This is a genomic window from Collimonas sp. GW821-FHT07E08, from assembly GCF_059418905.1.
The window spans coordinates 168,757-223,818 of record NZ_JBWKQR010000011.1 but is presented as its reverse complement, the minus strand read 5'-3'; the positions used below and the strand labels follow the sequence as shown (position 1 = coordinate 223,818).

The window sequence follows — 55,062 nt, the reverse complement described above, 5'->3', positions numbered from 1 at the left end:
CAGACTACCCAGTACGAAGTCGCCGAGCGCAGCGCCAAGGCGCGCCTGCAGTCAGCCCAGGCCAGCCTGGAAATGCAGCAGATCCGGCTGCGCCAGACCCAGGTGCTGGCGCCCGACGACGGCGTGATTTCTTCACGCACCGCAACGGTTGGTTCGGTGGCGTCGCAAGGACAGGAACTGTTCAAGCTGATCCGCCAGAACCGCCTCGAATGGCGCGGCGAAGTGAATGCCACCGACCTGCTGCAGATCAAGGTCGGCCAGGCAGTCAAGCTGCGCGTCACGAACGGCGTGGTGGTGGATGGCAAGGTGCGCATGGTGGCGCCGACCGTCGATCCGCTCACGCGCAACGGCCTGGTGTATGTCGACCTGCCGGCGCCGGGCGACGTCCATGCCGGCATGTTCGGCACCGGCCAGTTTGCGCTGGGTTACGCCGCGGCGCTGACCTTGCCGCAGAGCGCAGTAGTGATGCGCGACGGCTATAGCTACGTTTACCAGCTGGGCAAAGATGACAAGGTGATCCAGACCAAGGTCACCATAGGGCGACGCATTGGCGACCGCATCGAAGTTGCCGGGGGCGCGAACGGAATCACGACGGCGATGACGCTGGTGGAAAAGGGCGCAGGATTCCTGGCCGACGGCGACACCGTGCGGGTGGCGCCGGAAAACAAGCCGGCGGCACCGCTGGCGATGAAATAAGCGAGGACCGGCCATGAATTTTTCCGCGCTATCCATCAAGCACCCGGTTCCCGCCATCCTGCTGTTCATCATGCTCACCGTCATGGGGCTGATGAGCTTCAAGGACATGCTGGTGCAGGATTCGCCCGATATCGATTTTCCCTTCATTTCGGTGACCACCAGCCTGCCAGGGGCTTCTCCTTCGCAGCTGGAAACCGAGGTGGCGCGCAAGATTGAAAATTCGGTCGCCACCGTCACCGACATCCGGCATATCTACACCACCATCAACGACGGGGTAGTCAACACCCAGATCGAATTCCGCCTGGAAAAGGATATCCAGGAAGCGATGGACGATGTGCACGACGCGGTCAACCGCGTGCGCAGCGATTTGCCCAGCGACGTCCGCGATCCGGTTTACGGCAAGGCGAGCACCTCGGGCCGGCCGATCATCACCTATACCGTCAAGTCCGACCAGCTCGATGAAGAAGCGCTGTCCTGGTTTGTCGACAACGATGTTTCCAAGGCCCTGCTGTCGGTCCCCGGGGTCGGCAAGATCGACCGCGTCGGCGGCGTCAACCGCGAAGTGCTGGTGGAGCTGGACCCGGTACGGATGGCGGCCCTGAACGTATCGGCGGCGCAGATTTCGCGCCAGCTGCAGCGCGTGCAGCAGGAGGCGCCGGGCGGCAAGGCCGATATCAGCGGCGCGCGGCAATCGGTGCGCACCATCGGCACGGTCGGCAACGTGGCGGAAGTCGCCGCCTTGCAGATGGCTTTGCCGGACGGCCACGTGATCCGCCTGGACCAGGTCGCCAAGGTAACCGACGGCATCGGCGAGCGCACCGCGCTGACGCTGCTGGACGGCAAGCCGGTGGTCGGCTTTGAAATCACGCGCAGCAAGGGCGCCAGCGAAATCACGGTTTCCAACGCAGTGCAGAAAGCCGTCGCGACGCTGAACCAGAAGGCGAGCCACGTCAAGATCGAGGAAGCGTTCAACAACGTCGATGCGGTCAAGGAAAACTACGCAGGTTCGATGTCGCTGCTGTACGAAGGCGCGCTGCTGGCGGTGCTGGTGGTCTGGTTCTTCCTGCGCGACTGGCGGGCGACGCTGGTGGCGGCCGCCGCGCTGCCGCTGTCGATCATCCCGACCTTCATGGTGATGAAATTCCTCGGCTTTACCCTCAACGGCGTGACCTTGCTATCGCTGGCGCTGGTGATCGGGATCCTGGTGGACGATGCGATTGTCGAAATTGAAAACATCGTGCGCCACCTGCGCATGGGCAAGACGCCGTACCAGGCCGCGCTGGAAGCCGCCGATGAAATCGGCCTGGCGGTGGTGGCGACTACTTTCACCCTGGTCGCGGTATTCCTGCCGACGGCGTTCATGAGCGGCATCGTCGGCAAATACTTCAAGCAGTTCGGCTGGACCGCGGCGATCGCGGTCACCACCTCGCTGGTGGTGGCGCGTTTGCTGACGCCGATGATGTCGGCCTACCTGCTCAAGCCGCTGATGCACAAGGAAAAAGAAAGCCGCATGATGACGACCTACATGGCGGTCGCTTCCTGGTGCATGCACCACCGGCTCAAGACCATGGGCATGGCGGCAGTGTTCTTTATCCTGTCGCTGGCCATGATCCCGTTCCTGCCGACCGGCTTCATCCCGCCCAGCGACCGCGGCCAGACCCAGGTCACACTGGAACTGCCGCCTGGCAGCGTCCTGGCGGAAACCCGTGCCAGCTCTGAACAGGCGCGCCGTTTGCTGATGACCAACAAGAATGTCGCCCAGGTCTACAGCGCCATCGGCGGCGACGAGGCGCGCCGTTCGACCTTGACCGTGCTGCTCAAGGATCCGCCGGAGCGCAAGCAGAAGCAGACCGAAGTCGATAGCGAATTGCGCAAGCTGCTGACACAGTTGCCTGGCTTGCGGTTTACCGTGGGCGGCGGCGGCAACGGCGAAGAATTGCAGCTGCTGCTGTCGGGCGACGATCCGCAGGCGCTGGGCGCCGTGACGCGCGCCATCGAACGCGAAATCCGCACCATACCCGATCTTGGCAACATTACGTCCAGCATCAGCCTGGTGCGGCCGGAAATCATCGTCACGCCTAACTTCGCCAAGGCTGCGGATCTCGGCGTCACCGCGTCGGCCATCGGCGACACCTTGCGCATCGCCACCTCCGGCGATTACGACCAGTCGGTCGCCAAGCTGAACCTGCCCGAGCGGCAGATTCCGATCCGCGTGCGTTTGCCGGAAGATGCGCGGCATGACATGAGCGTGCTGGAGCGCCTGGCGGTGCAGGGCAAGAACGGCAATGTGCCGTTGAGCTCGGTGGCCGACATCCGCTTCGACAGCGGCCCGGCGCGTATCGACCGCCTCGACCGCAACCGGCGCGTGATCATCCACGTTGAGCTGAACGGCCATGAAATCGGCGATGTGATGTCGAAGATCAACGAGCTGCCAAACCTGAAGAACCTGCCGCCCAACGTCAAGCGCGGCGAGCTGGGCGACGCCGAAATCATGAAGGAACTGTTCTCCGGCTTTGCGCTGGCGATGCTGACCGGCGTGCTGTGCGTGTACATGGTGCTGGTGCTGCTGTTCAAGGGCTTCCTGCAGCCGGTGACGATCCTGGCGGCGCTGCCGTTGTCGATCGGCGGCGCGTTCGCGGCCTTGCTGATCACGCATAATTCGTTCTCGATGCCGTCGCTGATCGGGTTGCTGATGCTGATGGGGATCGCGGTCAAGAATTCGATCCTGCTGGTGGAGTACGCCATCGTGGCGCGCCGCGACCATGGCATGAGCCGTTTCGAGGCACTGATGGATGCCTGCCACAAGCGGGCCCAGCCGATCGTCATGACTACCATCGCCATGGGCGCCGGCATGCTGCCGATCGCCCTCGGGCTGGGTGCGGATTCCAGTTTCCGCGGACCGATGGCGATTGCCGTCATCGGCGGCCTGGTGACGTCGACTTTCCTGAGCCTGCTGGTGATTCCGGTGGTGTTCACCTATGTCGACGACCTGCTGGTCTGGGCCGGCCGCAAGTTCCGGCGCAAGCCGGGAGAGAGCGTGGCGCATATGGTGGCCAGCAAGCTGCACATTACCGAAACCTGATCGGAACATGATCCAGAAAACGCCCGCAAGGGCGTTTTTTTATTGCGGCGTCTGCAGCTTTATTCAGCAGCCAGATTGCCGGCGAGCTCGGCGAAAGCTCTGGCCGCAGCGCTTTGATAACTGTCCTTGCGCCACAAAAGCGAGACCGTGCGCTGCGGCAAGGCAGGGCTCAGCGGGATTTCCCGCAGCCCGGGATGTTCGCGTGCAATCGCATCCGGCAAGATGGTGGCGACACCGCCGCGGCGGACGATTTCCACGATCGCGCTAATGGTGTTGGCTTCGATGGCGATGTTGGGCGAGATGCCCTGCTGCTGCAGGTAAGCGTCGACAAAGGTGCGAGTAGCGAAGTCGCTGCTGAGCAGCGCCAGCGATTGCCGGCCAAGCTCGCTGGCTGCCAGCGCCGCCGCAGCCGGGCGCTTGGCCAGCGGATGCGTCAGTCCGACTACCACGCACAGCTTTTCCACGAACAGGGGCCGGCTGCTGATTTCCTGCGAGCGGACTTGGCTGAAGGCTAGCCCCAGGTCAACCTGGTCCGCCGCCAGCGCCGTTTCAATTGCATCCAGGGTCTTTTCAATCACCTGCAGCGCGATGCCGGGGTAGCTGGCGTTGAAGCGCGCGATCAACGGCCCTGCCAGATAAGAAGTCAAGCTGGGCGTCATGGCCAGCCGCAGCATGCCGCGCGACAGGTCGCGCACATCATGGATCGCCCGCTGGCCGGCTTCCAGCTCGCGCAGCGCCCGGCGGGCGTAGGCGATATAGGCTTCACCGGCATCGGTGGCGCGCACCACCCTGCCGCTGCGGTCCAGAAGCTGCACTCCCAATGTCTCTTCCAGCTGCCGTATCTGCTGCGACAAAGTCGGCTGCGAAACATACAAGGCTTCCGCCGCCCTGGTGAAGTTTCCATGTTCGACGACGGCGAGCAGGTAGCGGATATGACGTAATAGCATGTTTGATAACTATAGGAAATTCTTATTGAGATTATTGTATATCGGTCTTGGACCCAATAGTTCAATGCCTTCATCATGGCTCCACTACTTCAACACCTGCAAGGAGAAGCGCCATGAAGTCCATCGTCGATGGGGTCTTGAAATTCCAAAAACACACCTTCCCGGGCCTGTCCGGACTGTTCAAGGAACTGGCCACCGCCCAGAACCCGAGTGCATTGTTCATCACCTGTTCCGATAGCCGCGTCGTGCCGGAATTGCTGACCCAGCAGGATCCGGGTGACATCTTCGTGATCCGCAATGCCGGCAATATCGTTCCATCCTATAGCTCGGCGCCGGGCGGCGTCACCGCCACGGTCGAATATGCGGTCGCCGTACTGGGCGTGAGCGACATCGTGGTCTGCGGCCATTCCGATTGCGGCGCCATGACGGCTATCTCCAGCTGCAAATGCCTGGATCACTTGCCCGCGGTGGCGGGCTGGCTGCGCCATGCCGATTCGGCCAAAGCGGTGAATGCGGCTCGTACCCATGCCTCGCCTGCGGCCCGGCTGAGCTCGATGGTGCGCGAAAACGTCATCGCCCAGCTGGTCAACATCAAGACCCATCCATCGGTCGCGCTGGCGCTGGAACAGGGCAGCCTGAACTTGCATGGCTGGGTGTACGACATTGAAACGGGCGCGATCGTGGCGCTGGACGGCGCCAGCAATCAATTCGTCTCGCTCGCCGAATTTCCTCAAACCGTCGCTACCTCCGCCAAGCGCAGCGTGCCGGCTGCTTAACGCTTAACCATTGGCAGTTCTTCATCCGTTCTTTCACTGAAAAGGAAACATCATGCAACAAGCAAACGTATATCAAGACAACCGCGTCGCCCTCACTTCTCGCGTCATCGCCGCCAAAGCCCTCAAGGATCTATCCTGGAAACAGCTGGCCGAAGGCAGCGGCCTGAGCGTGGCCTATGTCACGGCAGCGCTGCTGGGCCAGCATGCCTTGCCGAAGGCCGCCGCCGAAATGGTTTGCCAGCGCCTCAGCCTGGAGCCGGAGGCAGTGGCAGAGCTGCAGACGATCCCGTTGCGCGGCAGCATCCCGGGCGGCATTCCTACCGATCCGACCATTTACCGTTTCTACGAAATGCTGCAAATCTACGGCACCACCTTGAAGATGCTGGTGCATGAAGAACTGGGCGACGGCATCATCAGCGCCATCAACTTCAAGCTGGACCTGAAACGGGTAGAAGACCCTGAAGGCGGTTCGCGTGCGGTGATTACCCTGGACGGAAAATTCCTGCCGAATAAACCGTACTGACCAGGCTGCGTCGCAGCGTGTTTTCCTTAAAACGAAAACACACGGAAATCCGCAGTTGCAATATGCTATCGATTAAGAAACGGCGAGGCTGCTCCAATGCGGCCTCGTTTTTTGCAATTTCGTCTTGCATCGATACCTGGTTCAAAAAGGACAAGCATGAATAATTTTCGCCGCCTGGTTTTCCATACCCACCCGCGCCTGATGATTGCATTGGTCATCGGCCTCGCGGTATGGGCGGTCCAGCCCACGAGCTCGCACCTGACGCGCCTGCTGATAGGCTGGAACGCCGGCGTCTGGACTTACCTGGCGACGCTCTGGTGGATGATGGCCAGGGCCAGCTCGGGACAGGTGAAACGGCGCGCCGCCATCGAGGACGAGAACGATACCGTGATACTGGTCCTGATCTGCGTCGCCGCGGTCAGCAGCATCGGCGCGGTGGTGCTGGGGCTGGCGCACACCCAGGACTTTTTGCCGGGGCCGAAAGAGCTGCGCTACATGTTTACCGGCATGACGGTGCTGGGCTCCTGGTTCCTGGTGGGCACCATCTTCGCGCTGCATTACGCGCGCCTGTTTTATGCCTGCGCGGGCGACAAGCTGCCGCTGCGTTTTCCTGACGATGAAAAAAATCCCGACTATTGGGATTTCCTGTATTTCTCTTTCACGATGGCGGTCGCCGTCCAGACTTCCGACGTAAGCATCATGACGCGCTCCATGCGCAAGATCGTGCTGATGCAGTCGGTGCTGACCTTCCTGTTCAATTCGGCCATCCTGGGCCTGTCGATCAACATCGCGGCAGGCCTGGTCGGATAAATACCGCGCCAGTGCAGGGACGTAAAAAAAGCCAATCGCATGATTGGCTTTTCTTTTTGCGGAGGCCGGGACGATGACCTGTCCCGTTCCCCTGGCGCCGCTGCTTATTGCCAGCCGTAGCGGCGGGCGTACCAGCCTTTCATTGCCTGCGTCAGCACCGCGTAGGCCACCAGGATCAGCAGCAGCCATGGGAAGTAAGTCAGCGGCAAAGCCTGCAGCTTGAAGTAATGGGCCAGCGGCGACATCGGCAGCAGGATGCCGACCAGCATGATGATCAAGGTCATGCTCATCAGGGCCCACGATGCGCGGCTCTGGAAGAACGGGATCTTGCGGGTGCGGATCATGTGCACGATCAAGGTTTGCGACAGCAAGCCCTCGATGAACCAGCCGGATTGGAACAGGGTCTGGTGCTCCGGCGTGTTGGCGCCGAAGATGTACCACATCAGGGCAAATGTCGTGATGTCGAAAATCGAGCTGATCGGACCGAAGAACACCATGAAACGGCCGATTTCGGCGGCGTTCCAGCGTTGCGGTTTCTCCAGGAATTCCTTGTCGACGTTATCGAAAGGAATCGTGATCTGCGAGATGTCGTACAGCAGGTTCTGCACCAGCAGGTGCAACGGCAGCATCGGCAGGAACGGCAGGAAGGCGCTGGCGACCAGCACCGAGAACACATTGCCGAAGTTGGAGCTGGCGGTCATCTTGATGTACTTCAGCATGTTGGCGAAGGTCTTGCGGCCTTCCAGCACGCCTTCTTCCAGCACCATCAGGCTCTTTTCCAGCAAGATGATATCGGCCGCTTCCTTGGCGATATCGACCGCGGTGTCGACCGAGATGCCGATGTCGGCAGCGCGCAACGCCGGCGCGTCGTTGATGCCGTCGCCCATGAAGCCGACCACGTGGCCCTTGTCATGCAGCACGCGCACGATGCGTTCCTTGTGGGTCGGGCTGAGCTTGGCGAACACGGTGGTGGTCTCGACCGCGACGGCGAGCTCGGCGTCGCTCATTTTCTCGACGTCGTTGCCGAGCAGCATGCCGTCCACGGCCAGGCCGACCTGGCGGCAGATCTTGGCGGTCACCAGTTCGTTGTCGCCGGTCAGGATCTTGACCGTGATGCCGTGTTCCCGCAGCGCGTCCAGCGCCGGCTTGGTGGATTCTTTCGGCGGGTCGAGGAAGGCGATATAGCCGATCAGGACCAGGTCGCTTTCATCGGCGACGCCATACACTTCCTTGGTCGGCGGCAGGTCTTTGGCGGCTACCGCCACCACGCGCAAGCCTTCGGCGTTCAGGCTGGAGGTGGTCTCGTAGATTTCCTGCAGCAGTTCCTTGGTGAACGGCACCACCTGGCCGTTGTGGCGGGCGTGGGTGCAGACCGAGACGATTTCTTCGACGGCGCCTTTGCAGATCAGTTCATGATGGTCTTCGCGTTCGCTGACCACCACCGACATGCGGCGGCGCTGGAAGTCGAACGGGATTTCATCGACCTTGCGGTAGGCCGAGGCCAGCGCCATTTCGCGCTGCAGCTCGGCGTGTTCGAGGACGGCGACATCCAGCAGGTTTTTCAGGCCGGTCTGGTAATGGCTGTTGAGGTAGGCGTATTCCAGCACCAGGTCGTCCTGCTCGCCGAGGATATCGGTATGGCGTTCCAGGAAAATCTTGTCCTGGGTCAGGGTGCCGGTCTTGTCGGTGCACAGGACGTCCATGGCGCCGAAGTTCTGGATCGCGTCCAGGCGCTTGACGATCACCTTCTTGCGCGACAGCGCGACCGCGCCCTTGGCCAGGGTCGAGGTAACAATCATCGGCAGCATTTCCGGCGTCAGGCCGACCGCGATCGACATCGCAAACAGGAACGCTTCGACCCAGTCGCCCTTGGTGTAGCCGTTGAGCAGGAACACCACCGGCGTCATGACCATCATGAAGCGGATCAGCAGCCAGCTGACCTTGTTGACGCCGGACTGGAACGCGGTAGGCGTGCGGTCGGATGCGGTGACGCGCTCGGCCAGGGCGCCGAAGTAAGTGCGGTTGCCGGTGGTGACCACGATCGCGGTGGCGGAACCGCTGACCACGTTGGTGCCCATGAAGCACAGGTTGTCCAGTTCCAGCGGGTTGCTGGTGGCGGCGCCGCGGTGGGTAACGAATTTTTCCACCGGCAGCGATTCGCCGGTCATGGCGGCCTGGCTGATGAACAGGTCCTTGGCGGTCAGCAGGCGGAGGTCGGCCGGGATCATGTCGCCGGCGGAGAGCTGGACGATGTCGCCCGGCACCAGTTTCTTGATCGGCAGTTCGATGCGGCGCGCGCCCTTCGGATGCAAGGTGACGTCGAAGTAGCGCAGGGCTTCCTCGGCGATGTCTTCGGCCAGGTCATGGCGCAGCACCGTGGCGGTGTTGCTGACCATGGCCTTGAGCTTGTCGGCGGCGGTATTGGAGCGCGACTCCTGGATGAAACGCATCAAGGTCGACAGCACCACCATCGAACCGATGACGATGGTGGCTTTCATGTCTTCGGTGAGGTAGGAGACGGCGGCCAGCACGGTCAGCAGCAGGTTGAACGGGTTTTTGTAGCATTGCCACAGGTGCGTCCATTTCGAGATCGGCTTTGCGTGCTCGACCTCGTTCGGGCCGGCGCTGGCGCGGATATTGTCCGCCTCGGCTTCGGTCAGGCCGTCGGCGCGGCTGTGCAGGGTCTTGAACAGTTCGCTGATATCGACATGGGCGGCAGAGGACAGGTTTTCCGCCAGCGAGGGCGGCACATCCTTGGTGACCGGGGTGCTGCGGAACATGTCCGCGCCGAGGCGGCGGAAGTGGCGGTCCATGCCGTGGGTGCGGACAAAGCTAACGAATGTTTCTCTCAGGATGTTCAGATTCATGGTCTTCTTCTTTTTTCATGCAATGCGGTCGGCTGTCGTCGATCAGTGTGTCGCTTGTTGCTTGCTTTTAGCTTTATCGCCTTTAACTTTTTCGCTTTTAACTTTATCGCCTTTAACTTTATGTTAACGACTGGCAACCCATCCGGATGACAGCCTGTCGGCAAAAAGAAAAAAGTTCTAGAACGGCACCAGACTGTAAATTCGATCGGTGACATCTTGATGACAATCTCGGATCTATCTCAAGCGCTGGATGCAAGTGTTCGATGGCCGCGACAACGGCGCTAGCCATGGTCAGGGCCAGATTCAGCCAGGCGCGCTGCCGGCGCGGCGGCGCAACTCAGGATGAAACAAGATCAGGTGGTGGAATACTGCGCGCCCGGGAAACGATTCCAGGCGCTGGGATACCATCATCCGCCGGTGGCGAGATGACGGCAGGGGAAATCCTGCGTTATCTTGCCGAGGCGGAGCCAGAACGGGTCTGGCTACAACTGTCACTCGAACAAGTGCCCATTAAAGGGACTCCATAAAATTTAGACTGGTGGATAGTAGCCGCGCGGCGGATGGCGGTCAAGAAAATTGTGCAGGACAGCACAAGTTCGATTGCACGCTGTTCCAGCCATGCCAGGCCTGTTGTCAATCAATTATTCGACCTTGTCATTGGGCATGAGAAAACTATACTGAAATCATAAATAGACAAAGGAGATGACCATGGTCAACCTGGTGATGAACAACCTGCTGTTTTTCATACCGGCAGCCATCGCCGGCGTGGTGTTGTGCGGCGAAGTGCCGGTTGCATCCAGGTTTGCCCGCGGCAGCCTGCGCGCCATCGGCGCCGTGTGCGGCGCGCTGCTGGCATTGATTATCCTGGAAGCCATACCGGCATTGCTCTGAGGCCGCAGCCTGGCAGTACACATCGGGATCGCCGGCGGCATCCCGCAGCGGTTCCGTTTTCTGATTTTTCCAACCCTTGCCGGCGCTATTCGGCTGCCGGCTGCAGTTCCTTCCTTTGCATCGTGTGAACGCGTGGGATAATCCTGCGCAAACCTTCTTTTTCACCGGTGCCCACTTGAATAAACTCCACGCGATCAGTGTCCTCCTCCTGTCTTCCTTCCTGCTGCCCGGCGTCCAGGCGCAAGAATCCGCCGCGGCGCTGCCGCCGTCGTTCAGCAAGGCCCTGCAGCTGGCCGGGATCCCGGCCCAGAACGCCGGCGTCTATGTGCAAGAGGTCGACGGCGCCGGCAAGGTGCTGGCCTCGGCCAACGCCGGCACGCCGTTCAATCCGGCCTCGACCATGAAACTGGTGACCACCGACGCCGCGCTGGAGCTGCTGGGGCCGACCTATCGCTGGAAAACCCAGGCGTACACCAATGGCAGCCAGGTTGGCAATGTGCTGCAGGGCGACCTGATCTTCAAGGGCAACGGCGATCCCAAGCTGGTGCTGGAAAATTTCTGGCTGTTCCTGCGCCAGATCCGCGCCAAGGGCATCCGCGACATCCGCGGCAATATCGTCCTGGACCGCAGCACGTTTGACGAGAATGCCTACGATCCCTCCGAATTCGACGGCGACCCGATGAAACCGTACAACGTCGGCCCGGACGCCTTGCTGCTCAATTACAAGGCGCTGACATTCCAGTTCGTGCCGAACCCGGAAACGCGCCAGGTCAATGTGCTGATCGATCCGCCGATGAGCGGCTACCCGGTCACGCCGCCGCGCCTGGGCAGCGGCAGTTGCGACGACTGGCAGGGCAAGCTGCAGGCCGCGGTGGACGCCGACGGCGCCAGTTTCAACGGCGCGCTGCCAGCCTCCTGCGGTGAAAAGACCTGGTACGTCAATCCCTACAAGATGAGCAACACGCAATACTTCGGCGCAGTGTTCCGGCAAATGTGGGGCGACCTCGGCGGCACGTTCAGCGGCGTCGTGAAAAACGGCCTGGCGCCGGCCGGCAGCACCCTGGTCAGCGAATGGAGTTCGGTGGCGCTGCCGGAAGTGATACGCGACATCAACAAGTACAGCAACAATGTGATGGCGCGGCAAGTGCTGCTGACCATCGCCGCCGACATCCTGAAAGTGCCGGCCACGCCGGAGCGCGGCGCGCGCGCCATCCAGAGCTGGCTCGGCAACAAGGGCATCGACGCCAGCGGCCTGGTGATCGAAAACGGTTCGGGACTGTCGCGCAATGAAAGGGTCTCAGCCCGGACCATGGGCCGCATGATGGCCGCAGCCTTCCAGTCGCCGGTCATGCCGGAGTTCGTCTCCTCGATGCCGCTGGTAGGCTACGACGGCACCATGCGCAAACGCCTGAAAAACCAGAGCGTCGCCGGCCAGGCCCACGTCAAGACCGGCACCCTGAACGATGTCAGGGCCATCGCCGGCTACGTGCTGGCCGCCTCCGGCAAATACTACGCGGTAGTATGCCTGATCAACCACCCCAACGCCCCCCGCGGACAAGCCGCACAAGACGGCCTGCTGCAATGGGTCTACGAAAACGGCTGAAGCGCCGCGGCAAAAAAATAAATCGACTCTGACCCTAAATAATCAATTAGGGTCAGAGTCGATTTAATTGGGGTTTGACTGGCGCGGTTACAGTACCAGCGGCTTGTCCGACAGTTCGTTTTTCTTGCGGCCTTCGTCGGGGAAGTGCTGGGTCAGCAGGCCGTTCATTTGTTCCAGCGCCGCCAGCGTGCTGTCGTGGAATGCGCCGTTGGCGAATTCCTTGGTCATGGTCTTGCACACGGCTTGCCAGTCGGCTGGCTTGGTGGCGCGGCCGATGGCGCGGTCGACGATGATTTCGACCTTGTGGTCGGCCAGGTTGACGTAGAGCAGCACGCCGACGTTTTCTTCCGTGTCCCAGATCCGGTAATGCGAGAACAGTTCATGGGCGCGGTTGCGTGAAGTCACGCCGTTGAGCACGGCGGGCAGGCTGAGCGATCCTTCGACAATCATTTTGACTTCGGCCCGGTGCGTGACTTCGCCGTCGGCGATTTTCTGCTGGATAGCCTTGAGCGTGCTTGCCGGAAACGCCCGTCGCGCGCTGCGCCGGGTAGTCAGCAAATGACGCCAGATGCGTTGTAGGGTTTTTGCCATCACCAGTCTCCCGACGCGCCGCCGCCGTCGAATCCGCCACCGCCGCCGGAAAAGCCGCCACCGCCGCCACCGCCGCCGAATCCGCCTCCTCCGCCAAAACCACCGCCGCCACGCCCGCCCTGGCTCAGGATGCTGCCGATGATGACGCCGGCGGCGTTGCCCCAGACATTGCTGTTGAGCGAACGGCCGGAACCGGCACTGCCGCCGCGCGCGCGTGAAATGATGGTGATCAGGATGAAAAAGCCGAAGAACAGCAGCGGCGCCAGGGCGCCCAGCCAGTCGGAGGAGGGCTCTTGCGCCGGCCCGGACTTACGGCTGGGCGGCGCAAAATTCTCCTGGTCCAGCAGCGGCATGATGGCCGAGATGCCGGCGTTCAGGCCGCCGTAATAGTCGTTCTTGGAAAAATAAGGTGCGATGATGTCCTGCAGCACACGCTTGGACTGGGCATCGGTCAGCGTGCCCTGGACCCCGCGTCCGGTCAGTATCATCATGCGCCGCAAGGCTTTCGGATTGTCTTTCGCCACCAGCAGGATGACGCCGTCGTCGATCCCTTTGCGCCCCAGCTTCCAGGCGTCGGCCACCCGCACGGCATAGTCCTCGATGCCTTCCGGTTCGGTTTTGCTGAGCAGCAAGATGGCGATCTGGCTGCCGGTGCGCGTTTCGTATTCGCTCAGGGTACTGTCGAGCGCATCGCGCTGCGCCGGCTGCAGCATGCCGGCCAGGTCGGTGACATGCGCCTGCAGGGGCGGCACCGCCACCTGCGTCTGCGCCGCGGCGGGCGTCGCCGACAAACCGGCCAGCGCCAGCCACAAGGCCAGCGCCGGCAGCCAGGCGCGGATTGGCGGAATCGCCTTAAGCGACATTATTTTTTGCCGCCGAAATCGACGTCGGGCGAAGTCGAGATCGCTTTTTCATTATCCACGGTGAACGATGGCTTGACCTTGTAGCTCATCGCCATCGCAGTCAGGTTGGTCGGGAAGCTGCGCGTCAGCACGTTGTAGTCCTGGACGGCGACGATGTAGCGGTTGCGCGCCACCTTGATGCGGTTTTCTATGCCTTCCAGCTGCGACTGGGCGTCGCGGTACAAGCCGTCGGCCTTCAGCTGCGGATAATTCTCGGACACCGCCATCAGGCGCGACAAGGCCGAAGACAGCTGGCCCTGGACTTGCTGGAATTTCTCGAAGGCGGCAGGATCGTTCAGCACTTCCGGCGTGATCTGGAAGCTGGTCGCCGCGGAGCGGGCCTTGGTCACGGCTTCAAAGGTTGCTTCTTCATGGGTGGCGTAAGCCTTGACGATCTGGGCGATCTTCGGCACCAGGTCGGCGCGTCCCTGGTACTGGTTGACGACTTCGCCCCAGGCTGCCTTGACGGCTTCATCCTTGGCCTGGAAATCGTTGTAGCCGCAGGCGCTGAGCAGCGAGGCGAAGGTAACAATTGCCAGCCATTTGGAGAAAGTTTTCATGGATATCCCTGATAAAAGAAACAATGTCATGCACGTTAGCAAACTATCGATAGCCGCTCAAGTGTTAAATAGCGACTACTCCGCTTATTCCCGGCTAAATTGGAATTACAATGCGGGGGTTTGCATTATTAAGGCTTCACCGTGACTTTTATCGAAAAATTATCCGCCGCCTGGAGCGCCAACAATTCCCTGCTGTGCGTCGGGCTGGATCCGGATGTTGCCAGATTCCCATCGCACCTGCAGCAGCAGCCGGATGCGATCTTTGCCTTTTGCAAGGCAATCATCGACGCCACCGCCGCCACCGCCTGCGCTTTCAAGCCGCAAATCGCCTATTTCTCGGCGCTGCGGGCGGAAGACCAGCTGGAAGCGATCTGCGAGTACCTGCGCAAGAACTACCCGCACATCCCGATCGTGATGGACGCCAAGCGCGGCGACATCGGCGCCACGGCCGAGCAATATGCGCGTGAAGCCTTCGAGCGCTACGGCGCCGACGCCGTCACCGTCAGCCCGTACATGGGCTTCGATTCAGTCGCGCCGTACCTGGAATGGAAGGACCGCGGCGCCATCGTCCTGTGCCGCACCTCCAACGCCGGCGGTTCCGACCTGCAATTCCTGAAGGTCGATGGCGTGCCGCTGTACCAGCACGTGGCGCGCCTGGTGGCCGACAAGTGGAATACCAACGGCCAGTGCGCCCTGGTGGTGGGAGCGACCTTTCCGCAGGAACTGGCGCAAGTGCGCAGCATCATCGGCGACATGCCGCTGCTGGTGCCGGGCGTAGGCGCCCAGGGCGGCGATATCGAGGCCACCGTGAAGGCCGGCAAAACGGCAAACGGCATGGGCATGATGATCAACTCGTCGCGCGCCATCCTCTACGCCAAACCGGACCAGGCCGCCGGCGAAGACTTCGCCCAGGCCGCGCGCCGCGTGGCCGAGGAAACCCGCGACGCCATCAACCGCTTTCGTATCTGAGTTTATTTCAAGAAGCGCAACAGACCTTGCAGCGCATGGATCACGGTTTGTTCGCGCACCGCGCGGCGGTCGCCCGCGAACACCAGGCGCTCGGTATGGGTGCGGTGGCCGACTGACCAGCCGAAGCAGACCGTGCCGACCGGCTTGCCCGGCACCGCGCCGCCCGGGCCGGCGATGCCGGTGGTGGAGACGGTGACGTCGGCATTGCTGTTGGCCAGCGCGCCTTCGGCCATGGCGGCGGCAATTTCTTCGCTCACCGTGCCATGCTGGGCAATCTCGGCTTCAGGAATATCCAGCAGTTCAGTCTTGGATGCGTTGGAGTAAGTGACGAAGCCGCAATCGAACCATTCCGAAGAACCGGCGATTTCCGTAATCGCTTGGGAGATGCCGCCGCCGGTGCAGGATTCGGCGGTCGACAGGAACCAGTTCCTGGCTTGCAGGGCGCGGCCGACTTGCGCCGCCAGGTCGACGATTTGCTCGGTGTTGTCTTCAACTACAGTGCTGGTGTTCATGTCTCAACTCCTGTTTGCTGTTCTGCCGGCTGGGTCAGTACATACTGCCACTTGTTACGGGCAGATGCAATCGCCGGGCTAGATCACGCGCCACAGGGCCAGCGCCAGCAACGTATAAAACGCTGCCACGATGTCATCCCACATGACGCCGAATCCGCCCTTGAAATGGCGGTCGAAATAGGCGATCGGCGGCGGTTTCACCATATCGAAAAAACGGAACACGACGAAGGCGCCGAACTGCGCCGGCAGGGTGGCCGGGGTCACCAGCACCAGCACCAGCCAGAATGCGATGATTTCATCCCACACCATGCTGCCATGGTCCGGCGCGCCCAGGTGGCGGCCGGTGCTCTGGCAGGTCCAGATGCCAACGATGAAACCGGCGGCGATGATCACCAGCCAGTTCAGCGGCGTGAAAATTTCCGGCCAGCGGGTGGTCATCACTACATACGACAGCCAGCCGAACAAGGTGCCGAACGTGCCCGGCATGATGGGCGAGAGTCCGCTGCCAAAACCCTGGGCGATGAAATGCGCCGGATGCGACAGCATGAAACGGGCGCTAGCCTTGATCGGTTGAGGCGGGGGAGTTGTTTCTGTCATGTTGAGCGAAAGTGATCGAAAGAAGCCAGTTGCAGGTTAAGCGGGTTATTGCCGGCATCGTGCAGGCGCAAGCCTGGGTCGGCGTCGATGCTGCCGATGCGGGTGACGGCGGTGGCGGCAGCCTGGGCCGCGGCCAGCACGGCGCCGCGCTGGCCGGCGGCGGCGGTGAAGCACAATTCGTAGTCGTCGCCGCCGGCCAGGGTGAAATGGCGGCGGATCGCCTGGTTTTGCCGGCTCAGCACCGGGCCGGCCGGCAGGCTGTCGACCGCCAGCGTGGCGCCGACAGCCGAGCGCGCCAGGATGTGGCCGAGATCGCCGGCCAGGCCGTCGGAAATGTCGATCGCCGCATGGGCGATGCCGTGCAGGGCCTGGCCCAGCGCAACCCTTGGCGTCGGCTGGTGCATGCGCGCCGCCGCCAGTTTGAAACTGTCGCTGCCCGGAATCAGGTCAGCGCTCAATTCGGCGCCGAGTTCCTGCCGGTAGACCGCCAGCGCCAGGCGGGCGTCGCCCAGCGTGCCGGAGACCCAGATGTCGTCGCCGGCCTGGGCGGCGTCGCGGCGCAAGGCTTGTCCGGGGACGGTTTCGCCAAATACCGTGATGCAGATGTTCAAAGGACCTTTGGTGGTGTCGCCGCCGATCAGTTCGCATTGGTGCAGGTCGGCCAGCGCCAGCAGGCCGCCTGAAAACGCCGCCAGCCATCCCTCATGTACCGCGGGCAGCGCCAGCGCCAGCGTAAACGCCAGCGGCCGCGCACCCATCGCCGCCAGGTCGGATAGGTTGACCGCCAGGCATTTGTGGCCGAGCGTGAACGGATCGGCATCGGGAAAAAAGTGGCGTCCTTCCACCAGCATGTCGGTAGAGATGGCCAGCTGCTTGCCGGCGCCAGGCGCCAGCAGCGCACAATCGTCGCCGACGCCGAGCGCAATCTGGTCAAGATGGCTGCGCGGCGCGCGAGTGAAGTAGCGGGAGATCAGGTCGAATTCGGACAACATAGGCAGATTGTACCGACTGGCGGGTTGTTAGACGGGCATTTTGGTCATTTTGCTGAAATTGCTTGCCGGCCATGGCCGGGCTTGCTTCAAAACCCCGCGCCGCAGGAAGTGGTGCGCGAAATCGCGCCTTTCTGCATGATGTCTTCGCCCTTGGTATTGCCGACCGAGATCTGGGTGACGCAATAGGTGCCGTTCGGCCCGGTCACCTTGGTGACGCGCTGGCCGTTCGGCAGCGTGATGTCTTCCATGGTGGTGTCCTTCGGTGAGCTTGGCGGCGGCGGGGCCGCAGGAGCAAGGCCCATTTCCAGTTTCTGCTGCATGGTCGGCTCGGCCGCCTTGGCGTCCTTGGGCGGCGCATCCTTGCGCAGTTCGCGGTCTATCTTGCCGATATCGCGTTTCGCGGCATCGACCATGCCCTCGGCCGACGGCCGGCTGGACGTCGCCGGCACCTGCGGCGCCGTCACGCCGGGAGCGGCCGGCTTGTAATGGGTTTCCTCAACCGTGATCGTCCCGGGCGGCAGCGGCGGCGTTTGCTCTCCCGCCTGCGCCAGCGGTGAATGGGTCAGGGCTAGGGCCAGCAGCGCCGCCGAGGCGGCAAAGCTGGCAAACCGGTTGTCGATGCGGGAAAAAAATCGGGTTAGCAACATGTCGCAGGCTTCCTATGGCAAAACAGGTCAAACGCGCGTGAACACCAGGTCCCAGACGCCATGTCCAAGACGCAAGCCGCGGTTCTCGAACTTGGTCACCGGCCGGTAATCCGGCCGTTCCGCGTAAGTCTCGGCGGTATTCTTCAGCAGCGGCTCGACGCTCAATACTTCCAGCATCTGTTCAGCATACTCCTGCCAGTCGGTGGCGCAATGCAGGTAGCCGCCCGGCGCGATGCGCGAGGCCAGCAGGCTGACCAGCGGCCCCTGGATCAGGCGGCGCTTGTTGTGCCGCGCCTTGTGCCAGGGATCGGGAAAAAACACATGCGCTCCGGCCAGCGAGCCGGGCGCGATCATGTTGGTCAGCACTTCCACCGCATCATGCTGGACCAGGCGCAAATTGCCCAGCTGCTGCTCGCCGATCAGCTTCAGCAGGCTGCCGACGCCGGGCGTATGGACTTCAACCCCGAGGAAATTCTTTTCCGGCATGCCGGCGGCAATCTTGGCCGAGGTTTCACCCATGCCGAAGCCGATTTCCAGGATGGTCGGCGCATTGCGCCCGAAAACCTGGCCGAGGTCGACCACGGCCTTGTCGTAAGGCACGCAAAAACGCGGCCCCAATTCTTCGATGGCCCGCGCCTGCGCCGTCGACAAGCGCCCGGCGCGCGTGACAAAACTGCGGATCCGGTGTTCGGTCGGATCGTAAAAAAGGGGTTTGCCGGATTTGTTTTCTGACATGCTGGATAGACGGTTAGGGTGAGGCGGGCGCGCAATTGCCATGTAACTGCCATGGGCCATGGCGTCATTGTAACGCCAGGCAATCGAGCGCCTCAAAAATACAAATGGCGCCCGGAGATGCTGGCGCCAACGCTGGTCTGGAGCGGGTAGAGGGGATCGAACCCTCGTCTAAAGCTTGGGAAGCTTTCGTTCTACCATTGAACTACACCCGCGAAGCCCATATTCTAAGCCATTTCTACTTTGAAATTCTGATAATTTTGCTCCGCAAAGACTGCAAATTACTCCGCAAGACGGCTGTACTGCCTTCGCGACCGCACTTGTGTGAAGCTATTCAGAATGTCACAGTGCATCACCCAGGGATATCGGATTGAATGAAGCACGATATCTGCCATCTGGAGTGGGAGGTCATCACTTTTCTTGAGCGATCAGTTTGCGACTTGGCTTCAAATGAAACCAGACTAAGAAAACGCCCAACAACATACAGGGCAACACAAAAAAACCAAGGATCAAAAACGAACCTAGAAATGCACCGAGCTGTAGTGATGTTCCATGCTTGAGTGAATCTATCAGTGGTACCCAACAGATGCTGAGAGTGCCGGCAAATGTGCCGGTAACTGGCCAGATCCATTTTACTTTGCGATCACGTATCCAGCCAATGCTCATAATCACATGGCAGAACCAGGCGTAATACATGACTACTAAAACGGCCGTCACGAGTCCTATATCCCGAGCTGAAGGTGTGTTTTCAGTTAGGGCGGTGATAAGGAGTAGTGGAAAAAACAGCCCCGCCATTGAAAGAGCGTAACAAATAATGACGGTCATATAGCGCATTAGCTGCTCCGCAAAAATATTGAGACCCGCATGATTGTTGAGGTTTAAGCCGACATAATTGGCGAATTTGCGGAGCGGAAATCGGCTGCAAAGCCACGACATATATAGAAAACCAGATGAGCTTGGGAAGCTTTCGTTCTGCCATTGAACTACACCCGCGATAGGCGCATTTTACGCGGGTTTTGGCGGGGTTTGCAAACTTGAAAGATGTTTGAGGGGATGGGGAATGTGATGGCTGATTTATCCGAAGTATGATCGCTGTGATCGAATAATCAAATTGATTAGGTATTAGGACCGTCTGTCGACGGGGGTCATACTTGGGGATATCAACAATCATAGACAGACCATATATTTACGCACCAACTTGCCGAATCCAATCTCTGACAGCTGTGCCAATACGTTCAATGTCCTGAAGACCGAGCTCCCCACTATGCATAATTACATTTCGTGAGCGCTCTATTGTGGAGATAATTTGTCTTACCCAATCTTGGGATTCCAGATGGTTTTCGAATAGTTTCCAATTTTGCCCAATTATTGCCGCTAAGTCGCCAAATTCTGTGTAGTTTAGTGGATCGTCTCCTCTTGGTGCATGCCAGCGTACTTTCTCTTCTTCTGTGCGCCGGGATTCTGCTTTGACTCTAATTTTTTCAGAGACGGATTGTTGCCACCAATTTGCACCTATTTCTTCAAGTAAACGCACTGACACAAAATCACGAACGGTATTCTCAAAAGCAGCAATTACGATATACACGGTTGCCATCCGCTTGGCTCTAGAAACTAAATCTTCGTCAAGAGATTCGATTGGTAGTCTTTTCGCTACGTCGTGATCTACATTGTTCGTTAAAGATAGCCGACTCTTTCTTTGGGTTGATTCAAGAGCTTGTTCAGTTAGTAAACCACGAAACGCGAAAGAATAGAGATCAGTCACCTTAACCTCCAAGATGGGTTCGCATGGCTTGAAAGATTGCGTCAAATACCGCAGGGTCGCGGGATTCAGGTAAGTGAACGTGAATATCGTAGTGCAGTCGCAACGGGGAAGTTTCTTCGCTGCTCGAACGCTTTTGGGAAGAGTTGATTTTATGCGGTACATCCGCCTTCTCAATTGGCGGTGCTTCTGGCGCAGCTGGGGTGAGTATTGGCGCAGACCAGTCGGCCATGTTGCATAACGCTACGAACGTAGCGGCCATCAGCCGGACGACGTTATCTGATTTCTGCCCCTGCGTAAGTGTCTTAAGTTTGTTTTTAACTTCCTCCTCAGAAAGGTCATTAGCTCGTTTATTTACGGCGAATAAATCCTCGTAAGCTTCACGGATTGCTTCCGCGAGTACTCGTCCAGACTCACTTTGGTCAAGAAAAGCGAAATAACGTTTAGTTGGAATGCCTGACTCATCTAAAAAACCGAGACCTTTCAATAGAGCCATGAGTAGCCGGTCATTGCTGCTCTTGAAGTCTAGATCATTTAGAAATTTATTATTAAAACGCTCAGGTGCTTTCGCCGCTTGAATAGCAGCCAAAAATGCTTCAAGATTTTTTGTTGTAACGAGGTAAGCTCCTGTAAGCGCCATAACAATCCTTCGAATAATTGTTTACTGAAAAAATGTCCTGGCAGCTATTCTTCGGCAGTATTTTCCAAAATGCAAGTTAACAAAAATCCATTGTGCGCATAAACATAAATGGTTCCATGACATGAAGAGCTTTTTAGTCCGTGTTAGTTTGGTTGAAAATGCATGATTTTGTGTCAAACCAGAAATGGCCATATCGGACATTCTTCACGAATGGGCATGAGCAGCTACCTATCGTTGAGATGAACACGTACCTCCAAATACTCGCCCGACTGAGCTTGTGCTTCTATGCTTGACTTTGGCCGATCGAAGGTAATTTTTTTGACATCATTTTGTTGGGCAATCGTGCCCACTTAATTTTCATCAAATGCGTAGCGGCAACGGAAAACTGAGTACTATAGGTAACATAACAATTCGAATCAGGGTGCAATATTCATGCCGTATACGCCAAATCCTCAGCATAGGAACGCCCAGTTCTCACACGCGAAGTCACAGTGGAGTATTCCCGTTCCTGAAGAGATCAGTTGCTACACATTAGCAAATGCTAATAACTGGCAAGCGAACGCGTGTTTTTTTGGACTGTATTTACCGCAGGGCGCTCCGTTGCAGCTCGGCGTGGCTCCCGGGACAATCACAACTTTGTTTGTTGCAAAATTTGTGGGCGATCAAGATAACTGGCACGGATACCCAGTAGCTCACTGGCTCTCGCCATTTGATAAGCCGCCGGTTGATGTTTTGCACGATTGGCGTGTACGCGGATATATAAGCAAAGCAAAATTTGCCAAGATTCATAAGGGTAAAAGATGCAGCCTGTAAAACTGAAAATTAAAGGGAGTTTCTGGGACTCGCAGATTTATTCTGGCGAGTTAATTTTGTTCGACGATGAGGGTGGGACGTATAGGATTGATTGGTCAAAAGCCGTCGACGACATTGCGTCAGAGAATCTTGAGGTGCAGACAGCAATACGTGTCGCGTTCGCGGATAGTGATTTGTTTTACAATCCAAAGGTTCGGAGAATACTGATGGATCCAAAGATCAGTGATCCAATAAAACTGCAACTTGGAGCGCTAGCGACTTCTGAATATGAGGTTGTCGTCAATGCCTCCCAATTTAATAAGCAGGGTAGCCCGTTCGATTTTTTACCAACCGATACTGAGGTGTATTACAACCAGATATTCGCTGGCGATGACTCGGGTTTGTACTCTGTTCCTCGATCAAGAATCGCGTCGAAGTCGAACAATGAAGTTGCTAAACATCATGACGCCAGAGTGTTTCAAATCAAGGCATCCGACGATTACACTGCGGTCGCGTCTGCAATGGGTGACGACGGGCTGTTCGAATTTTCTTTTGATCGTCGTGAACCTTACGAGGTTTTATCAAACGGGGTGCGACTCACTGAACGGGCGTGTAGCGCTTGTGACTGGGCGTTTCAAAGTGTAATGGGGCGAACAACTGATTCGTCATTTTTTGTGAATTATTTCCAGCAAAAAACTGACGATAGATATGCAGCAAGGCGTGTTCTGGACAGGGTTATCGATGGGAAAGATATATTTGCATCGGACGCAGCTCCAAGTAGCGTAATTTGGGGAGCACGAGAAAAAGTTTATCAAATGACTGATTCCGGGATTGCAGTCACAAATTATCAACCCAATTTGAAGAGAAGTAAAAGGGACGTCGATTCGGAGCATAAGAGAACGTCATTTGGAAATAGCGGGTTCATTCCCGTAACTGACCTCGTACGTGACAGTTTTGTAGCAGCGGGCACCGCTCCGTTCGGAACGGTACTAGAGTTTGATGACGAGCTCGTGGTCTTGCGAAGTGATGAAAGTATCAGCCGTTTTCCGGGGGAACCAGTGCATTGGCGCATATTCCCGCGTTCAAACCATTATAGTAATCAGCTCCACATAATTTACGATGATCACTTATTGATTGTGTCATTCGTTCACGATTATTTTGTAGATCAGCAAAGAAAACTAGCTGGATTTGCCAAAAAATCTGCACAGCTTATTGATGAGTTTGATTTCGCTGGTTAGCAATTAATTGTAGTACGCTTCACCGAAAAACTTGGTCACTTGCGCTTCGATTTGACCATGAGTAACAGTCTTGAATACGCTACTTTCAGAGTGAAGCATCGACGCAACAGCAATCCAGATCATATCAATTTTTGTCATTTACAACTTCCTCTTCGATTTCATCACATCGCCTCAGTTCAGCGGCTACCGCAGAAATTTCGCTAGAATAAACGGCTAATGAACAAGCGGCACATATATGCCGTATACAATCGCGGGATCGTTTGGCATTTCGTTTTCCTTTAGAACTCGAAACGGCTTCGACGCCATCGAACTTGATCCAAGTAGATGATTGTTTGCTGCTCTGACTTCTGGCAAGTCAACGAATACCATAAATTTGAGCGAACCTTGATCAACAGAAGACGCCTTCGACTTGCCATGAAGCAGTCCATCAATGTCTCTCGCAATTCCAATTCTTTGAGCCGCCCCATATAAGTAGCCGCCATTCACCGGGATGTTACACTTGACCTCTGCGACGAACTGCACGGGGGCCGTGCAGTGTACGTCGTACCCGTTACTGTTTGGCTTGGTGCTCAATACATTTGCGCGTAATAATTCTTTCGCTGAGTCGTCGAATGAAAATACTTTAATTGCCCAGTCCAAGAAGTCAAGTGTCAATCGCATCGTCACCGCATTGTTGGTATCCGAAAGCGCTAATTTGAGAGAGAGAAGGTTCTTCAGGTTCAGTCGCGCATAATAGTCTTCCTCCGGCAAGTCAAATGCGTTTTGCAAGAATGAATTGATGCGTCGACGAAGTTCGTCATCTTTCTGATAGCGCACGGTATCTCCAATAATCACGTAGAGTCTCGTTTTAGCATGAGCACACTTTTATCTAACGTTGTTTCAGTCTCCTTTTTTTTCTTGAGCTCGGCTTCCGTCATGGCTTCTGCTTCTAAGCGATACAGCTCATTAACTAGCATGAATTCCCTTAGCTCTGCATCGGATTTAAATTTAATTTCGCGATGAGCTCTGGCATTGCGAAATGCCATAAAAATTGCATTGAACAGGTTGGCTCGCCCTTTTAATTCACCTTCGTCAGGTACATCCCATCGAAGAGGTGAGTCGTCTGACAAAAAGGCTTTTGAAAATAACTTCGTGCTTTCGCCTGTCAATCCGGTTCGCTTGCGAATTATGTCTTCCAAACGTCGATATGCCGAAAGTATTGCCGTGTCCTCGTTTTTATGAAAGTTTACAGCTAGATCAATAATGCGTTCGTCAATTAAGCTAAAAGGGATCGCTAACGGATAATGATGCGATAGGTGCTTTCCGGGAATTTTCAACTCTAGGCCCTGGTCGTGCACATAGTCATACCACCTACGAGGGCGAACAGGACTTTGATTTCTAATAGAGTCGAGGTCGCTTTGTAGCAGGCAGGAGTATCCTAGCCTTTCCATAAATGAGACATCAACCGTGTGTTCCTCAATTTCTACGTTATGCCGATATAGCAGCATTAGCGCAGAGGCTAAACCGTGAGGGCCTTCTCCAGTATAGCCGGAGCGAAACCCATCCTTCACGGCAATCATGGTGTCGTATTCGTCAGCGAGTAGAAAGGCGTGATTTGAGTCGCAGGTAATCAAGAATGCGTGTTTTATCGATTCGCCGCCGTTTATCAGCAGAGTAATGGCTTTAATACAGGATAAAGTGATGCCGCTTAGGCCCAAATATTGGATGCCCGCGAGGTCGCTACTCAAAAGACGCTGAGATTTCATTTTAATTGTTAAAGGAGGTAGTTATCCCGGCCTTAAAGAGTATTCGTTTTTGCTAACCGTTTGATTACAAACAGGCCGTGAAATGGAGTGACGCTACCACGTGCTAGAGCATTATGCCGCAACTCATCGATATTGAAGCCTTCATTCGCTTCGCTCATGAAGGAACAACGGATCGTGTCGCTTAGTCTCTATTCATTTAAAATTTTATGGTTATCTGCGCTCAGAAACAACTGAACCGGCCTGTGCAGAGCGCCAATCGGCCAGCGCCATCGGTCCATACGCTTTCCAGCTATCAGCCTGGCTCAAGACCGAGGTGAGCAAATCCCGCAAGCAACGGCGCAGCCTGAAACAGCTTCACGGGGCCCTATTGGAATTGGATTTCGAGGGGGCTTACGACAGGGTGGCGGCGTTCGCCAGGCAATGGAGGGTGGGTCAAATTGAGTGGGGCAATTCGGCGCGCAAATGAACAGCGTAAACATTCTCAGCTAATGCTCTGGTTTTGGCGGGACTAAACAGCTATAAAGATCGCCTGTCTAAATTTTATAGTTTCACTAGTCACATTTTCATTTTTTTGCTGCTAGTTTTTTCGCCCAAACCTGCACTTGCTCGACCAAGAATAATCGATCTGCGTCTTTTAGCGGTTCTAACTGCGAAATGATGTTGTCTGCCAATGCTGTGGCATTTGTTGACGCTCCATCAAATAGTCTCGCTACTGGGACGCGCAATTCATCCGCGATCTTATCCAGTGTTGGCAAGCCTGGAGTGACAGCGCCGCGCTCGATTCGCGACAGTGACACTGTATCTATCCCTATCGCCTCAGCCACATCTGCCTGAGTTCGTTTGCTTGCCTTTCGGGCGGCCGCAATATTTTTCCCAATTCGTCGCGCGATGTTGTCACTCATGGACTGGCTATAAGTTGCTAAGTTGAAGCAAGTTATGTTGTCCTAGTGAACATTTTTATGTAATGACTTAATATGTATATACTAGGCATATTGAGTTCTGTTTTCCTATATTATCTCAATGTCACGGACATTTCTATCAATTCCAAATTTATGAACTTGACTGACATATTGGCGTGCAGCCACCACGCAGAGTCTCATGAGAGATATGGCATATACGTGAGAAAAGCCACGATTGATTAACCGCATATGAGGAACCCTGCTATGAGCAGCATTCGCCCATCAATTCAACCTTCGTCGAAAGCCAGGCATCAATCATTCTCCTGGCTAGTCGAAGAACTACACATGAGCACATCGGCTCAATTTATGGCAACTACGCTGGACATCAGCCGAGGCATTCAAACCTGCCTATCGCTGATTTACGCCAGTGATCTCGCGCGTGAGCAGCGCGACGATGCATCTCCACCGCCGTTGAACGTAGCCGATACAGAGAGCCTGACGCGCATGGCGATGGCCGCTGCGCGTATGTTGTCGGAGCGGGCACAGGGCCATATCGATGTGCTCAACGACATGCATGCGAGCAAAGAGGATTGCGAGCTCAGTGGGTGATGCAGTACAAATTCATCTTGTTTTCCTTGTGGCGCAATAAGCAGGTCACGTGGCGGCAGGTGAAAAATCTATACCATTACAGAGTTGGGCCGAAGTGATTCGATCAGACATGAGCTTCATGCCGATGTGCATCAATTTCATATGGGGATTTTTCGTGGCGACAATCAGCGATTTGTTGAAGATGTCTGAAAGAAATTGCCAAGGATGCCTACAAATTTCACATGCCGAGTTCCCAGGTTCGAATCGTAAGTGCTAAACAGCACATAATTATTCCTCACCGTGCTGCTGGCTATGAAGCTGCTAGCCACCCCGCCAAATATCGTTCCCAGCGTCCGCGTCACGTCATCCCGTTTGTCGGCCTCCTGAGTGATTATTTGATGAATGTGTTGTTCATAGCTGTCCAGCTTGGGGTTGGTGAACGCCAACAGCCCTACAACCGATAGCACGATGATGGTTGGTGATAGTTTCATTCTTCTCGGTCAAAAAATACAAATGTAATGTAGTTTCTAGAGGGACATCTGCTTTTCTTCAAGCACGGCCTTGATATTGCGCAGCGCCTGGGCTGACTGGCGGACCAGTATCCAGCGCGTGAAGGTCGAGTCCAGCATTCGCCACGGCCAGCGCTTTGAGCGGAATTCCAGGGTGCGATGGAAGCGGCAGCCGCCGTTTGTGGGCATGATCGTGTAGGTGATGTGCGCTGTGCCATTCCTGGTATCGGTGGCAATTTCCCAGGACCGGGGCGGCGAGCAGGCAGTTACCGTCCACAGCGCCTGGTCGCGGCGGCCTGCAACCGCGATCAGTTCCAGCATGGTCTCGCCGGTAACCAATGGACGATTCGGGACATCGCGCACTTCCACCGTGGCCGGATGCCAGGTGCGCCAGAGCGCCGGCGTGGTCACGTAGTCGAAGACTTCATGCTGCGGCCGGTTGATGTAGATCTCTGTATCGATTCTGATGCAATGCAGAGAGAGGGTTTGCCCTGCGTTTTCGGCGTTATGCGCGTACATCGCTGATACCTCCGGTATGTTCTCAGGCGAGTTGCGTGTAGCGATGGATGACGGGCGGCTGCGCCAGCAACGGAGCAGCTTTGGCGATTGCCGCGGCAACATGGGGCGTAGCCATGTGCGCGTCGGCCGCTGCCTGCTCTGCCCAGTGCTCGATGGTCACGAATTCGAGCGGATTTTCTTCATCCTGGAACAGCTCGTAGCTCTGGCATCCTGCCTCGTTGCGGCTGGGGCCGACCAGATCCTGCAATATGTCTCTCATTGACGATTCCGCGCCTGATTGCGATGAAATCCGGGCCATGATCTTGATCATTTTATTTTCCTCCCGTTGCGGCAGATGAGAGTAGGGCTGGCAACGCCTGAAATCCGGCGGCAATTGCTCGAATTTTGCCGCCAACCCTGGTGAAGATAATGATACGCCCGTTAATGTTAAAGAACTGAGGAATCGTCAAAAGCCAGCGCAGTTAGTTCTTGACAGGTCAATCCTTGCAGTTTCCCAACATTTTTCACCTCACGGCATACAGTTCGCTGACAATTTTCCAGCGCCCCTGGACCTTCAGCAACTGCAGGATTTTCCAGCCTTGCGCACTCTCGCCGGATTCGACGAGAGTCGTTTCAAAGTCTAAAGACACTTGGGCCAGATCGCCGTCTTGTTCAATTCTGATATTCGAAATTTTTTGACTATATTTTTTACCGCTCTCGAAGACCGCCTTCCGAAATCCGGCATAACCTTGCAAACTCTGCGAAATGGGCTTGAATGACGGGCTTAATTTTTCCCCGAGTCCGAAGAAAGGTATTTTTTCGTCTAACAGCTGAGATTCGAAAAGCGCGCGGTCTCCAGTCGTCACGCTCTTGGCATAGTTATCCAAAACTTCCTGGATTTGTTTTCGGCTATCTTCGCTCGGCATGTGACCGGTTTTCCCGTTCAACGACGGCAGTTCTTCCGCCATTGCCGGGTGGCCAAGCGGTGAAAGTGCGAAGAGGGCGATGACAAGTGCGTAGCGGCTGAATGTGGTCATGGTTGACATGGTTGGGGGCGGGATTATTTACATGGCAGGAATCTTGTTCCGCTTGCAGAATATCCCGGATTTCGTCATCGCACACGGGAGACCGCCAAATGCGCGCCGTTTGCATTTTCCAGGCGCGCATTTGGTATGTCTTGAGATGAACTCTAAAAACTTCGTCATCCCCGCGAACGCGGGGATCCAGGTTGCTGATTTAAAATGGATTCCCGCGTTCGCGGGAATGACCGGGGCGCGCAGCTGGGGGGCGCCGAGACGTAACAGCGGTTATTTGAAGTTTCCTTAAGTAGCGCTGATATTCACCACGCTGTCCAATTCTTTGACTGCATCGCCCGGCAGCGCCAGTTCGGCCGCGGCCAGGTTCTCGTGCAAGTGGGCGATAGACGAGGTGCCCGGGATCAGCAGGATGTTGGACGAGCGGCGCAGCAGCCAGGCGAGCGCGACCTGCATGGGCGTGGCGCCGAGGCGTGCGGCGACGCCGGACAAGGTCGAGGATTGCAGCGGGCTGAAGCCGCCGAGCGGAAAGAAGGGCACGTAGGCGATGCCGTCCCGTGCCAGCTGGTCGATCAGGGCGTCGTCGTCCCGATGCGCGACGTTGTAGTGGTTTTGCACACAGACGATCTCGCAGATCTTGCGTCCTTCCGCGACCTGCGCCGGGGTGACGTTGCTCAGCCCGATGTGGCGCACCAGCCCTTGCCGCTGCAGCTCGGCCACCACCGTGAGCGGTTCTTCGATCGATCCCTCTATCGGTCCGTGGATGCCGAGCATGCTGCGCAGGTTAACCACATCGAGCACATCCAGGCCCAGGTTGCGCAGGTTGTCGTGGACCGCCTGGATCAGTTCTTCGCGCGACATGGCGGGAATCCACGATCCGTCGTCGCCGCGCCGGGCGCTGATCTTGGTGACGATGGTGAGATCGTCCCGGTAAGGATGCAGCGCCTCGCGGATCAGCTGGTTGGTGATGTGCGGGCCGTAGAAGTCGCTGGTGTCGATGTGGTTGACCCCGCGCGCGACGGCTTCGCGCAGCACGGCCAGTGCCGCGCCGCGATCCTTGGGTGGGCCGAACACGCCTGGCCCTGCGAGTTGCATGGCGCCGTAGCCGAGCCGCTTTACGCTGCGGTGGCCTAGCGTGAATGTGCCGGATTGTTCGATGCTGGACATGATTGCTTCCTTTAGGTGAGAGACGATCCATGGTAGGCGTCTTCCGCCTTCGTGATAATTGGGTACAATCGGTACGGGTTGTGCGGATTGGCGAACAGTGGAGGTGCCGGCAATGAAGGTCAATCTGGAAGATCTGAACGCTTTTGTGGCGGTGGCGCGCGCCAAGGGCTTCCGCGAAGGCGCGCGTGCCAGCGGCAGCAGCGCGTCCGCGCTGAGCGAAGCGGTGCGCCGGCTGGAGGCGCAGCTCGGTGTGAGGCTGTTCAACCGCACCACGCGCAGCGTGGTGCCGACCGAAGCGGGCGAGGGTTTGCTGGCGCGGCTCAGTCCAGCCTTGAGCGAGATGGAGGCGGCACTTGATGTGGTCAACGGTTTTCGCGACCGGCCTGCCGGCACATTGCGCCTCAACGTGCCGGTCAGCGCGGCGCGGCTGGTGCTGGGCAGCATCGTGCCGCCGTTTCTCGCCGCCTATCCCGATATCCAGCTGGAGATCTTCACCGAAGACAGCTTTGTCGATGTGATCGCGGCCGGCTGCGACGCCGGCATCCGCTACGACGAACGGCTGGAACAGGACATGATCGCGGTGCCGATAGGGCCGCGTGTCCAGCGCTTTGCCGCCGCCGCTTCTCCTGCCTATCTTGATCGCCGTGGCCGGCCAGGACACCCGCGCGAGCTGCTTGGCCATGCCTGCCTGCGCGGCCGCTTTTCCAGCGGCTCGATGCCGCCGTGGGAGTTTGAGCGGAACGGCGAGGTGGTGCGGGTAGAGCCGACGGGGCCGTTGATCGTGCAGGCGGGCGGGGGTGCCGATCTCGCCGTCCAGGTGGCGATCGCAGGCAGCGGCATCATCTGTCTTTTCGAGGACTGGTTGCGCCCGCATCTTGATAGCGGTGCGCTGGAGCCTGTGCTCGAACCATGGTGGCCGCATTTTTCCGGACCGTTCCTCTATTATCCCGGGCGCCGCCTGGTGCCGGCGCCTTTGCGTGCGTTCATCGATTTCATCAAGACGCCTGCCGGCCATCCTTGACGCCGGCCAACAGCGATTTATGGAACAGGACGCGATGCTGTCCTTCGCCGGCATAATCGAGCGCAACCGGGATGCCGTCGATTTCACCGGATCCGGGAAGAAGCGTAAATCCCAGTTTGCGATGGAATTTGATCGAACCGGTATTGACCACGGAGGTGATGCTTCGCACTTCTGTGCAGCCCTTGGCGCTGACCACGCTGAAGAAATGTTCGTAGAGCATGCGGGCCAGGCCGCCGGAGCGTGCAGCAGGGCTTACGCCAACGAAATGGATGTAGGCGACTGTGCGATCGGCCTGCGATACGAAGCCGATCAGGAATGCCTGGACGGCGTCCGACGGTCCTATGGCATAACTGGTCGCGTTCAGGTGGTCGAAAAATATGCGATGGACCAGCGCCCGGACAGGACGGCCGCCCCACCAGTCATCGACTGCGGAGGAGACGAATCGATAATCGGCAGATTCGAGAGCGCGGATGATGGGGGCAGTCATCGGTCACGGTTTCCATTCGTTGAGCAGCTTTTATTTTACCCGTGGATCGCACAATCCTCGATGACTGCAACGGGACGGCTGCGCGGGCGGACAGCTTGAATCGCAACGCGAAACTGTCGGCGTGCCGTATATAACCCAATACCCTTGTCCGGTTTTTCTGTGCGATTAACGAACGCAGCTAACTGGGGTCGGAGTGAATTTTCTGCGCGCTTTTTTGCAGAAACTTCACTCCGACCCCACTTAGCGGGCCACGGAGTATTTGCCTCATCGTTGGAAAAGAACAAAACCGTGCTGTGCGCTGTGCCTTTCTCCGAATCCGTCATGTGGGGTCAGAGTCAAGTTTCGCGATGAAGCACTGCGAAAGTTGACTCTGACCCCACATGACTCTTGCCGTGGCGGTGTGGTGAATTATGAAGCTCTCAATAATTCAGAATCCATGGCTCCAGGCACGGCTGGCTCGTTTCATCGCTGGAACAATATGGTAGCCGCCGCGTCGGTAATAACGGTACAAATGCACGAATGTTTTCATATCGGTTCTCGGTGAGTGGAAATAAAAGTCGGTCGGTTTTGTAGCGTGACATGCCACGTTATAGGCTTGATTCCGGCCATGATCCGTGCGGCCGCGCACATAGCGCCGGCGAGCGGGCAGATGGCATTGAGATGCCTGTTTCATGCATCCTGAAAAATACGGTCATCCGTGCGCCAACACACAGAGAAGCCTGGTGCTTTCGCTTAATCTGCGAACAGGCGAATCTCAGAGCCAATTTTTATAAAGGGATTCGAATAGCGCATTACCGTGCGTTTTTTCTCTTGCTACCTAAAAGGATCGATATGAAACATGCATTGCTATTGACGACGCTGGTCGTCACGTTTGGCCTTGCCGCTTGCGACAAGCCTGCAAGCACTAGCCCCACGCCATCCATAGTGGTGGTTCCTGGCCCGGCGGGCGCGCCTGGTGCTACCGGGGCGACCGGTTCCGAAGGCGTGGCTGGCGCGACAGGTGCGACCGGCGCCGGGGTGGCTGTTCCTGGCCCGGCCGGCGCTACCGGCGCCACCGGCGCCACCGGGGCGACGGGAAGTGATGGCGCCGTGGGCGCCGACGGCAGCAAAGGCGATACAGGAAAAACCGGCGGAACGGTTGTCGTCGTGCCTGCCCAGAAATAAGGGTTTTGCTCCGACTACGCCATCCGACGCGCCGGCTTATCCAGGCCGGCTTTTACGCATATCGGCCTGGCCGATGCCTTGGCGCCGGGACTATTTTTCCTGGTCGCGACGCATGCGGTCGGTGACATCCATGCCGATTCCGCGGTAGCCGATGAAAAGGCTGGCTGAATCGAACATCGGTTCGCCGCTGACCTGAAGGTATTGCAGGCTGCCGTCGGCGTTGCTGCGGCTGTAGATGAAATCGAGGAAGGGACGGCGGTTCGCAATGTTGTCCTCCAGCTGCGCCCGCTCGGCCTCGTTCCAGTGTGCGGTCGGCGCGATGTTGAGCGCGCCGCCGGCGCTGTCGGCATCGATCCCGAGCATGTCAAAAACCGGGCCCGAGACCTTGGTGAATTTCCCTTGCTGATCCTGTTCCCAGTACCAGTCTGAAGACAGCTCCGTCAAACTCTTGAAGCGGGCTTCGCTCTCGCGCAGTTCTGCCGTGCGTTCCAGCACTGTCTGTTCCAGCACCTTGTTGTAGTGCTCCAGTTTCTGGTACAGCAGCCGCACTTCCAGCATGTTGTGGATGCGCGTCTGTACTTCAACCAGGTCGAACGGCTTGCTGACGAAATCCTTGGCGCCCGCCTGCAGCGCGCGCAGTTTGTGGGCCGGTTGCGCCGTGATGACCAGCACCGGCAGATATCCCGCCGTTTCGATTTCCTTCAATCCTTCCATGACCTGGAATCCATCCATTTCCGGCATTTGCAGATCGAGCAGGATCAGGTCGTAGCGATGCGCCAGGTGCAAGGCAACCACGGCGTGCGGATCCATCGTCGATGTGATGTGTGCGTAACCGGCGTTGCGCAGCATTTGCTCCAGCAGCATGACATTGGCTTTCTGGTCATCCACGATCAAGATGCTGGCCTTTAGAATTTCAGTTGCTTCAAGCATTGCGTTGTTCCCAAAAAAGTCGTTCACCTGCCAGTAAGCCAGGCCGTATTGCGTCGTTATCTATACGCCGCTCGGCAAGCCGTTTTTTTCTGCGTGGCGCAACGCGACGTCGAGGGCATCCATGAATTCGACGACCTCGATCGGTTTTGTCAGGTAGCGGAAGAAGCCGGCATCGATGCCCTTCTGGATATCGCGCGGGACGGCATTGGCTGACAGCGCCATGATCGGGATGTGGGCCGTTGCCGAATCTTCATGCAGGACTTTCAAGACGCCGTAGCCGCTGATGCCGGGCAGGTTGATATCCATCAGGATCACGTCCGGCTGGTGCGCGCGCGCCATCTGGATCCCCAGGTGGCCGTTGATGGCGGTCAGCAGCGTCAAATCGCCGCGCCGGGCGACCAACTGCTCAACCAGCACCAGGTTTGCCGGATTGTCCTCGACATAGAGCAGCGTGCGCCGGGGCTGCAACGGGTTTGCCGCGGCATCTCCTGGCTTATCCGCGGCGGCCTTGTGCATGTCGTCAAACACCAGTTCCGGCGCGCTTGCCGCCGGCAATTCCACCCAGAATACGCTGCCGCTGCCGACACTGCTTTCGACGCCGATGACACCGCCCATCAGCTCGACCAGCTGCTTGGTCACCACCAGGCCGATGCCGGTGCCTTCTTCGATGCTGCTCTCTTGTCCGAGCCGGTTGAATGGCTGGAATAGCTGCGCCAGCTGTTCCAGCGTCAGGCCGGCCCCGGTATCTGTCACGCTTACGCGGACCCGGTCGCTGCCGAGCATCGCGCATTTGACAACGACGTTGCCTCCGATCCGGTTATATTTGATCGCGTTCGACAGCAGGTTGACCATCACTTGCTTGACCCTGGTGCGGTCGGCATGCACATAAAAGAGATCGTCCAGCAAGGGGAAGGTCAGCTGCACCCCGCGCTTTTGCGCCTGCGGCTCGATCATTGCCTGGCAATCCTGTATGACCTCGGTGAGCGACATCGATTCTTGCGACAGCGTCACCTTGCCCGATTCGATCATCGCCAGGTCGAGGATCTCGTTGATCAGGCGCAGCAGATACCATCCGGCCTGCAAAATCTGGTCGATCGACAGTTTCTGCGCCGACGACGGCGGCGGCGTATCGGACGCCATCAGCTGCGCGAACCCGAGAACGGCGTTGAGCGGAGTGCGCAGCTCATGGCTCATGCTGGACAGGAAATCCGATTTCGCCAGGTTGGCTTTTTCCGCGGCCGCCTTGGCATTTTCCAGTTCGATATTGTTTTCTTGCAGCGTATGCTCGAACTGCTTGCGTTCGGTGACGTCGCGGGCCGCCGCGAACACGCCTTGCAGCTGATTGTCGCGGTTATGGAAAGTCGTCGCGTTGTACGAGACGACCGTCTCCGCGCCGTCGCTGGCATGGGCGGTCAGTTCATAGTTGGTCACCTTGCCTTCGCGCAGCACGCGTGTGATGGCGGCCTCGGCACGGTCTGGATCGGTAAAGTAATTCTTGAACGGCGCCCCGATCAATTCATCGCGCGTGCAGCCGGTCAAGGCTTCCATCTGCTGGTTGACGTCGCTGATGATGCCGCGCGGATCGGTGGTCATCAATGCGTCGATGTTGGATTCGATCAGTGAACGCGTGTAGAACTGCTGGTCGCGCAGGCGCTGGTCGAGCAATGCCTGCTCCGCTTCGACCCGTTTGCGCGCCGTGTTGTCGGTGCCGATCAAGAGATAACCGATCACCTTGTCTTGCGCATCGCGCAGTGCCGTGACCGACACCATCGCCGGGAAGCGGCTGCCGTCCTTGCGGATGTAGGTCAGTTCATAGATATCTTCAATGCCGCGCGATGCCTTGAACACCAGCGCTTCGAAGCCTGGGGTGATCTTGGTGTCCAGCTCAAGGCTAAGGGTTGCGGCCCGCGCGATCAGTTCCTGCGCATCCGAAATCCCGGCCGGCGTGATCTTGTCGACCACGTCCTCGGCCTTGTAGCCGAGCATGCGCTCGGCGCCGACATTGAAAATCTGGATCACGCCCTGGGCGTCGGTGGCGATGCAGGAAAAATTGGCGCTGTTGAAAATGGCGTTTTGCAATGCGCCGGCTTTCAGCAGCGGTTGCCGTACGGCTTGCGATGCATGTTCGGCAGATGTGTTTTCCATGGCGGGCATAAATCCAGATGTGATGGGCAGACAACTGAGCGCTAGCCTCGGCTCAAACAAGGTGGTTGCGAATCTGTAATGCTGCAAGTACCTGGCTTCTCGGGCCGGCGGGACTGGCGCCGGCTAGCCTTGCCGCTGGCGCACATCGGACAGCAGGCGCGCAAATTCTTTCTTGACGACGTCATAACATTCGCAGACGTTGCTGTTCAGGCCAGCCCGGTCCAGCACCGTGATATGGCCGCGCCGATAACGTATGAAGCCGAGGTTCTGCAGTTTTCCCGCGGCTTCGGTGACCCCTTCGCGGCGCACGCCCAGCATGCTGGCGATCAATTCCTGGGTCATCGTCAATTCGTTCGAGGGCAGGCGGTCCAGCGTCAGCAGCAGCCAGCGGCACAATTGCTGCTCCAGCGAATGATGGCGGTTGCACACGGCGGTCTGGCTCATTTGCGTGATCAGGGCCTGGGTGTAGCGCAGCAGCAAGCGCATTACAGGCCCGGCGCGATTGAATTCTTCCATCAATATCTGCGACTTGAGCCGGTAGCCGTGGCCGCCGGTCTGCACCACTGCGCGGCTGGGCGTGGTATTGCCGCCCATGAAAAGAGAAATCCCCAATATGCCTTCATTGCCGACCCCGGCAATTTCGGAAGATCCGCCGTTTTCCAGCACGTAGAGCAGCGAGACAATCGATGTGGTGGGAAAGTAGACATGCTGCAGCTTGCCGCCGGAATCGTAGAGCAGGTCGCCGAGCCGCATCGGGATCAGTTCCAGGTGCGGCGCCAGGCGGTCGAATTCAGCATCGAGCAGCGCTGCCAGCAGGTGGTTCTGGTTTGGGTCAGGTGCGCTGAACATGGCCTTCTTCCTGCTCCCGGTCTTTAGCCAGCTGATTGTCAATGCGCAGTCGAAAGAATGGCCGCGTTAGCCAAGGTAACATACCTGATGGTCCAGCCCGGACTGATTTTGCCTGGAGGCTGTGGAATGTCCGTTATTGCACATCAGCGGGTGAAACAGTGCCAAAAAACAACGCTGGCGCCGGGCGCGCATGGCCAGCCGTCGCTGGCGGCACAAATAGGGGAGCCTAAAAACAAAAAGGCAGCGCCCGCAGGCGCTGCCATGAACCGGCTGTCCTAGGAGATCCAGACAACCGAGATTACCCGGATGGATGTACGGTCTTAAATCGCCCAGCCGCCTGCATAGAAGACGGCCAATGCTGCAGCGATGGCGACGGTGCCGAAGTTCAGCTTGCGGAACTCGCCGGAGACAACCCGGCCGATCACCAGCGTGCAGAAACCAAGCATGATGCCGGTCACGATATTGCATGTGAGGACGATGAACACCGCGCACAGCAAACCGGCCAGCGCATCGACCGTATCGTCCATGTGCATGCGGCTGACGCTGCCCAGCATCAGCAGACCGACGTACATCAGCGCCGGTGCGGTGGCGTAGGACGGCACCAGGCCGGCCAGCGGCGAGAAGAAGATGACCGCCAGGAACAGCAGGCCGACCACGACCGCGGTCAGGCCGGTGCGTGCGCCGGCGGCGGTGCCTACCGTCGATTCAATGTAAGCAGCAGCGGGTGCGCCGCCGACCAGGCCGGCGAAAATCGAGCTGAGCGAATCGGCCGTCAGCGCCTTGCCGCCGTTGTTGATATAACCTTTTTCATTGACCTGTCCGGCCTGTCCTGCCACCGCGCGGATCGTGCCGGTGGCGTCGAACACCGCGGTCATCACCAGCGCCAGCACGCTCGGCAGCACGGCCATGCTGAGTGCGCCCTTGATGTCCATCGCACCGATCAGCGAAGCATGGCCGGGAGCGCTCAGCGCCGGCATCGCAAATATGCCGGTGAATTTGACGGCAGGATCGAAGATCAGGCCGATGATCGACAGGACCACGACCACCAGCAGGATGCCGCCCGGAACCCGGCGCCGCTCAAGGCCGAAAATGGCGGCCAGGCCGACGATGCTCATGACTACCGGAAACGCGGTAATGTGGCCGAGCGCTACCGGCAGGCCGGGGCCGGCGTTTTTCACCACCAGGCCGACGTCATTGGAGGCGATCAGCAGCAGGAACAGGCCGATGCCGACGCCGGTGCCGTGCGCCACGCCGGACGGCAGGTTTTGCAGGATCCAGGAGCGCACGCCGGTGACGGAGATGGCGGTGAACACCAGGCCCATCAGGAACACCGCGCCGAGGGCGACCGCAGGCGACAGGCCTTTGCCGAGCACCAGGCCGAAGGCGGTGAACGCGGTCAGCGAAATGGCGCATCCCACGGCGATCGGCAAACGCGCCCACAAACCCATCAGCAGGGAACCGAAGGCGGTAGTCAGGCAGACCGCGACAAATACCGCGCTGACATCGAAGCCGGCCTTGCCCAGCATGCCGGGGACGACAAACACCGAATAGACCATGGCCAGGAAAGTGGTGATGCCGGCGACCACCTCGCGGCGCTGGGTGCTGCCGCGCGCGGTGATCTGGAAGTACTGGTCGATTTTTCCTTCGGCGACGGCGATAGGTTCTCCCAGACCCGCGGCGGGTTGGAGTTGTTGTTCCATCATGATCGAGCTGCTCCTTATATGTCCTTGAAGCGGCCGTCACTCGACCGTCATCAGGGTGTCTCGTGTTATGTTTTTGAATAGCCAGCAACCGAATGCCGAACCCTGGCCGCTGGGCTGCTCGTCATGTGAAAGGAAAGTGAGCTCGGCGAAGACAGCTTAGGGTATGGACGGCAGCGAACCCATCATGGGAGTTTAATAGCCGCCATTTGCATTTCCATATGCGGGGAATGGGCGGCGCAGCCGCGGAGCTGCTTGCGGGAAACGTACGGGAATAAGGAGAACAGGGCGCGCCGGCGCACTGTTTATTCGTGAAAGGTATAGGTCAGGTCATGCCAGTTGTGCGACGTTTTTGCGCCTTTGCTCTTGCTCGCGAAGCGCATGCCCATGATTTCCCGCTGCGCATGCGCATCGCGCTCCGGGTCGCCGCAGCTTTTCCTGATCGTGACATTGGTGACGTGGCCGCCGGTGTCCAGGTAAACGCGCACCAGCACCTTGTCTGTCGAGGCCGGCGCGGATTTCACCGTACCCGCTAGCAGTTTGTCGATGAGGCTCATGGGTTCTTGTCTGGAATGGTTGGTCGAGGCGCCGCACGGAAATTATACGGTGGCGGCGGCTGTTGTTGAATGCCGATGATTGGTATTGATTCCTAGCGGCAATATTTAAGATAGCATGTGGCATTCCCAGCCATCAAGGATGCCGCCATGCGCCTTCAACTGATCTGCAGCCTGGTCTGCACCGTAGCGCTTTCCGCTTGCGCTGCTTTCCCTGACGGCGGCAGCGCCGGCGCATGCCGGCAGGTGCATGGCAGCGCGCAGCTGCAGGCCGAGCTGCTGTTCGGGCGCGACATCCAGGGAAGGGGCCAGGTCACCGAGGCGGAGCGGACCGCCTTCATGGCGGAGGTCGTGACGCCGCGTTTCCCGGACGGCCTGACCACCTGGGACACGCGCGGCCAATGGCGCGATGCGGCCACCGGCCAGACTATCCGCGAGGATAGCTTCGTGATCCGCATCGTCGCCCCGGAAACGCCGGAAACGCTGGAGCGGCTGGCGCAGATACGCAGCGCTTATACCAGCCGGTTCCACCAGGATGCGGTGGGTTTGCTGGTGTCGCGCCTGTGCGCATCGTTCTGAACCCCTGCCGGCCTGCCGACTGTGCTCAGACTTGCCAGGCGCCGTTGCGGTAGACCAGTTCGTCATCCAGGTAGACCGCTTCGGTCACGGCAAAAACATCGATGTGATAGCGCGCGCTGGCGCGCTTGATGCCGGGTTTGCTGTAGACGCCATGCTTGGCGCCCAGCGACAGGTGGATGCCGCACATGCGCTCGTAGGTGCCGATGTCGCTCACCATCCGCTCCCGCGAAAACGCGCGGTTCATGCCGAAACCCAGTTCCCGCAGCCACACTTCGCCTTCATCGGCACGGATATTGGCCAGCACCTGGTCGAAATCGGGCGTGGAGTCCAGCACGTCGCTGACCCGGCCCTTGCTGACGACCAGCGTGATGGGATGCTCCGGCTGGTTGACCCGGAACGAGGTATCGCCGAAAACAAAAATACGCACGCGCCCGTTCACGGCTTCCAGGTCTTGCGCTTCGGTGAACACTTCGCCTATGGGGAACTGGCCGCCGACATTGTTCATCTCGCTGTAGTCGCCGATGTTCAGCTTGGCCGGCTCGAACGGCGAGGCAAACACCAGGCGTTCGCCGCCGCTGTCGACCACGCCCATGCCGGCCTTGTCGATGCGGGCCTTCAATGCATGGCCGACGCCGCGATAGTAGCCCGGGTCGTAGGCTAGCGATTCGATATAGTGGAGCGCCTGCGCGCCCGGCATGCGCGACAGGTGCGGATGTTCAATTACCTTGAGCCCGCGCTTGAACAGCTCGACGCGGATGCGGAACGCCTCAAGGCGGAAATTGGTGGACTGGACCAGGATCACCAGGTCGTCGGCCTCGAGCGTCGCAAAGGCAGCGAGCACGGCCTCCGGCGCGACAGCGTCAAAGTCGATGAAGGTGGCCGCCGGCAGGCAGCGCCGGTAGGCTTCGGTGAGGGCGACGGCGAGCGCGCAGCGTGTGTCCGACACCACCACGGCGGCGCGCGGCGGCGCGTACTGGATGGCCAGGGAAAGGATGTCGCGCAGGTGCTTTTCCGCAGCATCGATCGCCTCCTTGGCTATCGTGCCGGCGGCTGCTGCGTTCGCTGTTGAAGTGGTCATCAATTTACCGTATGGGAAAAGCAAGGGAAATGCCGGCCGCAGGACGGGTTCCTGCCGGACCGATATTTTAATCGACAACCGGGATGGCGGCCGGTCATGGGGACAGCTTGGCAGGGGGATTGAGAGTTTCATGAAACATGACAATGCGCTTGCCCGGTTTTTCTGCGCGATCAACAAACGCAGCTAATTGGGGTCAGAGTGAACTTTCTGCGCGTTTTTTTTGCAGAAACTTCACTCTGACCCCAATTAGCGGGCCACGGAGTACCTGCCTCATCGTTGAAAAAAAGAACAAAACCGTGCTACGCGCTCTGCCTTTCTCCGAATCCGTCATGTGGGGTCAGAGTCAAGTTTCGCGATGAAGCGCTGCGAAAGTTGACTCTGACCCCAGATGACTCTTGCCGTGCCGATGTCACGAGTCATGAAACTACGCAATAGTGGAGAAAAATCGTAGGCAGTCAGGAGTTGCCGCGCTGCCCGATCGGCGCATCTGTCAACCTATTCTTGCCCGGCTCAGCCTGCGAGGCCCTTGGCCAGCAGCTCGGCCACCAGCTGATTGAGGTCCAGTCCGCGCTCTTTCGCCAGGGTTTGCAATTGCAGCACCAGGGCGCCATTGAGCTTGACGGCAAACGGCACCAGCCCTGCCGCCTGGTCGCGCTTGCGCTGCTCGCGGCGGTCGATCGTTGCCGCATCGCCGCCGCCAAAGGCGGAAGCGCCGGGGGCAGTCATTTTACCCATGAGCTTCTTGGCGTCGCTCTTTGCCATTCCTGTTTTTTTCATGATGGAGATCCCTGTAGATGAACAATACGTGTTGCGCGCAGTATAAGCTGCATAAGCTGACTCAGGCTGGCGCTGTCCTGTCCGCGTCGCCGTCCGCGGTTCATGGATCGGGAGTCACTGCCCCGGCACCCTGCCGGTTGCCGGCGGGCATCCTTTCCTGGCGCTGCCAGAAGCGCAGCAGCGGCACGGTCATCGCCGTCGTCACCAGGGCCATCAGCACCAGCATCGAATACACCGGAACCGGCAAGATGCCCAGCTGCAGGCCGATGGTCAGCACGATCAGTTCCATCAGGCCACGGGTATTCATCAGCGCGCTTATGATCCTGGCATCGCGGTGGGGAATTCCCGACCAGCGCGCCCCCAGGTAGCTGCCGCCGAATTTCCCCAGGACCGCCGCAACCAGGAACAGCAAGAACCATTGCCAGAAATCAGGCGACTGCACGCTGCCTAAAGAAACATGGATGCCGGCATAGGCGAAAAAAACCGGCATCAGGATCAGTTCGACAAAACCCGTCACCTGGCGCCGCCAGGCTTGCGCCAGGTCGGCGTGGCCGCGCAGGACCAGGGCTGCCATCAGGGCGCCGAAAGCGCTATGGAAGCCGATCGCCGCCGTTATCCAGGAGGACAGCAGTACATAACAGGCCACGCACGCCAATATCGCGGCCGACGGCGCCGTCGTCTTGCCGCGGCTCAGCAAGCTGCGCCAAAGCGGCTTGGCAAGCAGCAAGGAAAACGCAATAAACGCTGCCAGCAAAGCCAGGTCGCGCAGGGTGCGGTCGAATGCGTAGGTGCCGGCGGCGAAGGCGGCAATCACGGCCAGCAACAGCCAACCGAGTATGTCCGTGAGCGTCGCCGCGGCCAGCGCGACGGTCGCCGGATAAGAGTCGGCCATGCGCAGGTCCATCACGATCCTGGCCATCACCGGCACCGCGGATATCGATAGCGCCAGGCCGCAAAACAAGACGTAGCCGACGGCGCCGGCATGCGGCGCAATCCATGGCCTGGAGACCAGGCCGATGGCGCAGCCCAGGGCAAACGGGATAAGCATTCCCAGCAGGGCGACCAGCAGCGGCGCGTTGGCCTGGCGCCGCCCCTGCAGGCTCTTCAGGTCAAGGTGCAGGCCAAGCTGGAACATCAGCAGCACCAGGCCGAGCTCCCCCAGCTGCGACAAGGCCGGCATGCTGGCGCTGCTGAACAGGAAACGATATGCATCGATATCGATGGCGCCGAGGACCGACGGCCCAAGCAGCAAGCCGGCGGCGATTTCTCCGACGACCCGGGACTGCCCCAGCTTTTCTGCCGCAGCCCCGCAGACAAGGGTGGCAAGGACGATGACGCTGAGTTGCACTAGGAAGATTGGCATGCCGGTACCTGGAAATGATGCGAGTGCAAGCGCATCGCGTGCTTAGCCGCCGCTTCTTTGCGACATGGCATCGTCGTCGGCCATGTACACCGAGCGGTAAGGTTCGCCCCAGCCCAGGTAGTGCGTCAGCAAAGTATCGCTGGTGGCAAGCTGGGGCGGGGTGTTGATGCTCAGGCAGTCGACGATGTGTTGTTCGTTCAGCATGCCGGCTTCGCGCAATACCTCGATGGTGTGGAACTGGTCCCCTTGGCTGCTGTAGACCGAGGATTTATCGTCGACGCCGGTGACGCGTTGCCATATTTTTTCCAGCAGCTCGGCGTTTGCGCCCGTATTGCGAAAGCCCATTACTCCAGCGTTCAGCTCCCAGCCGCCAATATCCTTGGCAAACAGGGCGTCGCGGTTTTCCAGCAAAGGCTCCAGTTTTTTCGCCTGGTTGGTAAACAGCATGTCGGCATCTATCCAGATCACCCAGTCGTGGTTGGCAATATGGCGCGACAACAGCCAGCTTTTCACCCAGGTTCCGGAAATATTGCTGTCCAGCGGTTCCGGGATGGCGCGATACACGTGGTAGGCGTAGCCATGGCGATCGCAGTAGCGTTTTACATTGTGCTCGGAAACGCGGGCGTAGTCGGCGATGTGGTGGGTGTATAGCGTGACCAGCGCGATTTTCGCTTCTGGATTGAAGCTCGATTGCAGTTCGTCGGAAAGGGCCGGGTAGGCCGGCGTCTTCAGCAGCGGCAAGCCGTCGATCAATGCGCCGTTGATTTGCCGCACCAGCAGGTTTTTCATGCGCTGGTCGAACAGCATGTCGTGGTTCGGTTCGCTGTCGGCCGAGGGCAGGGGGGCCAGGCTGACCATGAAGATGCGGGCGTCGAACCATTTCGTGATGCACCAGCTGACGTTGACGTAGCTGTCGCCGATCATGGCGTTGATTTCCAGCACCGGGAATTTCTCCAGCAGGCTCAGTTCGCTCCTGCCCATTTCATCCCGGATCAGGCCCTTGTGCAAGATGAAGATGATGTCATGCAGGATCTTGCGGTTTTCCGCGGTATTGCGCAGCGCCAGCATGTTGTTCATGACGATGCACGGCTCGCCCGACGCGCTGCGGCTGGGGCCTTTGACCACCAGGGCGTCGCGGCCGGCCAGCAAGGTTTCCATCGCCAGCGGATGGAAAATGGCGGCATTGCAGTCCAGCAGCAGGACCCAGTCGTTGTCGGCGGCTTGCCGCAATTCCTGCAGCAGCACGTGATAACGGTACGCCTGCCGCAGCATGGGATGGGCAATGTGCGCTGTTTCCAGCCAGCGGTGCGGATAACCGAACAGCCTGCAGTAATGCTGGTGGTTGCGCAAAACCTGCGGGTCCAGGTGTTCAAACACACTGATGCACAAGGCCATTTTATTTCCCCAATGTTAGGTTGCTCTGGAATGAACGGGAATGCGGCATGTGTGTCGGCATTCAATTTCCCCGGTCGCCATGGCTTGGCGAATTAATGCCAGCCGCAGCAGCCAGCGCCAATGATAAAACAATAACGGCGACAGGAGTCAAGCCGCAAACGAAGAATATCCGCGCCGCGCAACGTAACAATCGGCGGCCGGCCGGCAAGCAGAGCAATGGCATCGCGGCTATCATGATGGGCATTGCGCCGCTGGCGCGAATTGATTAAAACCCCCTTGCGACGCCATCCTATGCATCCCATCCTGCTGATTCTCAATCCTTTGTCCGACCAAAGCTTGCAGCGCATCGCGCAAAACTTCCAGATAAGCTATGCGCCCACGGCAGAACTGCGCCGCGCCGCCATTGCCAGCCATGCCGATACGATACGGGTGGTCCTGACCATCGGTTCGATCGGCTTGCATGCCGACGAAATCGCGGCGCTGCCCAAGCTGGAACTGATCTGCGCGCTGGGCGCCGGCTTCGAGAACATCGATGTCGCGGCTGCGCGCGAGCGCGGCATTACCGTATCCAACGGCGCCGGCACCAACGATGCCTGCGTCGCCGATCACGCCATGGGCTTGCTGCTGGCGACGGTGCGCGGCATTCCGCAGCTGGGAGCGGCCCTGCACCAGGGCATCTGGCGCGACGCCCTGCCTTTGCCGCCCAGCGTCTCCGGCAAGCGGCTGGGGATTATCGGGCTCGGCACCATCGGCAAGCAGATCGCGCGCCGCGCCGCCGGTTTCGACATGACGATCGGCTATCACAACCGTTCGGTCCGCGGCGACGTGCCGTTCGCGTATTTCGCCTCAGTGCTTGAACTGGCCGAATGGGCCGATTTCCTGGTGGTGGCCACGCCTGGCGGCGCGGGTACCCGCCACATGGTCAACCGCCCGGTGCTGGACGCCTTGGGGCCGCAGGGTTTCATCGTCAATATCGCACGCGGCAGCGTGATCGATACCGCGGCGCTGGCGCTGGCCTTGCGCGAAGGGCGGGTGGCCGGCGCCGGCCTCGACGTCTACGAGAGCGAGCCGCTGCCGCCGGCGGAATTGCTGGATTTGCCGAACGCGGTGCTGACCCCGCACGTGGCGGGCTGGTCGCCGGAGTCGGTGGCAGAGACGGTCCGCCTGTTCCTGGAGAACGCGGGGCGGCACTTTTCCGGGCAGGCGGTGCTGACGCCGGTGTGAGGCAATCAATGTTCAGGCAATAAAAAATCCGGCATCAAGCCGGATTTTTTATTGCGCGACTGCCTGACCAAATTTGTCAGTTCAGGAATTTCTTGTCCTTGGTGATCATGGTCATTTCGACAAATTTCGAACCGCTATGGTTGCTGCCGGTGAAATTGACGTCGAAGCCGCCGCCGTTATAGTTCTTCATGTTGATGGTTTCCAGCGCCTTGACCAGTTTGGCACGGGTCAGGTCCTTGCCGGCCCGCTTCAGGCCTTCGACAAACACCTTGGCCGCGATGAAACCTTCCAGGCTGGAAAAGTTAGGCTCCTTGACGCCAGCTTTTTGCATCAGCTTGGTGTATTCAGCCACCACCGGGGTCGACGAGCTCCATGGGAACGGCACCACCTGGGAAATGACTACGCCTTCTCCATCCTTGCCCAAGGCGTCGGCCAGGGCCTGGCTGCCGACGAACGATACGTTATAGAACTGGCCGTTATAGCCGGCCTTGCGCATTTCCTTGATGTAGGCGGCGCAGGAAGCGTAGGCGCTGATCTGGATGACCGCGGCAGGGCGTTTCGGCAGGATCTTGCCGACAGCTTCCTTGACGTCGGTGCTGTTGCGTTCCACCGTGGCCGCTTCGACCAGTTCCAGGTTCATCTTCTTCAGCGCGCGCTGCACGCCTTCCAGCCCGGCGCGGCCATAGGCGTCGTTCTGGTAGAACACGGCGATGTTCTTGATGCCGACGTTCGCCAGTTTTTCCACCAGGTGCTCGGTTTCGTCGAAATAGCTGGCGCGGATGTTGAAGACCTGGCGGTTCAGCGGTTCACGCAGCGACTGGGCGCCGGTGACCGGGGCAAAGAACGGCACGCCGGCTTGCGTGAAAATCGGCAAGGCAGCGTTGCTGGTAGGGGTGCCGACATAACCGAACAAAGCGAACACATCGTCTTTTTCAATCAGGCGCTTGGTATTGGCGGCCGCCAGGTCGGCTTCGTATTTGTCGTCGGCCTTGATGATTTCGATCTGCCGCCCAAACACGCCGCCCTGTTCATTCACGGAGTCGAAGTACGCCTTGGCGCCGGCATTCATCTGGATTCCCAGCTGTGCGGCAGGGCCGGAAAATGCCGCGGATTGTCCCAGGATGATTTTCTGGTCGGTGACGCCGGATTCGGCAAAGCTGGCCGACAGCGGGCTGCAGACGCCGACCACGAGCGGCAGGACGAAGGAGAGCAGGCGGGAAAAAAGACGACGATGAGGATGCATGATTGCCACTTTCTGATATTGATCAAGCGATGCAGCCAGGTAAGCATGAATCATACCTTCCCGTATTGCACCAGCGCGTATTATAGTGATATTGCTTGATGAAAACAAAAGAAGACGTGGTTTTGGCGGTAGTTAGGGCTTTTGCCAGTTTACTAAAACAGACCGGCCGTGCTGCTGGACGGCTTCTCCCACTGGGTGATAACCTTCTTGCAAGCGCGTCCGGCGCACATGCCGGCGTGCATCGCCAAATCAATCGACAAGGAACGGGGATGTTTCCAGCACATGCCGGCGGGCAGTTGAACGCATGCTGAATTCCACGCACAGCCACGGCGACCTCGGTTTCGAGGCGCTGCGCAATACGCGCGACCTGGGCGGCTATCAGGCGGCCGACGGGCGCCGCATCGCAATGGGCCGGCTGCTGCGCGGCGCCAATCCGGGCATGGCGTCGGCGGCGGATATCGACAAGCTCAAGAACTACCGGCTGGACCTGGTGCTGGATTTCCGCACCGAGGCCGAAAAGCATGCAACGGAAACGGCATTCGCTTCCTCTTTCAACTGGATCTCCGATCCGGTCATGGTCGGCAACCTGTCGCCGGAAGTGCTGCAGCCGATAGTGAAGAGCGGCGATCCGGAAAACAGCCGGCAGTTCATGATCGATTTTTACCGTGCCTTCCCGGTGCGCTACCAGTCCCAGTTCCGGCGTTTCCTGCAGCGCGCGGAGCAGAACCAGACCATGCTCTATCACTGCACCGCCGGCAAGGACCGCACCGGTTTCGCCAGCGCCTTGCTGTTGTCCGCACTGGGCGTCGGCCACGCCGCCATCATCGCCAATTACCTGGAATCGAATCGCCATAACGCCATGGCCAATGCGCAAGTGCTGGCGCAGGTGTTCAAGGTTGAATTGCCGCCGCAGCTGGTGGCGCCGTTGATGACGGTGGAGGCGGCCTACCTGGATGCGGCGCTGGCGGTGATCGATGAGCAATACGGCGGCATGGACCGTTACCTGCGCCAGGTGCTCGGCATCGATGTCGAACGGATCCGGAACAACTATCTCGAATGAGCGCCAGCCTGGCGCATTTCCCCGCTTGCAAATAAAAAAGCCACCGACAGGGTCGGTGGCTTCCGGATCACGGCACAACGGCTGCGATGTTTACCACATCAGGACACGCTGCTCCGGCGGCAGGTACATCTTGTCGCCCGGCTTGACGTCGAACGCGCTGTAGAAACCAGGCTGGTTGCCCAGCGTGCCGTTGCCGCGGAAACGCGGCGGCGAGTGCGGATCGGTTTTTACATACACGATGGCCTGGGCGTCGCGCACCTTGCCGCGCCACACCTGGGCCCAACCCAGGTACAGGCGCTGGTCGCCGGTGAGGCCGTCGATTACCGGCGGCGTCTTGCCGTCCAGGGACAGGTGATAAGCCTTGTAGGCGATCGCCAGGCCAGAGTTGTCGGCGATGTTTTCACCCAGGGTCAGCTCACCGTTGACCTTGTAGCCGGGAACCGGGCTGTAAGCGCTGTATTGCGCTACCAGGGCCTTGGTCTTGACCGCGAATTTCTCGTGGTCTTCCTTGGTCCACCAGTCGCGCAGGTTGCCGATTTCATCGTACTGGCTGCCCTGGTCGTCGAAGCCGTGGCTGATCTCATGGCCGATCACCGCGCCGATGCCGCCGTAGTTGACGGCGTCGTCAGCATTGGCGTTGAAGAACGGTGGTTGCAGGATCGCTGCCGGGAACACGATTTCGTTGAACTCCGGGTTGTAGTAGGCGTTCACGGTCTGCGGCGTCATGCCCCATTCGGTGCGGTCGACCGGTTTGCCGAGCTTGTCGATGTTGCGCTTGAACTCAAACTCGCGGGCGCGGATCACGTTGCCGACCAGGTCGTCGCGCTTGATGGCCAGGCTGGAGTAGTCGCGCCATTTGTCCGGATAGCCGATCTTGAGCATCAGCGTCGACAGTTTCTTTTGCGCCTGCTTCTTGGTATCGGCTCCCATCCAGTCCAGGCCGTCGATGCTGTGGTTGTAGGCAGCGATCAGGTTGGCCACCAGTTTCTCCATGCGTGCCTTGTTTTCAGGCGGGAAGAACTGCTGCACGTAGAGCTGGCCCAAGCCTTCGCCGACGCTGGCTTCGACCACATTGATGCCGCGCTTCCAGCGTGGTTCGTTTTCCGGCACGCCGCGCAGCACGGTGCCCTTGAATGCGAAATTCTGGTCGACATACTGCTTGGACAGGTCAGAGGCGAAGCTGCTCAGCACATGCCACTTGAAATAGGCTTTCCAGACCGGCAGCGGGGTCTTTTCCAGGATCTTGTCGAAACCCTTGATGTAGCTAGGCTGGCTGACCACCAGGTAGGTCACCTTGTCTTTCAGGCCGGCGCCGGACAGGTAGCCGTCCCATTCGTAGTGCGGAGCCAGTGCGTGCAGCTGCGCCAGTTCAACCCGGTTGTAGGTCTTGACCGGATCGCGGTTCTCGACCTTGGTCCATTGCACCTTGGCCAGTTCGGTTTCCAGGGCGACGATGCTGGCGGCATTTTTCTTCGCGGCCTTGTCGCCGGACAGCGCCAGCATGGTTTCGATGTGGGCGCGGTACTTGGCCAGCGTGTCTTTCAGCTTGGCGTCGTCGGCCTTCAGGTAATAGTCGCGGTCGGGCAGGCCGAGGCCGCTTTGGCCGAGGTCGGCGATCACCTTGCTGGAATCCTTGGCGTCCTGGTGGATGCCGATGTCATACGGCGCGTTGACGCCGATGCTGTTCAGGTGGGCGATCAAGCCGGGGATCTGTTTCTTGTCTTTCAACGCATCGACTTTGGCGAACTCGGCGTCCAGCGGCTTGATGCCGAGCGTTTCCAGCGCCGGCTCATCCATGTAGCTGGCGTACAGGTCGGCGATTTTCTGCTGGTTGGAGCCAGGCGCGACATTCTTCTCCGCGCTGACCGCGTCGACGATGGTATGCAGCTGGTTCAGCGAGTTTTCACGCAGCTCGTAGAACGCGCCCCACGACGATTTGTCGGCAGGGATTTCGGTTTTCTTGAGCCAGCTGCCGTTGACGTAGCTGTAGAAGTCGTCCTGGGGGCGCACCGCCGTATCGGCGTTCTGCATGTCGATGCCGCTGGCCAGCGGCGACGCCTGCGCGACGATGGCGGCGGCCACGGTGCGCGGGGTCTGGGCAAAACTGGCGGTGGAGCAGGTATAGCCTGCAACGAGTGTCAGCACTGCTGCACAAATCAGAGATCGTTTCACGAGTAAATAATCCTTATGAGAAGTCATCGGAAAAAACAGCCTTGTAAGGCATTCTAAAAACCGGGTTAAAGCTAGCGCAGTCAACGCTCAGGTTATACGCCCAAATGAAAGCGTTTGCTCAGGCCGCGGCTGACACGCTTCAGCGCAGGATTGCCTCCGGATCCTGCTTGTCGCGCAAGGCGGTGCACAGCAGCGCTTTTTCGCGGGTTTGCGCCAGGCCGCGCTCGGCGCCAGGCAATTGTTTCAGCAGCGGCTGGAAAAATGTCGTCAGGCGCTCGGCTTCGCGCTGCGAACAGCTGTCGCCGGCCACCAGTCCCGGCAGCTTGCCGCCGGACGAATCGCCGCTGCGCTTGATCAGCTGCGCATGGTTGGCGGTAAACCATTTCCACATGGCGTCGCGGCCTTCGCCGTCTTCCCGGCTGGCGCGCAGCAGGGTGCTGATTTCGCCAACCTTGACGCGCGGATCGAGCGCCAGGTTGCGGGCGCGCTCGGCATTGCCGGCGGTGGTGGCGGAACCCAGGCCGCTCAGGATCGCCATCCGTTGCGCCGGTTCGCTGGTGCTGCCGAGCGCCTTGATCAAGACGTCGATGGCGCTGTCGCTGCTGTCTTGCGTGCTCACTGCCAACACCGAACGCAGCAGGTCGGGATTGGCGGCCGCCAGCTTGAGCTGGCCGTCGGCATCCGGCTGCAGCGCTTGCTTGCCTTGCGCCAGCAGGGCCTGGCGCACTTCCGGCAATTTCATGTCGAGCGCCAGGAACTCCGCCAGCGTGGCGCGCAACAGGGCGTCGTCCTGGCTTTCATTGGCGCGGCGCTGGTAACCGAGCTGCTGCAGGCGCGGCAGGTACAGCTGGCGCGCCAGTTCGGCCAGGCGGGTTTGCTGGGCCGGGTTGCGGGCTTCGTGCCTGGACAGCCACTTGAGCGTCGGGATCAGCGCGGTTGCTACTTCGCGGGTGTTTGACTGCGCCAGGCGCGGCGCCGCGGCCAGCACGGCGGCGGCATCCAGGGCGCCGCTGTCGAAACCGGCGTTGATGGCGTCGGCGTAGGCCAGCTGTTCCGTGTCCGGCAATTGGCCGAGGCTGGCGGTCAGGCGCACCAGGTCGTCGTGCGCCATGTTGAAGCGGTAGTAGCCGGCGGCGTCGGCATTCGGCATGTACCAGCTGCTGGCGGAGGCGCCTTGCAGCACCATCTTGCCTTGTTCCTGGTCCAGCAGTTCGCATTGCGTCTTGGCGCTGTCGCTGCCGGCCACGCTGTAGCGTACGCACACAGGAATGCCCCACAGGCGCTTGGCTTCGCCGGTCGAGCCCAGCGGCAGGTAGCGCTGCTGTTTCAGGTGCAGCACGGCCTTGCCGTCTTCCCAGCTGAGCCTGGTGTCGACCAGCGGCACGCCGGGCTGGTCGAGGAAGCTTTGCATCGCTTTCGCAAAACGCCGGTCCTTGCCGGAAGCCTTGGCCAGCGCCGCCACCAGGTCATCCGCGGTAGCGTTGGAGAACTGGTGCTGCTTGATATACGCCCGCACGCCTTGGCGGAATGTGTCGGCGCCGAGGTAGCGCTCGAACATGTTCAGCACGGCAGCGCCCTTTTGATAGGTGATGCCGTCGAACGCCGTTTCGATATCGCCGTTGCCGGCGATCGGCTGGCGGATGCGGCGCACGCTGACCAGGCTGTCGCTTTGCATGGCGTAGCTGGCGCCGTTGATCAGCTCCAGGTCGGCGCGGTATTCGGGATGCAGCTGGCGCGTGATCTTGCTTTGCATCCAGGTGGCGAACGCCTCGTTGAGCCACAGGTCGTTCCACCACGGCATGGTGACCGTGTCGCCGAACCATTGGTGCGCCAGTTCGTGGGCGGTGACATTGAACGAGCCGCGCACATTGTGCGCCGGCGAATTTGCATCGAGCAGCATCAGGTAATCGCGGAACGTCACCAGCCCCGGATTTTCCATGGCGCCGGCGGCAAAGTCAGGCGCTGCCAGCAGGTCGACCTTGTCGAACGGGTAGCCGAAGCCGAAATAATCTTCCAGGGCGGTGACGATGGCCGGCGTCTGCGCCAGCGCGGGTTCGATGCGCGGGCCTTCGCCATGCGGCGCAATGCCGCGCAGCGGCGTCGCCTGGCGGCGCCATTGGGTGGCCGGGATTTCCGGTCCGTTCACCACATCCCATGGACCGACGGCGAACGCCACCAGGTAAGTCGGCAGCGGCCTGGTCGGCGCAAAGCTGAGCTTGCGCCAGCCCTTGTCCAGTTTCTGTTCGCCGGTCTGCCGGGTGTTGGCGACCGCCACCTGGTCCTCAGGCACGGTCAGGCTGAGCGTGAACGGCGTCTTGAAGGACGGTTCGTCGAAACCGGGGAAGGCGTAGCGCGCGCTGATCGCTTCCATCTGCGTGATGACATAGGGCGCGCCCTGGCTGCTGACCTTGTACACGCCTTCCAGCTGTTCGTTGAACGGCGCGCTGTATTCCAGCGTCACGCGATAGCGTCCGGCCGGCAGCGTCTGGCCGAATTCGATCGTCGCCACGCCTTCTTTTTGCGCTGCTACCTTGTATTGTCCGGCATAGGTTTTTTTCCGCGCATCGGCCAGCGTGACTTTGCTGACGGCCAGGTCCTGGCCATGCAGCCACAGGTGGTCGGCGGCTTGCTTGAGGTCGATGTCGATGGCGGCGCTGCCGCTGTAGCCAGGCTGGCGCGGATCGACGCGCAAGTCGAGCTGATAGGCCAGCGGCTGGGCCCAGCGCGGCAGTTTTCCCAGCGGCGCGGAATCATTCGGGGTCGCCGCTGCGGCGTTGAATGAAGCGATGCCGAGGGCGAGAGCGGCTAATGTGAAACGACGGGTAGTACACATCACAGATGAAATCCTCCCAAATTTGGTCTTGGGATTCTAGCGCGCACCACGCTGATTCGCTAGGGAAATAGTATGAATATAAAAAGCGGAAATGATTTCCCGATGCGCCCGGCGCGTTTGGCGCACACCCTTGTGCGCGCGGCTGTCAGCTTGCCTTATCTGGAATAAGTAAAGGTGATAGGAAGGCGGGTAAAAGGGTGCGCGAAACGGTTAGTGCCGCGGCAAGGTGGCGGGGCCCGGCAGCGGCAAATTCAATACAAACATCGCGCCGCCCAGTTCCGAGCTGCCGACACGGATCGTGCCGCCCAGCCGGTCGGCGATTTTCTTGACGATCGCCAGGCCCAGTCCGTAGCCGCCGGTGGCGCGGTCGCGGCTGCGGTCGAGCCGGTAGAACGGTTCGAAAATCCGCTCCCGTTCCTGCTCCGGGATGCCGATACCGTCATCTTCGACAATCAGGCTCCAGCAGCCGGCGCCGGGTTCGGCGCGCACCCGGATGGCGCTGCGGGTATAGCGCGATGCATTGCGCACCAGGTTGGAGAATGCGCGGCTCAGGCTGCGCGGTTCGATGACGATTTCTTTCAGCGAGGCGTCGATAGCCCAGCTGATGGTGCTGCGGCGCAGGGCCAGTTCTTCGCCGGAGATGCCGGTGGCGGAACGCAAGAAATCTTCCAGCATGATCTTTTCCCTGGATTCGGCCAGCGACGACTGTTCCAGCATGCTCAGCGTCAGCAGTTCGCCGACCAGGATATCCAGCTCTTCCACGTCCTTGCGCATCGCCTGTATGCGTTTGTGGGCGTTGCTGTCGTCGGTGGTATCCATCAGGTTGACCAGGCCGAATTCCAGCCGCGCCAGCGGCGTGCGCAACTCGTGCGAAGCGGCGTTGACCATGTCCCGTTGCGCCGTGATCAGAGCGCCGATGCGGTCGGCCATGTTGTTGAAGTAGGCGCACAGCTGCTTGATTGACGAGTTCTCGGACAGCTTGGCGCGCGCCTCCAGTGCGCCGTCGCCAAAGCGGGCGGCGGCAATGCGCAGTTTTTCCAGGTCGCGCCAGTGCGGCGTCAGCCACAACAGCATCGCTCCCAGCATGACGCTGAAAATGATCGCATAGGCAATCACTTCAATCCAGCCGGAAGAAGTGCGCGGATGGATGGCCAGGATGCGGCCGTCATCCAGCGTGATATAGACCTCAGGATGGTTAACGTCGCCGCCGGGGTCCCATGCCATGCCGTGTTGCGCCAGCTCCCTTCGGGTCGTCGGCGACAGCGCATGCGCCTGTTCTTCGGACATGCTGCTGTAACGTTGCTGGCTGATACGATTCATGCCGTCCAGCCTGGCTTGCTGGGCGTCGTCCCGGACCGGGCCCAGGTATCGGCGCAGCAGCATCGCCTCGCTGGCAAATTCGCGATGCATCTGGCTCGTGAATTGCGTCGAGAACAAGTAGGGGAAACCTCTTTGGACGAAGATGATCGACAGGATCGACAGGATAGCGACGATCAAATACAGGCGTATCAGGATTCTTAGCATTATTCGTCCCAGGCGATGGGGCTGAACAGATAGCCGCGGCCCCACACGGTCTTGATCTTGCGCGGTTCGTTGGCGTCGTCGTCGAAGCATTTGCGCAAGCGTGAAATGCTGACGTCGACGGTGCGGTCGAGGCCGTCGAAGCCGATGCCGCGCCAGCGCTTGAGCAGCTCGTCGCGGCTCAGGACTTTGCCGGCGGCCTGCACCAGGATCACGAACAGGTTGTAGTCGGCGGTCTTCATGTCGACTTCCTGGCCCTTCCAGCAAACCTGGCGCGCCGACAGGTCGATGGCCAGTTCGCCGAACTGCAGCTGGGCGCTGTGCGCGGGCTGGCCGCGCAGTTCCACCCAGCGCAGGATGACACGCAGGCGCGCCAGCAGCAGGCGCGGTTCGACCGGCTTCAGCATGTAGTCGTCGGCGCCGATTTCGAGGCCGGCCACCTGGTCGAAAATGTCGGCGCGCGCGGTCAGCATCAGTACCGGCAGCGACGATGTCTTGCGGATGGCGCGGCAGATATCCATGCCGTCCATGCCCGGCAGCATGAGGTCCAGCACCACCACGTCCGGCTGTTCCTGGGCAATCGCGTCCAGCGCCAGGTCGCCGCGCAGCACCAGCGTCACCTGGAAATCGTAGCGGCACAAGTATTCCGATATCAATTCGGCAAGACGCGCGTCGTCTTCGATCAGTAAAACCTTCTTCATTGCGTTTTTCCCTCTTTTTTCCATGATAGCGCCGCCGTCAAGCGCCCGATGGAGCCATTACAAACAAACACATAAATGATACGGACTCGCACATTTTTCCCACCGATGTCTCACAGACAGGCGAGACGGGACTGCCCAGAATGTGCACTGGTTTCCTTTACTAGCCGGAGAAAAATTTGAAACACCAGATCAAGTCAATAATCGCTGTCACCGTTTGCAGCCTTCTTGCATCGCGCGTGGCGGCGGCGCAGCAGGCCGCGCCAAGCCCGTCCGGATCCTGGCTGCAGGACACCAAGGTTACGATCGGGCTCGGCGTCGGCCGCATGGCGCGTTATGCCGGCAGCGACGAGTACCGGGCGGTGCCGGTGCCGGTATTGAACATCGTTTCCCCCAACGGTTTTTTCGTCGACAGCATGCAGGGCGCGGGTTACCGCTACGACATCGGCGACACGCTGTTTGCCAGCGCCGCCATTGGCTACGGCGCCGGCCGCAAGGATTCCAACGACGGCTTGCAGTCCGGGTCCGACAAGCTGAAGGGCATGGGCGAAATCAAAGGCTCGGTGCTGGCCAACCTCGAAGCCGGCATCAAGCTGGGAGGCAGCAGCACCTTTTCGGCCGGCCTGTCGCAGCCGCTCAGCAACCGCGAGCGCGGCATCAGCTATCACGCGCAGTTGAGCAGCACCGTGCTGGCGCTGGAAAA

The 55,062-nt window shown here is 59.2% G+C and carries 56 protein-coding genes and 1 tRNA gene (2 of these 57 cut by a window edge); 19 read left to right on the top strand and 38 right to left on the bottom strand.

The window, feature by feature from the left end:
- Together AC07RZ_RS16330 and AC07RZ_RS16325 are read left to right on the top strand one after the other, a co-directional pair.
- Positions 1-696, top strand: partial view of an efflux RND transporter periplasmic adaptor subunit gene (locus AC07RZ_RS16330; RefSeq protein ID WP_494668705.1) — the 3' portion only. The gene continues 447 nt to the left of window position 1, outside the view; only the last 696 of its 1,143 coding nucleotides appear in the window; its start codon lies off the left edge, out of view; its stop codon occupies positions 694-696.
- 13 nt (positions 697-709) lie between these two features.
- A complete protein-coding gene (locus AC07RZ_RS16325; protein ID WP_494668704.1) occupies positions 710-3,778 on the top strand; it encodes an efflux RND transporter permease subunit in 3,069 nt (1,022 codons plus the stop codon).
- A 59-nt stretch (positions 3,779-3,837) separates the two neighbouring features.
- Here AC07RZ_RS16325 and cynR read toward each other — a convergent pair whose 3' ends face one another.
- Positions 3,838-4,725, bottom strand: coding sequence for a transcriptional regulator CynR (gene cynR / locus AC07RZ_RS16320; RefSeq protein WP_494668703.1), 888 nt, complete (start codon positions 4,723-4,725; stop codon positions 3,838-3,840).
- Positions 4,726-4,838: 113 nt separating this feature from the next.
- Here cynR and AC07RZ_RS16315 point away from each other — a divergent pair, with 113 nt between their 5' ends.
- From AC07RZ_RS16315 to AC07RZ_RS16305, 3 genes are all read left to right on the top strand, one after another.
- Positions 4,839-5,501 carry a carbonic anhydrase gene (locus AC07RZ_RS16315; RefSeq protein WP_494668702.1) on the top strand — a complete coding sequence of 221 codons (663 nt, stop codon included), beginning with the start codon at positions 4,839-4,841 and terminating at the stop codon, positions 5,499-5,501.
- A 52-nt stretch (positions 5,502-5,553) separates the two neighbouring features.
- Positions 5,554-6,024, top strand: coding sequence for a cyanase (gene cynS / locus AC07RZ_RS16310; RefSeq protein ID WP_494668701.1), 471 nt, complete (start codon positions 5,554-5,556; stop codon positions 6,022-6,024).
- Between the two features lie 156 nt (positions 6,025-6,180).
- A complete protein-coding gene (locus AC07RZ_RS16305) occupies positions 6,181-6,834 on the top strand; it encodes a DUF1345 domain-containing protein (protein ID WP_494668700.1) in 654 nt (217 codons plus the stop codon).
- Positions 6,835-6,938: 104 nt separating this feature from the next.
- Here AC07RZ_RS16305 and mgtA read toward each other — a convergent pair whose 3' ends face one another.
- Complete coding sequence (gene mgtA / locus AC07RZ_RS16300) at positions 6,939-9,701, bottom strand: magnesium-translocating P-type ATPase (protein ID WP_494668699.1); 2,763 nt, start codon at positions 9,699-9,701, stop codon at positions 6,939-6,941.
- A 708-nt stretch (positions 9,702-10,409) separates the two neighbouring features.
- Between mgtA and AC07RZ_RS16295 the strand changes: the two genes are divergently transcribed.
- Complete coding sequence (locus tag AC07RZ_RS16295) at positions 10,410-10,592, top strand: hypothetical protein (protein ID WP_092400927.1); 183 nt, start codon at positions 10,410-10,412, stop codon at positions 10,590-10,592.
- 175 nt (positions 10,593-10,767) lie between these two features.
- Positions 10,768-12,195 (top strand): D-alanyl-D-alanine carboxypeptidase/D-alanyl-D-alanine endopeptidase, encoded by a 1,428-nt coding sequence (gene dacB / locus AC07RZ_RS16290; protein WP_494668698.1) that lies wholly within the window; start codon positions 10,768-10,770, stop codon positions 12,193-12,195.
- Positions 12,196-12,282: 87 nt separating this feature from the next.
- On the opposite strand, the gene AC07RZ_RS16285 is transcribed toward dacB, so the two are convergent.
- From AC07RZ_RS16285 to AC07RZ_RS16275, 3 genes are read right to left on the bottom strand one after another with little or no spacing between them, the layout of a single operon-like run.
- Positions 12,283-12,786 (bottom strand): TPM domain-containing protein, encoded by a 504-nt coding sequence (locus AC07RZ_RS16285; RefSeq protein WP_494668697.1) that lies wholly within the window; start codon positions 12,784-12,786, stop codon positions 12,283-12,285.
- Positions 12,786-13,649, bottom strand: coding sequence for a TPM domain-containing protein (locus tag AC07RZ_RS16280; protein WP_494668696.1), 864 nt, complete (start codon positions 13,647-13,649; stop codon positions 12,786-12,788). The genes AC07RZ_RS16285 and AC07RZ_RS16280 overlap by 1 nt, the downstream gene beginning before the upstream one ends.
- The gene (locus AC07RZ_RS16275; protein WP_342829204.1) at positions 13,649-14,248 is read right to left on the bottom strand and encodes a LemA family protein; all 600 of its coding nucleotides are present in this window, start codon (positions 14,246-14,248) and stop codon (positions 13,649-13,651) included. Before AC07RZ_RS16275 ends, AC07RZ_RS16280 begins: the two co-directional genes overlap by 1 nt.
- A 141-nt stretch (positions 14,249-14,389) precedes the next feature.
- Here AC07RZ_RS16275 and pyrF point away from each other — a divergent pair, with 141 nt between their 5' ends.
- Positions 14,390-15,217, top strand: coding sequence for an orotidine-5'-phosphate decarboxylase (gene pyrF, locus AC07RZ_RS16270; RefSeq protein WP_494668695.1), 828 nt, complete (start codon positions 14,390-14,392; stop codon positions 15,215-15,217).
- Between the two features lie 2 nt (positions 15,218-15,219).
- Here the strand turns inward: pyrF and AC07RZ_RS16265 are convergent, their stop codons facing one another.
- The 9 genes from AC07RZ_RS16265 to AC07RZ_RS16225 form a co-directional block, all read right to left on the bottom strand.
- Positions 15,220-15,729, bottom strand: a complete 510-nt coding sequence (locus AC07RZ_RS16265) for a CinA family protein (protein ID WP_144739067.1) — start codon at positions 15,727-15,729, stop codon at positions 15,220-15,222.
- Positions 15,730-15,807: 78 nt separating this feature from the next.
- A complete protein-coding gene (locus AC07RZ_RS16260) occupies positions 15,808-16,326 on the bottom strand; it encodes a phosphatidylglycerophosphatase A (protein ID WP_144739066.1) in 519 nt (172 codons plus the stop codon).
- On the bottom strand, positions 16,323-17,318 hold the full coding sequence (gene thiL / locus AC07RZ_RS16255) for a thiamine-phosphate kinase (RefSeq protein WP_494668694.1): 996 nt from the start codon (positions 17,316-17,318) through the stop codon (positions 16,323-16,325). Before thiL ends, AC07RZ_RS16260 begins: the two co-directional genes overlap by 4 nt.
- An 86-nt stretch (positions 17,319-17,404) precedes the next feature.
- The gene (locus tag AC07RZ_RS16250; RefSeq protein WP_494668693.1) at positions 17,405-17,965 is read right to left on the bottom strand and encodes a hypothetical protein; all 561 of its coding nucleotides are present in this window, start codon (positions 17,963-17,965) and stop codon (positions 17,405-17,407) included.
- Between the two features lie 27 nt (positions 17,966-17,992).
- Positions 17,993-18,700, bottom strand: coding sequence for a tRNA (guanosine(46)-N7)-methyltransferase TrmB (gene trmB, locus AC07RZ_RS16245; RefSeq protein WP_494668692.1), 708 nt, complete (start codon positions 18,698-18,700; stop codon positions 17,993-17,995).
- Between the two features lie 138 nt (positions 18,701-18,838).
- Positions 18,839-18,912 (bottom strand) — tRNA-Gly (locus AC07RZ_RS16240).
- A 196-nt stretch (positions 18,913-19,108) separates the two neighbouring features.
- The gene (locus AC07RZ_RS16235; RefSeq protein WP_494668691.1) at positions 19,109-19,531 is read right to left on the bottom strand and encodes a hypothetical protein; all 423 of its coding nucleotides are present in this window, start codon (positions 19,529-19,531) and stop codon (positions 19,109-19,111) included.
- Positions 19,532-19,883: 352 nt separating this feature from the next.
- Positions 19,884-20,459, bottom strand: coding sequence for a Swt1 family HEPN domain-containing protein (locus AC07RZ_RS16230; RefSeq protein ID WP_494668690.1), 576 nt, complete (start codon positions 20,457-20,459; stop codon positions 19,884-19,886).
- A gap of 1 nt (position 20,460) precedes the next feature.
- Positions 20,461-21,096, bottom strand: coding sequence for a DUF5343 domain-containing protein (locus AC07RZ_RS16225; RefSeq protein WP_494668689.1), 636 nt, complete (start codon positions 21,094-21,096; stop codon positions 20,461-20,463).
- Positions 21,097-21,528: 432 nt separating this feature from the next.
- Here AC07RZ_RS16225 and AC07RZ_RS16220 point away from each other — a divergent pair, with 432 nt between their 5' ends.
- The gene (locus AC07RZ_RS16220; protein WP_494668688.1) at positions 21,529-21,909 is read left to right on the top strand and encodes a hypothetical protein; all 381 of its coding nucleotides are present in this window, start codon (positions 21,529-21,531) and stop codon (positions 21,907-21,909) included.
- Positions 21,910-22,115: 206 nt separating this feature from the next.
- Entirely contained in the window at positions 22,116-23,126 is a 1,011-nt protein-coding gene (locus tag AC07RZ_RS16215) for a hypothetical protein (RefSeq protein WP_494668687.1), read from the top strand.
- A gap of 3 nt (positions 23,127-23,129) precedes the next feature.
- Here the strand turns inward: AC07RZ_RS16215 and AC07RZ_RS16210 are convergent, their stop codons facing one another.
- From AC07RZ_RS16210 to AC07RZ_RS16195, 4 genes are all read right to left on the bottom strand, one after another.
- Positions 23,130-23,264: a hypothetical protein gene (locus AC07RZ_RS16210; RefSeq protein ID WP_494668686.1), complete on the bottom strand. Its 135-nt coding sequence runs from the start codon at positions 23,262-23,264 to the stop codon at positions 23,130-23,132.
- Positions 23,265-23,339: 75 nt separating this feature from the next.
- The gene (locus tag AC07RZ_RS16205) at positions 23,340-23,942 is read right to left on the bottom strand and encodes a hypothetical protein (RefSeq protein ID WP_494668685.1); all 603 of its coding nucleotides are present in this window, start codon (positions 23,940-23,942) and stop codon (positions 23,340-23,342) included.
- A 14-nt stretch (positions 23,943-23,956) separates the two neighbouring features.
- Positions 23,957-24,871, bottom strand: a complete 915-nt coding sequence (locus AC07RZ_RS16200; protein WP_494668684.1) for a TIGR02391 family protein — start codon at positions 24,869-24,871, stop codon at positions 23,957-23,959.
- Between the two features lie 563 nt (positions 24,872-25,434).
- Complete coding sequence (locus AC07RZ_RS16195) at positions 25,435-25,773, bottom strand: helix-turn-helix domain-containing protein (RefSeq protein WP_494668683.1); 339 nt, start codon at positions 25,771-25,773, stop codon at positions 25,435-25,437.
- A gap of 261 nt (positions 25,774-26,034) precedes the next feature.
- On the opposite strand from AC07RZ_RS16195, the gene AC07RZ_RS16190 reads away from it, so the two are divergent.
- Positions 26,035-26,379 (top strand): hypothetical protein, encoded by a 345-nt coding sequence (locus AC07RZ_RS16190; RefSeq protein WP_494668682.1) that lies wholly within the window; start codon positions 26,035-26,037, stop codon positions 26,377-26,379.
- 164 nt (positions 26,380-26,543) lie between these two features.
- Here the strand turns inward: AC07RZ_RS16190 and AC07RZ_RS16185 are convergent, their stop codons facing one another.
- From AC07RZ_RS16185 to AC07RZ_RS16170, 4 genes are all read right to left on the bottom strand, one after another.
- Entirely contained in the window at positions 26,544-26,849 is a 306-nt protein-coding gene (locus tag AC07RZ_RS16185; protein WP_494668681.1) for a DUF4359 domain-containing protein, read from the bottom strand.
- 36 nt (positions 26,850-26,885) lie between these two features.
- A complete protein-coding gene (locus AC07RZ_RS16180; RefSeq protein WP_494668680.1) occupies positions 26,886-27,386 on the bottom strand; it encodes an SRPBCC family protein in 501 nt (166 codons plus the stop codon).
- Between the two features lie 22 nt (positions 27,387-27,408).
- Positions 27,409-27,696 carry a putative quinol monooxygenase gene (locus AC07RZ_RS16175; RefSeq protein ID WP_144739055.1) on the bottom strand — a complete coding sequence of 96 codons (288 nt, stop codon included), beginning with the start codon at positions 27,694-27,696 and terminating at the stop codon, positions 27,409-27,411.
- 193 nt (positions 27,697-27,889) lie between these two features.
- Positions 27,890-28,402, bottom strand: a complete 513-nt coding sequence (locus AC07RZ_RS16170; protein ID WP_494668679.1) for a YybH family protein — start codon at positions 28,400-28,402, stop codon at positions 27,890-27,892.
- On the opposite strand from AC07RZ_RS16170, the gene AC07RZ_RS16165 reads away from it, so the two are divergent.
- The gene (locus AC07RZ_RS16165; RefSeq protein ID WP_494668678.1) at positions 28,401-28,691 is read left to right on the top strand and encodes a hypothetical protein; all 291 of its coding nucleotides are present in this window, start codon (positions 28,401-28,403) and stop codon (positions 28,689-28,691) included. The genes AC07RZ_RS16170 and AC07RZ_RS16165 overlap by 2 nt on opposite strands.
- On the opposite strand, the gene AC07RZ_RS16160 is transcribed toward AC07RZ_RS16165, so the two are convergent.
- Positions 28,688-29,566, bottom strand: coding sequence for an aldo/keto reductase family oxidoreductase (locus tag AC07RZ_RS16160; protein ID WP_494668677.1), 879 nt, complete (start codon positions 29,564-29,566; stop codon positions 28,688-28,690). The two genes, AC07RZ_RS16165 and AC07RZ_RS16160, sit on opposite strands and share 4 nt — an antisense overlap.
- Before the next feature lie 112 nt (positions 29,567-29,678).
- Between AC07RZ_RS16160 and AC07RZ_RS16155 the strand changes: the two genes are divergently transcribed.
- Entirely contained in the window at positions 29,679-30,587 is a 909-nt protein-coding gene (locus AC07RZ_RS16155) for a LysR family transcriptional regulator (protein ID WP_494668676.1), read from the top strand.
- On the opposite strand, the gene AC07RZ_RS16150 is transcribed toward AC07RZ_RS16155, so the two are convergent.
- Complete coding sequence (locus AC07RZ_RS16150; protein ID WP_494668675.1) at positions 30,562-31,074, bottom strand: GNAT family N-acetyltransferase; 513 nt, start codon at positions 31,072-31,074, stop codon at positions 30,562-30,564. The genes AC07RZ_RS16155 and AC07RZ_RS16150 overlap by 26 nt on opposite strands.
- Positions 31,075-31,905: 831 nt before the next feature.
- On the opposite strand from AC07RZ_RS16150, the gene AC07RZ_RS16145 reads away from it, so the two are divergent.
- Positions 31,906-32,238: a collagen-like protein gene (locus AC07RZ_RS16145; RefSeq protein ID WP_494668674.1), complete on the top strand. Its 333-nt coding sequence runs from the start codon at positions 31,906-31,908 to the stop codon at positions 32,236-32,238.
- 90 nt (positions 32,239-32,328) lie between these two features.
- Here AC07RZ_RS16145 and AC07RZ_RS16140 read toward each other — a convergent pair whose 3' ends face one another.
- The 5 genes from AC07RZ_RS16140 to AC07RZ_RS16120 form a co-directional block, all read right to left on the bottom strand.
- Entirely contained in the window at positions 32,329-33,168 is an 840-nt protein-coding gene (locus AC07RZ_RS16140) for a response regulator (protein ID WP_494668673.1), read from the bottom strand.
- 60 nt (positions 33,169-33,228) lie between these two features.
- Positions 33,229-35,313 carry a PAS domain S-box protein gene (locus tag AC07RZ_RS16135; protein WP_494668672.1) on the bottom strand — a complete coding sequence of 695 codons (2,085 nt, stop codon included), beginning with the start codon at positions 35,311-35,313 and terminating at the stop codon, positions 33,229-33,231.
- A 123-nt stretch (positions 35,314-35,436) separates the two neighbouring features.
- On the bottom strand, positions 35,437-36,162 hold the full coding sequence (locus tag AC07RZ_RS16130; protein ID WP_144739047.1) for a Crp/Fnr family transcriptional regulator: 726 nt from the start codon (positions 36,160-36,162) through the stop codon (positions 35,437-35,439).
- Positions 36,163-36,482: 320 nt separating this feature from the next.
- Positions 36,483-37,865: an NCS2 family permease gene (locus AC07RZ_RS16125; protein ID WP_144739046.1), complete on the bottom strand. Its 1,383-nt coding sequence runs from the start codon at positions 37,863-37,865 to the stop codon at positions 36,483-36,485.
- A 302-nt stretch (positions 37,866-38,167) separates the two neighbouring features.
- A complete protein-coding gene (locus AC07RZ_RS16120) occupies positions 38,168-38,419 on the bottom strand; it encodes a TonB family protein (protein ID WP_144739045.1) in 252 nt (83 codons plus the stop codon).
- Positions 38,420-38,566: 147 nt separating this feature from the next.
- On the opposite strand from AC07RZ_RS16120, the gene AC07RZ_RS16115 reads away from it, so the two are divergent.
- Positions 38,567-38,995, top strand: a complete 429-nt coding sequence (locus tag AC07RZ_RS16115; RefSeq protein ID WP_494668711.1) for a DUF3574 domain-containing protein — start codon at positions 38,567-38,569, stop codon at positions 38,993-38,995.
- A 25-nt stretch (positions 38,996-39,020) separates the two neighbouring features.
- Here the strand turns inward: AC07RZ_RS16115 and AC07RZ_RS16110 are convergent, their stop codons facing one another.
- The 4 genes from AC07RZ_RS16110 to AC07RZ_RS16095 all read right to left on the bottom strand — a co-directional run bounded on the left by AC07RZ_RS16110 (position 39,021) and on the right by AC07RZ_RS16095 (position 43,608).
- Positions 39,021-40,073, bottom strand: a complete 1,053-nt coding sequence (locus tag AC07RZ_RS16110; RefSeq protein WP_494668671.1) for a M29 family metallopeptidase — start codon at positions 40,071-40,073, stop codon at positions 39,021-39,023.
- A 510-nt stretch (positions 40,074-40,583) separates the two neighbouring features.
- Positions 40,584-40,850 carry a hypothetical protein gene (locus AC07RZ_RS16105; RefSeq protein ID WP_144739043.1) on the bottom strand — a complete coding sequence of 89 codons (267 nt, stop codon included), beginning with the start codon at positions 40,848-40,850 and terminating at the stop codon, positions 40,584-40,586.
- A 100-nt stretch (positions 40,851-40,950) separates the two neighbouring features.
- Positions 40,951-42,213, bottom strand: a complete 1,263-nt coding sequence (locus AC07RZ_RS16100) for a cation:proton antiporter (protein ID WP_494668670.1) — start codon at positions 42,211-42,213, stop codon at positions 40,951-40,953.
- A gap of 42 nt (positions 42,214-42,255) precedes the next feature.
- Positions 42,256-43,608, bottom strand: coding sequence for a glycosyltransferase family protein (locus AC07RZ_RS16095; protein ID WP_144739041.1), 1,353 nt, complete (start codon positions 43,606-43,608; stop codon positions 42,256-42,258).
- Positions 43,609-43,655: 47 nt separating this feature from the next.
- Between AC07RZ_RS16095 and AC07RZ_RS16090 the strand changes: the two genes are divergently transcribed.
- A complete protein-coding gene (locus AC07RZ_RS16090) occupies positions 43,656-43,877 on the top strand; it encodes a hypothetical protein (protein WP_494668669.1) in 222 nt (73 codons plus the stop codon).
- Between the two features lie 22 nt (positions 43,878-43,899).
- A complete protein-coding gene (locus AC07RZ_RS16085; protein WP_494668668.1) occupies positions 43,900-44,832 on the top strand; it encodes a 2-hydroxyacid dehydrogenase in 933 nt (310 codons plus the stop codon).
- Between the two features lie 76 nt (positions 44,833-44,908).
- Here AC07RZ_RS16085 and AC07RZ_RS16080 read toward each other — a convergent pair whose 3' ends face one another.
- Entirely contained in the window at positions 44,909-46,075 is a 1,167-nt protein-coding gene (locus AC07RZ_RS16080; RefSeq protein ID WP_494668667.1) for an ABC transporter substrate-binding protein, read from the bottom strand.
- A 304-nt stretch (positions 46,076-46,379) separates the two neighbouring features.
- Between AC07RZ_RS16080 and AC07RZ_RS16075 the strand changes: the two genes are divergently transcribed.
- Complete coding sequence (locus tag AC07RZ_RS16075) at positions 46,380-47,135, top strand: tyrosine-protein phosphatase (RefSeq protein WP_494668666.1); 756 nt, start codon at positions 46,380-46,382, stop codon at positions 47,133-47,135.
- 90 nt (positions 47,136-47,225) lie between these two features.
- Here AC07RZ_RS16075 and AC07RZ_RS16070 read toward each other — a convergent pair whose 3' ends face one another.
- The 4 genes from AC07RZ_RS16070 to AC07RZ_RS16055 all read right to left on the bottom strand — a co-directional run bounded on the left by AC07RZ_RS16070 (position 47,226) and on the right by AC07RZ_RS16055 (position 54,362).
- Positions 47,226-49,334 (bottom strand): M13 family metallopeptidase, encoded by a 2,109-nt coding sequence (locus tag AC07RZ_RS16070; RefSeq protein WP_494668665.1) that lies wholly within the window; start codon positions 49,332-49,334, stop codon positions 47,226-47,228.
- Between the two features lie 112 nt (positions 49,335-49,446).
- Positions 49,447-52,140 carry a M1 family metallopeptidase gene (locus AC07RZ_RS16065; RefSeq protein WP_494668664.1) on the bottom strand — a complete coding sequence of 898 codons (2,694 nt, stop codon included), beginning with the start codon at positions 52,138-52,140 and terminating at the stop codon, positions 49,447-49,449.
- A 210-nt stretch (positions 52,141-52,350) separates the two neighbouring features.
- Complete coding sequence (locus AC07RZ_RS16060) at positions 52,351-53,664, bottom strand: ATP-binding protein (protein ID WP_494668663.1); 1,314 nt, start codon at positions 53,662-53,664, stop codon at positions 52,351-52,353.
- A complete protein-coding gene (locus AC07RZ_RS16055) occupies positions 53,664-54,362 on the bottom strand; it encodes a response regulator (protein WP_186450544.1) in 699 nt (232 codons plus the stop codon). The genes AC07RZ_RS16060 and AC07RZ_RS16055 overlap by 1 nt, the downstream gene beginning before the upstream one ends.
- A 176-nt stretch (positions 54,363-54,538) precedes the next feature.
- On the opposite strand from AC07RZ_RS16055, the gene AC07RZ_RS16050 reads away from it, so the two are divergent.
- On the top strand, positions 54,539-55,062 hold the 5' portion of the coding sequence (locus AC07RZ_RS16050; protein WP_494668662.1) for a MipA/OmpV family protein. 292 nt of this gene lie beyond the right edge of the window; only the first 524 of its 816 coding nucleotides appear in the window; its start codon is at positions 54,539-54,541; its stop codon lies beyond the right edge, outside the window.

Coding starts and splice junctions, on each gene's coding strand:
- AC07RZ_RS16325 (WP_494668704.1), top strand. CDS start 710: ATGAATTTTTCCGCGCTATCCATCAAGCACCCGGTTCCCGCCATCCTG.
- cynR (WP_494668703.1), bottom strand. CDS start 4,725: ATGCTATTACGTCATATCCGCTACCTGCTCGCCGTCGTCGAACATGGA.
- AC07RZ_RS16315 (WP_494668702.1), top strand. CDS start 4,839: ATGAAGTCCATCGTCGATGGGGTCTTGAAATTCCAAAAACACACCTTC.
- cynS (WP_494668701.1), top strand. CDS start 5,554: ATGCAACAAGCAAACGTATATCAAGACAACCGCGTCGCCCTCACTTCT.
- AC07RZ_RS16305 (WP_494668700.1), top strand. CDS start 6,181: ATGAATAATTTTCGCCGCCTGGTTTTCCATACCCACCCGCGCCTGATG.
- mgtA (WP_494668699.1), bottom strand. CDS start 9,701: ATGAATCTGAACATCCTGAGAGAAACATTCGTTAGCTTTGTCCGCACC.
- AC07RZ_RS16295 (WP_092400927.1), top strand. CDS start 10,410: ATGGTCAACCTGGTGATGAACAACCTGCTGTTTTTCATACCGGCAGCC.
- AC07RZ_RS16285 (WP_494668697.1), bottom strand. CDS start 12,786: ATGGCAAAAACCCTACAACGCATCTGGCGTCATTTGCTGACTACCCGG.
- AC07RZ_RS16280 (WP_494668696.1), bottom strand. CDS start 13,649: ATGTCGCTTAAGGCGATTCCGCCAATCCGCGCCTGGCTGCCGGCGCTG.
- AC07RZ_RS16275 (WP_342829204.1), bottom strand. CDS start 14,248: ATGAAAACTTTCTCCAAATGGCTGGCAATTGTTACCTTCGCCTCGCTG.
- AC07RZ_RS16265 (WP_144739067.1), bottom strand. CDS start 15,729: ATGAACACCAGCACTGTAGTTGAAGACAACACCGAGCAAATCGTCGAC.
- AC07RZ_RS16260 (WP_144739066.1), bottom strand. CDS start 16,326: ATGACAGAAACAACTCCCCCGCCTCAACCGATCAAGGCTAGCGCCCGT.
- thiL (WP_494668694.1), bottom strand. CDS start 17,318: ATGTTGTCCGAATTCGACCTGATCTCCCGCTACTTCACTCGCGCGCCG.
- AC07RZ_RS16250 (WP_494668693.1), bottom strand. CDS start 17,965: ATGTTGCTAACCCGATTTTTTTCCCGCATCGACAACCGGTTTGCCAGC.
- trmB (WP_494668692.1), bottom strand. CDS start 18,700: ATGTCAGAAAACAAATCCGGCAAACCCCTTTTTTACGATCCGACCGAA.
- AC07RZ_RS16235 (WP_494668691.1), bottom strand. CDS start 19,531: ATGCGCTATATGACCGTCATTATTTGTTACGCTCTTTCAATGGCGGGG.
- AC07RZ_RS16225 (WP_494668689.1), bottom strand. CDS start 21,096: ATGGCGCTTACAGGAGCTTACCTCGTTACAACAAAAAATCTTGAAGCA.
- AC07RZ_RS16220 (WP_494668688.1), top strand. CDS start 21,529: ATGCCGTATACGCCAAATCCTCAGCATAGGAACGCCCAGTTCTCACAC.
- AC07RZ_RS16215 (WP_494668687.1), top strand. CDS start 22,116: ATGGATCCAAAGATCAGTGATCCAATAAAACTGCAACTTGGAGCGCTA.
- AC07RZ_RS16210 (WP_494668686.1), bottom strand. CDS start 23,264: ATGACAAAAATTGATATGATCTGGATTGCTGTTGCGTCGATGCTTCAC.
- AC07RZ_RS16200 (WP_494668684.1), bottom strand. CDS start 24,871: ATGAAATCTCAGCGTCTTTTGAGTAGCGACCTCGCGGGCATCCAATAT.
- AC07RZ_RS16195 (WP_494668683.1), bottom strand. CDS start 25,773: ATGAGTGACAACATCGCGCGACGAATTGGGAAAAATATTGCGGCCGCC.
- AC07RZ_RS16190 (WP_494668682.1), top strand. CDS start 26,035: ATGAGCAGCATTCGCCCATCAATTCAACCTTCGTCGAAAGCCAGGCAT.
- AC07RZ_RS16185 (WP_494668681.1), bottom strand. CDS start 26,849: ATGAAACTATCACCAACCATCATCGTGCTATCGGTTGTAGGGCTGTTG.
- AC07RZ_RS16180 (WP_494668680.1), bottom strand. CDS start 27,386: ATGTACGCGCATAACGCCGAAAACGCAGGGCAAACCCTCTCTCTGCAT.
- AC07RZ_RS16175 (WP_144739055.1), bottom strand. CDS start 27,696: ATGATCAAGATCATGGCCCGGATTTCATCGCAATCAGGCGCGGAATCG.
- AC07RZ_RS16165 (WP_494668678.1), top strand. CDS start 28,401: ATGGTTGACATGGTTGGGGGCGGGATTATTTACATGGCAGGAATCTTG.
- AC07RZ_RS16170 (WP_494668679.1), bottom strand. CDS start 28,402: ATGACCACATTCAGCCGCTACGCACTTGTCATCGCCCTCTTCGCACTT.
- AC07RZ_RS16160 (WP_494668677.1), bottom strand. CDS start 29,566: ATGTCCAGCATCGAACAATCCGGCACATTCACGCTAGGCCACCGCAGC.
- AC07RZ_RS16155 (WP_494668676.1), top strand. CDS start 29,679: ATGAAGGTCAATCTGGAAGATCTGAACGCTTTTGTGGCGGTGGCGCGC.
- AC07RZ_RS16150 (WP_494668675.1), bottom strand. CDS start 31,074: ATGACTGCCCCCATCATCCGCGCTCTCGAATCTGCCGATTATCGATTC.
- AC07RZ_RS16145 (WP_494668674.1), top strand. CDS start 31,906: ATGAAACATGCATTGCTATTGACGACGCTGGTCGTCACGTTTGGCCTT.
- AC07RZ_RS16140 (WP_494668673.1), bottom strand. CDS start 33,168: ATGCTTGAAGCAACTGAAATTCTAAAGGCCAGCATCTTGATCGTGGAT.
- AC07RZ_RS16135 (WP_494668672.1), bottom strand. CDS start 35,313: ATGGAAAACACATCTGCCGAACATGCATCGCAAGCCGTACGGCAACCG.
- AC07RZ_RS16130 (WP_144739047.1), bottom strand. CDS start 36,162: ATGTTCAGCGCACCTGACCCAAACCAGAACCACCTGCTGGCAGCGCTG.
- AC07RZ_RS16125 (WP_144739046.1), bottom strand. CDS start 37,865: ATGATGGAACAACAACTCCAACCCGCCGCGGGTCTGGGAGAACCTATC.
- AC07RZ_RS16120 (WP_144739045.1), bottom strand. CDS start 38,419: ATGAGCCTCATCGACAAACTGCTAGCGGGTACGGTGAAATCCGCGCCG.
- AC07RZ_RS16115 (WP_494668711.1), top strand. CDS start 38,567: ATGCGCCTTCAACTGATCTGCAGCCTGGTCTGCACCGTAGCGCTTTCC.
- AC07RZ_RS16110 (WP_494668671.1), bottom strand. CDS start 40,073: ATGACCACTTCAACAGCGAACGCAGCAGCCGCCGGCACGATAGCCAAG.
- AC07RZ_RS16105 (WP_144739043.1), bottom strand. CDS start 40,850: ATGAAAAAAACAGGAATGGCAAAGAGCGACGCCAAGAAGCTCATGGGT.
- AC07RZ_RS16100 (WP_494668670.1), bottom strand. CDS start 42,213: ATGCCAATCTTCCTAGTGCAACTCAGCGTCATCGTCCTTGCCACCCTT.
- AC07RZ_RS16095 (WP_144739041.1), bottom strand. CDS start 43,608: ATGGCCTTGTGCATCAGTGTGTTTGAACACCTGGACCCGCAGGTTTTG.
- AC07RZ_RS16090 (WP_494668669.1), top strand. CDS start 43,656: ATGTGTGTCGGCATTCAATTTCCCCGGTCGCCATGGCTTGGCGAATTA.
- AC07RZ_RS16085 (WP_494668668.1), top strand. CDS start 43,900: ATGCATCCCATCCTGCTGATTCTCAATCCTTTGTCCGACCAAAGCTTG.
- AC07RZ_RS16080 (WP_494668667.1), bottom strand. CDS start 46,075: ATGCATCCTCATCGTCGTCTTTTTTCCCGCCTGCTCTCCTTCGTCCTG.
- AC07RZ_RS16075 (WP_494668666.1), top strand. CDS start 46,380: ATGCTGAATTCCACGCACAGCCACGGCGACCTCGGTTTCGAGGCGCTG.
- AC07RZ_RS16070 (WP_494668665.1), bottom strand. CDS start 49,334: ATGACTTCTCATAAGGATTATTTACTCGTGAAACGATCTCTGATTTGT.
- AC07RZ_RS16065 (WP_494668664.1), bottom strand. CDS start 52,140: ATGTGTACTACCCGTCGTTTCACATTAGCCGCTCTCGCCCTCGGCATC.
- AC07RZ_RS16060 (WP_494668663.1), bottom strand. CDS start 53,664: ATGCTAAGAATCCTGATACGCCTGTATTTGATCGTCGCTATCCTGTCG.
- AC07RZ_RS16055 (WP_186450544.1), bottom strand. CDS start 54,362: ATGAAGAAGGTTTTACTGATCGAAGACGACGCGCGTCTTGCCGAATTG.